Source organism: Neptunomonas sp., from assembly GCF_041601355.1.
In the GTDB taxonomy this organism is placed as follows: domain Bacteria; phylum Pseudomonadota; class Gammaproteobacteria; order Pseudomonadales; family Balneatricaceae; genus Neptunomonas.
Map to the genome: position 1 here is coordinate 1 of NZ_JBFIIH010000012.1, position 48,492 is coordinate 48,492.

A 48,492-nucleotide genomic window follows, 5' to 3' on the forward strand; every position below is an offset into this window, starting at 1 on the left:
AGATCACCGTCATTTTCATAAAGAGCACCATTTGACAGTGCTTTAAAGCGTAGTTTTTCAGCCGCGTCTGATGCATTGGAGATCAGCTCGCGCAGGAAGATCTCTTTGTTAGAGTACAAAGAATGGATCATCAGATTCAGGAGTTGCTTTACTTCCGTCTGAAAACCAAGCGTTTCTTTCTGCGTTTCTGTGCTCATAGATACAGTACCTTATTCTCTTAGAAAAATGATTTTTTCACTTCCAGAGAGATGGGGGCACTGTTTCACTTTTCAAGGGTATTTTTTAAAATGATCGAACAATTGGCAAGCCGGTGCCCCTGTCGCTTCATAGTACACATGGCAAACGTGTCCCGATCTGATCCTGCAGGCATATAGGTATCGAACGCCGGACTCACGAGTTAATCCTGCACAGGTAGAACAACAGAAACGCTTTGTTCGTCTGCTTTGATCACCTGCAACTTACGCATATGTACTAAAGCGCCTATCGCGCGACGACACCTCTCCAGTACCTGTTCGCTCATGGCTGTTTCTCGGGGTCCGACGACATCATTAATATATGCAAGGTAGAAGACTTAAATTCACGACGATAGAGTATATATACGATAAAAGTTGCTAAGCCCATAAACAGTACAGGGTTGATAAACCAGCCTAAAACGGCCTGACTAAAATAAAATGTTCGCAAGCCGGTATTAAAATTATTGGCCGCCTTAGATGTCATTTTAGCGATTCTGTCCGCATTTACTTGCCTCACTTGCTGAGGGATCTGTGCATCAGGTAACGGAGCACCATTGACCATCACAGAAGCAAAACCGTATTGACGCAAACTCCAGGTAAACTTAAAGAAGGCATAGATGAACAGCACAATTAACAGCAAGATTTTAAGCTCCCACTCTTGACGGGTTGCCATTATCGCAAAAGGGATATCCGCTACCAGATCTATGGCTTTATCCGTTGAGCCAAGCACTGTCATTAAACCGGCTAAAATCAGCATGGTAGTTGAGGCAAAAAAGGAGACACTGCGTTCCAGGTTAGCGATGGCTGAAGTATCAGCAATACGATTTTCGCGCTCCATAACGCGCAACATCCATTCCTGACGATACATATGCATTACGCTGACAAGACACGGCGTTGTTAAGCTCTTTCGCTTCACATAAAAAATATATCCACGAAAACAGATCAGAAACCAAGCCAGAGCGGCCAGGTTTAACCAGTTTTGGATTAAAATTGTCGAAATATCATCCATTAACGTCGTCCAGCGGTTATTTAAACATTCATTGTAAATGAAGTAACAGGATTCTCAATTGATCTCGACGCCGACTGAAAATATCGGCCTCGCTTTTATGCTGCCCTGGCTGATGCGCAAAGGTGTTCGTGGCATAAAAGCTGATCACCTCAATTTATATCTGGTGCGAGGCTTGTGCGACTGGATCTTTTTTGCTGGCGTCATTCTGCTGGTAAGCGGAGGAATTGGGTTTGTGATACCCGGTGCAAATACTGAAAAACGTGCAGCCCTTACCAATAAAGAGAATGAAAAGCCCGCCCTATTTACAGACGGGCGCTTCGACTGACTCCTGAATCAAGGCTGACTCTTTAATCAAGAGTGAGTTTTCAGAAACTCTGCATCTAATTTCAGTTCTTCATTACTGTTAACTGAAATACCACGTGCCTTCACATTGGCTGCGATTTGTTTCGCTTCATCCAGTGAGTGCATCTGTTCGGTGCCGCACTGATATTCATTCAGCTCTGGAATATCACTCTGCGCCTGTACTTTTTCAACATCATTCATCGCCGCTAACCAGGCATCACCCACGGCTTGCTCGGTTGGCTGGCCGATCAGACTCATGTAAAAACCAGTACGACATCCCATCGGAGAGATATCAATAATTTCTACATTCTTGCCGTTCAGGTGATCACGCATGAAACCGGCAAACAGATGCTCCAGCGTATGGATTCCACGCTCACTCAGAATTTCTTTATTAGGCAGACAAAAGCGCAAATCAAACACGGTGATCGTATCGCCACTGGGCGTCTGCATCGTTTTTGCGACACGCACAGCCGGAGCATGCATACGTGTATGGTCAACGGTAAAGCTATCTAGCAATGGCATGGACTTTCCTCTTAAACGCAATTAGTCACTCTCAATGAGCCAATTATCCCAATGGAGTGAACCTTTAATCAACCAATAATCAACCAATAATCAACCAATAATCTACCGCTAATCGATCAAATCAATCTTAAGCAGCTGAAACGAGCTATTTATCGCTATCCGACACCTCAGGATGAACAGCTCAGACTGATACCGCCGGCCCACTCAGGAGGCTCGCCCGCATATCGGGCATATTCTGCTTTATCTTCAAAGGGCTGACGAACCACACTCAACAATGTATTGACCAGCCGGTAGTCACCGTTATTTGCTTCAAGAATTGCTTCTTCAAGCATATAACTGCGTAACAGATAACAGGGATTAACACTTCGCATCTGCTGTTGTCGGATCGGAAAACTGGAGGCTTCCAGTTCTGTTCGACGCGTGTAAGCCACTAGCCAGTCAGCCGCCGCAACCGGATCCGTAAAATGCCCCAGACACTGATGCAAGCTAGCATCGTTATCGGCCTGCAGATCACACAGGTCGCGTAAAAAACGGTTCAAATCGATACGCTGCCTGGTTGCCAGCTGGATTAACTGATCCACCAGCAGAGTATCGCCCTCTTGATCTGTTAGCCACCCCAGGCGCGTAGTCATCTGCTGATAATACGCCTGCTGATAGAGATCTTTATACTCATCCAGTGCGGCTACCAGCGCCTCACGATCAATCAGAGGTAATAACGCCTCCGCCAAACAGGACAAGTTCCACAACATAATATCAGGCTGACGCTTAAAGGCGTAGCGGCCCTCGTAATCCGTATGATTACTGATAAAGTCCGGTTGATACCTATCCATGAACACATAGGGCCCATAATCAAAGGTCTCACCTAAAATAGACATATTATCGCTATTCATTACTCCATGAACAAAACCGTACGCTTGCCATTTAGCAACCATCTCGATAGAAAGATCACGAATCTGTTTGAACATAGCAAGGTAGGCCTGCTCTGCTGAAGCGTGTTCTGCCGATTCTTTATGCGCTGTTTTGCAGGCGGGGAAGTATCGGTCCAGACAGTAATCGGCCAGGGTTTTAAGCGCTTCATGTTGCCGGGTGTAATACAGATGTTCAAAGTGACCAAAGCGAATATGACATTGAGTGACCCGCAGTACCTTGGCACACAGCTCCATCCCTTCCCGCATGGTGTACTCTTCACTACCGACCAAACATAACGCTTGTGTGGTGGGGATATCTAAACCTTGCATCGCGGCACTGATCAGATATTCACGGATGCTGGAACGTAACACTGCCCGGCCATCGCCAAAACGCGAATAAGCCGTTTTACCCGCACCTTTGAGGTGCAGATCCCAGCGTTCACCTTTGCTATTGACGACCTCGCCCAGCAACAACCCACGCCCATCGCCAAGATCTGGATTGTATTGGCCAAACTGATGCCCCCCATACTTCATCGCCAGCGGTTCGCTGCCGGGTAAAATATCACCACCCCCAAAAAAGCGTGCTAAATCAGAAGGCAGCACTGACCAGGGATCCAGATCCAGAACGGTAGCAACATCCGGGTTAAAACTGATCAAGTGTGCATTTTTTAATCCACGAGGGTTAACCCGATGATAGAAATTAGCCGGAAAATCCAGATAGCCATTTTCCAACGTCAACTGATTGAATGCTTTTAACATACCCATCTTTTTATCCCAGACTATTACTCAGGCAAACCATAGCATTTTACTCAACTATTCGCATCAGAGATGCACATATCAGGGAACTCGCATCAGACAACCTACCTGAAGAAATTTGCATCCGGAAATTCGCATCAGTAACTGCCTGTGATGACGCACAGAATAAAGGTAATACGTGTGAGTCTTTATTTTCAAAGGTTTTTACCGCAAACTGATAGAAAATCTATCAAAGTGCCTTATCGATGTTTATTGAATTTTCAGATCTACTCTGGTTCACCTTGATCTGCCTTAGCCTGTGGTATTGGTGGGCGGCACAAAAAGTAAAAGAAGTTGCTCTCAATGCCGCTCGCAAAAGCTGCAAAGAGATGTCACTGCAATTGCTGGATGAGAGTGTCGGGCTCAGAGCACTATGGTTAAAACGTGACGACAACGGCCAACTCAGACTGTGGCGACGCTATGTGTTTGAGTTCTCATCGACCGGAGAAGACCGTTACCTGGGAAAAGTGATCATGCTGGGGCTGCGAATCACTCAGATAGAATTAGAACCGCATCGACTCAACGAGTAGATGCGGAGCACGCTGAAGATACCATAACAGCTATTTGCTTACATCATCCGGTTCGACCTGATCAGGGTCAGCCTCATCAAGCTCAGGATTCTCAACGTCATAAACATTCTCAGCGCCATCGTCGTAATCAAATGCGCCGAGAAAAGTCATATACTGATCCTTGCCGACACCGGAAATCTTCAGGCTGTACTCGACGTCAAACAGCAAAATGATCCAACTGACCTCTTGCAGTTTTTTCTTTTTAGCTTTACTCAACAAGGTTTGCATATACGAGGTTGAGAAAGAACACTCACCGGCTGCCACTTCAATACTGATCAGGCCTTCTTCTGTGCCATTGGTTTCTAAGTTTTCAGGTTTGAAATACTTAAGGTTAAAATTCCGTGACCAGGTATTAACCGCACGGCTATTGTTTTTACTGAATGTCTCTTCAAAATATTCATCAGGCACATCAGCGTAGGGATATTGCGACGCCCACACCGACACCTTGTACTTCTTTGCAAAGTCGTAACCTTTGTCGCTATTGCTCTGCCCCTTTCTCGTCTGCTTCTCTGTCACATTACCTTCCTACTACTGATTAACTAACAAAACCACGCACTCAAGCAAGCAATCGCGCAGTGACTAACGCAGCCACTAACTTAGCCACTAACGCAGTGTCGTTTCTTGCCTCTCTGCTGGCAAATTATCCGTCAAGCTTACCACTCGCGCTGTTATATACATGGTTAACACCACCGCTGCCGTAAAAGCATACAGCCCAACGCGCATCTCCACACTGGCTATCGCCCCCAGCTTTACCGCTACCACCAGCACCGCGACGACAAACACATCCAACATCGACCACTTACCAAACAGGTGCATCCAGTGTAAGTATCTGTCCAGATGCGCTGAAGCCTGCCGCTTAGCGCTGAGTAATTGATACAACACCGCCATTTTGAGCAGAGGCAACACCACACTAAACCCAGTAATCACCACAAACAGAAAAAACTGCCCCTCTTTTAAAAGTCCAAGCGCACCACTCAGCACCGAGAAAGTATTTTCCAACAACACAAATTTCGTCATAGTAATGATCGGCGTGATGAGTCCCACAATAAAAATGCCAAAAGTGATCGCTAACAGAATCTGTAACCGGCGAGTCTGCGTCCGAAAATGATATGCAATATTGATGTTTACGATCCTTATTTAAAAGAGCTGTTTTTAAAAGCCTGTATTTTCAGCTTCTGATAAAACCTTCTGTATTTTACCGTTTCGCATACATGCTAACCAGCACCGGCAGACAGCAAGCATTGAGAATTGTTCGCATAACCCTGCTGTTTAAGATAAAACAGAAGCCTAATGACACATGACAGCGGAGGGAAGTTCAACCATGAGTCATCAACAGCCGATAGTTGACCTACTGGTGATAGGCGGAGGCATCAATGGTGCAGGCATTGCAGCGGATGCCGCTGGCAGAGGCTTGAGTGTAATGCTTTGCGAGATGAACGACCTGGCTTCTGCGACCTCATCAAGCAGCAGTAAGCTGATTCATGGTGGCCTACGCTATCTTGAACATTATGAATTCCGGCTGGTGAGAGAGGCGCTGGCCGAACGGGAGGTGTTATTAAAAAAAGCGCCGCATATTATCTGGCCGTTGCGTTTTTTACTGCCTCACCAACCGCATCTACGCCCAGCCTGGATGATTCGTGCGGGCTTGTTTCTTTATGATCACCTGGCAACCCGTACCACCCTGGGTGCGTCTGAGAGTGTCGATTTTGGGGTGGACAGCCCTCTGTTACCTGCGATGACGCAAGGCTTTGAATATTCGGATGGATGGGTCGACGATGCCCGCTTAGTCGTATTGAATGCAATGGCTGCTCAGCATGCAGGAGCCACCATCAGAACCCATACTCGTTGTGTAAATACCTCACGGTCTGACAACCTGTGGAAAGCGACGCTGCAGGATACTTCAAAGAGTAAAACCGAAACCATACAGGCACGCATGCTGGTAAATGCAACAGGCCCTTGGGTTAGCCGATTTTTCCCTGATGTGATGCAATTGCCAGCCCCTAAACGGCTGCGTTTAGTCAAAGGTAGCCATATCATTGTGCCGCGACTTCATGCGGGGCCTGAAGCTTATATTCTGCAAAACGAAGATGAACGAATCGTTTTTGTTATCCCTTATGAAGAGAAATATTCTTTAATCGGCACGACAGATGTTGAGTATGAGGGAGATCCGGCTACCGTTACGATTAGCCAGGATGAAGTTGACTACTTAATCGCAGTAACCAATGAGCACTTCAAAAATCCGATTAAAACAACTGATATCATCTGGAGTTATTCGGGGGTTCGCCCGCTGCTGGATGACGACGCATCAGACTCTGCTCAGGCAGTAAGCCGGGATTACACTTTTGAAATCGATGCGCCGGTTAACGGAGCACCCTTACTGTCTGTTTTTGGCGGAAAAATAACAACTTACCGTAAATTAGCGGAAGCCGCTGTCAATCAACTGTGTGCACTGCGCTTAAGTAGAGGCGACGGCGTAAGCTCAGGACCCGCCTGGACCGCTGATGCAGCGCTACCCGGTGGTGACTTCAAAGACCATTCTGCACTGTCAAATGAACTCAGATTGCGCTATCCGTGGCTACCTGCCAAGCTGCGAACTCGTTATGTACGCACCTACGGCACCCTCACCCACACGCTATTAAATATGGCATCGACAATAGAAGATCTGGGTACTCATTTTAGCCCTGATTTATATGCTGTCGAAGTTGATTACTTAATAAAGCATGAGTGGGCAGCCACTGTTGACGATATTATCTGGCGTAGAACAAAACTAGGGTTAAGACTGAATAAGGCCGCTATCAAACAACTCTCTGAATATTTATCGGAGAGAGTGAGTTGTTAAACTGTTCTCTATTGTTCAATAGTTAACAGCCCGAAAGGCCATTAACGAACATTAGCGGGCGCTAACTGCGACAAATGAGACAACGCCGTAAACAACTCAGGGGTCGCCAGCACTAACGCTTGCTCCCGCTGGTTCAGATAACTGACCGCTTCACTGACACTGCTCGCTTCACGTATTTTCATAGCCGCTGTCGCTTCAACAGCATCCACTTGTCCGCGGGGACGTGAGGGCATACGGTCAATCAGTGCCAAATGCACAGCATACCAACGCGGATTACTCGCCATCTCGACCAAATCAGGTGAATGACTGATCGCCTCTTCATAATCCACCCGGATGTCGTCCATCGCTTGGCGGATCGCCGGCCTCTGCGCTTCATCAGGTGTGCGTAGTAAACCCCATTTTTTCACCCGTGCGCCAACGCTCCAGGAACTGGTCAACATTGACAAGGGTACCGCTAACAACATCCCGGCAATAGCCGGTGATAACCACGCCAACAGCACCAACGAGTTAAAATAAGCCGCGACGGTTAAAAAGATACCGACAGTCATGTGCCAACGATGTCTATAAATCAATGATTTGAGCGGCAAACTACCATCATCGCGTCGCTGTGGATTCCAGCCAGAGTCGTGACCGAGCAGAATCGACATAACAGCGCCACTGTGGATCAGCATCATAATCGGAGCAATCAGCGCCGACAGTATCACCTCGAGAATAAAGCTGATAATCAACCGAAAAAAACCACCGGACTGCCTTCTTAGTGCTCCATTCATAAGGTAGGAGATAAACCCCAGCACTTTGGGGGTAAACAAGATAATCATGGTAAAAAAGAATAAGGTTAATGCGCGCGCAGCATCCATCCGTGGCCAGGAAGGGAAGAGTGAAAACTCATCTGTAAAATATTCAGGCCGGATAAATTGTGCTTGCAAGGCCAGCACCAAACCCACCATTATCAGCATCAACCATAACGGTGAAGACAGGTACGACATAATACCCGTCAGCAGATGAGTGCGGCTCACCCAGTGCAACCCTTTGGCAGTCACAACGCGGCTATGCTGTAAATTTCCCTGACACCAGCGACGGTCACGAATAGCCAGATCAATCATCGACGGTGGGCACTCTTCATACGAACCACCCAGATCAGCCGCAATAATCACACTCCAGCCTGCCCGACGAATCAATGCGGCTTCTACAAAGTCATGACTAAGGATATGACCACCAAAAGGAGGCGCACCTTTAAGATCAGGTAACCCGGCAGCCGACATAAACGCAGTCGTACGGATAATAGCGTTATGTCCCCAGAAATTACCCTCTTTATCTGTCCACCAGGCAAGTCCGGTGCCGACGACCGGGCCATACACCCGGGTAGCAAACTGCTGCAGACGCGCCATTAATGTGGTGCCATTTATGAGTTGCGGAATCGTTTGAATCAAGCCCGCATCAGGATCTGCCTCCATACGACGCGCTAACTCCAGCATCGTATCAGCGTCCATCAGGCTATCGGCATCAAGTACCAACAGGTGATCATAATGTGCGCCCCAACGCCGACAAAAGTCAGCAACGTTACCTGCTTTTCTTGCCGTATTCTGTCTGCGACGGCGATAGTAAACATTAACGGTTTTGCCGATGCGTTCACGCAGCGCATGAAAGCCCGCTTCTTCGGTTAATGCTATATCAGGGTCAGTGGTATCACTAATAACAAACCAGTCAAAAGCCTTGCCTTCTCCGGTTTCGCCAACAGCGCACGCCATTGCCTCAATTGATGCGAATATTCGCTCTGGGGATTCATTGTAGGTAGGCATCAGCACAGCGGTGCGACCATTGAGCGGTATTTTTGAACGCGCAGGCGGGGAGCGGCGCTGACCGAGCACATAAAAAAAACCAATGATCGATCCACTAAAGGCAACCGTAATCCAGCTGAAGGTCAGGCTGAAAAGTAAGAGCACCAGATACTCAACAAAGGTCATCTCACCGACAGCAAGTACCGCCCGCATCTCATTAATGCCCCACACGGACAGCAATAACGCGGAGCCTAATACCAGCCAGCGCCGCCATGCATGGGAGTGACAACCATTCGGATTGACCGGTGAGCGTCGATTCTCATCACTAAAACTTTGCAAAGATTGAGCAGGCATCTCTCCGGGACGCTCTACTGGCATCCCGGATTCAATCGGCGGCATTGCCGCTTCATGCCGGTGAACCGTTCGGTAGCTTACTTGGTCCACTGATACATCCAGCTTTCCGCCTTCCGTCCATCCGTGAACTCAAGATCCATGCGTAATTCAATCAGCTTTTCATCCATGGGGTCTAGTTCAAAAGTGACACGATAGCCACCGTTGAGCGTATTTTCATTGACCACAATATTTTTTATATTGCCGGCAGAGTGTTTAACTTTTGCTGTAGGCTTGTGTATTTCTATGTCTTGCAATGGATTCGGAAAGCGATAATCGATCACAAATAATCGTTTTGGTGTCGGCCCGGTAATGCCCGCCCGTCCGCTACGTGTAGCATCAACAACCGCCTCACCCTGGCCCGCCACAGGCGCAGTTCCCCACACTAAGCGATATGCGTAGTGATATTCGGAACCGGCAGGAATAGTTTCCTTAGGAGACCAGTAAGCCACAATGTTATCGTGAATTTCTGACTCGGTTGGAATTTCAACCAATACCACAGCACCTCTACCCCAGTTGCCGACAGGTTCAACCCATAAGCTTGGGCGGCGCTCATAGCGAGCTTCCAGATCCTGGAAGTTATTGAAGTCACGATTACGCTGCAACAGACCAAAGCCTAACGGTCCATTATCCATAAAAGCACTGATCTGCAGTTTTGCCGGATTACCCAGCGGACGCCACAAGCGCTCACCACGCCCATTCAGCATCAACAAACCATCCGAGTCATGAACCCGTGGACGAAAATCATCTACCTTGGCTCTTTCATAAGAGGAGAACATGAACATACTGGTGCCCGTGCCCAGTCCCACCTTGTTTAAGTCTTCACGCGGAAAAAGCGTTGCCTCGATGTCCATCACTGTATTTTTGCCCGGGCGCAGCGTAAAACGATAAGCACCTGTTGTACTTGCACTGTCCAGTAAGGCATGAACCACAATCGAGCTACTGTCTTTAGCAGGCTTTTCTATCCAGAAAGCACGAAAAGTCGGGAATTGCTCCCCTTCAGGGTCTGCTGTTTTTAACGCCAAGCCGCGGGAAGAAAGGCCGTACGCCTGATTTTTTCCCAATGATCGAAAATAACTTGCGCCCTGAAAGACGGCCATTTCATCAAAATAGTCAGGACGGTTTAACGCGTTATGCAAACGAAAACCAGCAAAACCAACATCTTCACCCGGTAAGGGTTGCTGCATCACTTCGCCCGTTGTAAACAGGTCAGGACTATACTTCAGATGATGAGATTCGCCTTCCTCAACGATAGCGATCTCAACGGTCTCTTTAAAATAGAAACCACGATGAAACAGCTGCATTTGAAACGGCAGTGCCTCATCAGCCCAGATAGAGGAAGCCGGATTAAAACGAATATCCCGGTACTGATCATAACTCAGCCCTTGCAGACTGGCCGGCAAAGTCACATCCGGCTCTTTGTAGGGTTTTTTAGACAGTTTACGCGCCAAATCAGCGACCGTATTACGATTGAATTTACCACTGACAGCGTATTGCACCTCTGGGGTGGCCACAGCTTTTGCTGCAGCAGCCTTAGCTGTTAAAGGCATCATTGATACAACCGCCAGCCCCGGCAATAAAAGGCTAATTGAGGTCAGTTTTTTCCACTGCAAGGAGCTTATAGCTTTAGATAATAAGGACATATTTAAATTCTTTAGTTATGGCTTAGAGCAAGCAAAAATGATCAATCTAAAATGATCAATCTATTCAGAAGTCATAGCAACTCTGGTGAGCAGCCTGACTTTAACTGTCATCAAATGGCGTCAATTTACACTTTTGTTACGTGGATGTAATCATAAATCCACAGATATTAGTCGTATTTCATCCGACGCGCACCGGACCCAGCAAGGATTAAGCGCCGATTAGCCAGCGACTTTTTGTTGGCAGTAGTGACCTGAACAAACGAGCCGTATAAAAACTACCGAAAAAGTTGATACTAAATACCAGCAATGTCATCGCCACACTAAACAAAGCGCCGCCTGACACACCTCTCCACCCCAGTAGTGGAAAAATATTCGCCATCGCCATCGTAAATAGCGGATGCAGAAAAAAGATGGCAAAACTCAAATCACCGACCTCTTTTAACCAGGCGGATGTTTTTTCACGGCGGGCCAGCATCTGACAAATCGCCAGCAAAATAAAACATAAACCGATCTTTTGGATAAACTGCAGGTCAACACCACGAAATCCAAAAAATGATTTGTGATAATTACCGACCCAAACCCATACATAAGTTTGCAGATACATAGCCCCTGCCACCAGCACAACAGCAATAGTCAGAATCTGCTGATACTTTTCTTCAAACCAGGGTCTGTGCTGCGAATACAATATCCCCATCAGATAAAAAGGAGTGTAATAAAGTAACGACTGTAACACACTGGCGTTGCCGTGAGGACGATGCAAAATCACCGCCAACAAAGAGAACAAGAAAAACATAAGTAATTGCCGCCAAACCGGCAGTCGTGAAAAACCAAGATAGAACGGTGATAAGATAAACACCACCATAATAAAAGGGATATACCAGTGAGGAAAAAGCACATAAAAGTTTTTTACTGTATGAAAAATGTTCAGCCCGATTTTATTCAACGGTAAGTCGTCAATCACTCCCCAGCCAAACACGCGAAATGCCAGACCAACAACAGACACAACCAGAAAAGGTACATAGACATTTTTCAGCTTTTTCACTAAAAACGATTGCAGTTCGAAGTTTTTAGAAAACACCGCATGCAAAAAGAAACCGGATATAAACACAAAAACAGCGGTGCCACCGCGTACCAGGTTTTCCAATAGAACAGGAAACCCTTTTTCCGAGTTATAAACAGAGTGTCCAAGCACGATCAGGATTATGGCGAGCGCACGCAGATAATCAAATTCCAGCAAACGTATTTTCAACTAGGTGTCCCGAAGAGTATGTATATAAAAAGCAAACAAAGATTCGTGCTTTCAGTATGTGCCAAGATAAGCACCTGTCAGAGGATGACAAACTGTGTACACGATTGAAGTGTTTGTGCGCATATTATGAAACGATTTATATTTCTACGCCACTAATTGAGTAAAAAACATTTGATGCTACTCGCAAGGAACTGTTCGATCCCTGGCCCAACCACGCAACGCGGCTATCTTTTCAGACATCACAATAGAGAGCGGTCTGGTTTTACATAACTCATCCATTAACAGTGATTGTGACAATGCCAACCCTTGAGCGTGTGCGCAATAGTAAGCTGAGATGACTGCCTGCTCAATTTCCGCACCAGAGAAGCCTTCACTTGCTTCCACCAGTCGATAGAAATCATAGGTTTCTGGCAACTGCTTTTGCCTTTTCAGGTGAATATCAAAAATACTGAAGCGTACTTCCTTATTCGGCAAATCTACAAAAAATATCTCATCAAAACGCCCTTTACGCACTAACTCAGGCGGTAACGCTGTAATATCATTCGCTGTCGCAACAAGAAAAACAGGCGCTTTCTTCTCTGCCATCCAGGTTAACAGGGTAGCCAAAATACGCTTAGCCGGACCACTATCCGCATTACCACTGTCGATGCCCTTTTCTATTTCATCCAGCCATAAAACACAAGGTGACATCACCTCGGCTGTTATCAACGCATCCCGGAGATTCTTCTCCGTTTCTCCGTAATATTTGTTATAAAGCGCACCAAAATCTAATCGCAATAATGGAACCTGCCATGCACCAGCCACTGCTTTAGCTGCCAGACTTTTACCACAGCCTTGCACTCCCAGAAGCAGCATACCTTTGGGCGCAGGCAGATGCGTGACCCGGGCCTCCCCGGTAAAAAACTCCTTACGTTCGTTCAACCATTGCTTGAGCCGCCCAAAACCGGCAATATCCGAAAACGTTGCAGTGTCATACTCAAAACTCAGATTACCCTGATTGCTCAGTAACTCATACTTGGCCTGAGCAACGTCAGGCATATCACTCAACGAAATAGCACCGTCATCAAAAATAGCGTTACGCGCTAACCGCCGTGCATCCATCCGGGACAACCCCACCAGGTTGTTGACTAACATACTCAGTGCCTTATTGTCAGTTTGAACTCGCTGGCCACTCTGCTGCGTCCAGGCGCGCGCCTCTTCCCTGATAATCCGCTCCAGCTCTGCACGCAGCGGTAAAGATATTTCAAGCTTAGCGCTAAGTTTTTTAAGCTCTACCGGAATATCAAATGCATGGCTGAGCAGAATTACGGTGTGGCCTAAATGATTAAAACTCAATGCGATATCTTTAAGTAAGCGTATATGCATCGGGTCATCAATAAACGGATGGAAGTCAGCAAGGATATAAACACCGGGAACCTGAACTGACTTTATATGCCCAAGAGCATCGGTGGGCTTGGAAAAAAGCTTCTGAGCTGGCATCGACTGATCGAGCCGTTCGAACCCTTCCGTTAAACTCCATTTGAAAACCGGACGCTGCAATACCGCACGCATACCTGCAATCATATCAAGCGTCTGATTTTCTTCATGCGTTTCAATAACGATAATCGGTATATGCGACTTAATCAGTAGTTCAATCTGGTGCTGACTCATTTAATGCTCTCTGCAACACGGTTAATTATCGGATTTTGCCTCTGTGTTATCTTTCCCACTCTCGACATGTACTGCATCCGGAATCTGCTCCTGAGTCACTTCCTGATGCTCATCCTGACTAACCAGCGGCGCGCCCCAACAAACAATATTATGATAATTGAATCCTTTTTCCAGCATTGGCTTAATCACTTTGAAGTAGGGAGAAACATCAAAATCACGTGGCGTGAACAGGCTTGAGTGTCGAATAAATAACATACGTTCTCTTTGACCAATTTCTTCACCGTATACGACTGAAGGCAATATCGGATAATGAATCGACTGAAAGGCTTCCGCAATTAACGATGAACAAATAGCGCGCGTGGGATCACCGCTGCCAAGCTGCAATAATTTACGTCGCCATCTTGTCGGCACAGGAGGGGTTGGAAACAGATAACGCGCCAGGTCAAAAATATTTTTCCGATCGTACTGATCACCTAAACGTGAAATGAGATAACCAATGACACGCTGTATTTCATTTTCAGACAAACCGACAGGTCTGCAAATACGCGTATGCTGATCATAATAGGTACTCAAAGGTACCGCTCTGACCCCTTCCACAATATCCGCCTCTATTAACGTTCGGGCCTCTTGGGCCTTGTCCATAGAGTCGATGCTCTCGCCGATATAGACAGCTGCATGAGACCAGGTTGACTGAGTCAGATACTTGATCGCGGTACTCACCCGACTGGTACCCTCTATCAGCAACACATCGCCTTTCTGGATACAGGAAGCGAGCCTTTCAGGCGAACTGGTCGCAACGAAAGAGTCATCATCTCTGGGAGCCGATAAGTAATCCGCAAGAAAAGACCCGATATTCTCTAACATTGCTCGCATTGATAGCTCCGCTCACTTCTTCGTCGTATTTAACTTAGTCTTAAAAAATTTGTCGTCTGTAACTCTGTCGTATTTAGCTTAGTCATCTATAACTTGTCGTATATAACTTGTCGTCTATAACTGTCCTCTTAATAAAGAGTATAGACACTAGATTATGTTCAATGAACTATACGCTGAACTTTGCGCTGAACTTTACGATAGGATAGATTTCTAATGGATGGAACGGTAAGAGGAATAGATTTATTAATACGATAGATAAAGTATCTGCCATTATGCGGCATTTAACCTGGTTGGTTGCACTCCTTCTTTTAACCATGTTATTTAATAACTGGCTGGACAAACAACACAACCCCAACTCACTTCTGGTTTCTGCTGCAGGCTTGGACGCAAGCAGCCCTGTTGTGCTGCAACGAAACAGACAAGGGCATTATGTGGCATCAGGACTGATAAACGATCAACCGGTGGTTTTTTTACTGGATACCGGCGCAACTGTGATCAGTATCCCGGAGAATGTTGCCAATGAACTGGGATTAGTCAGAGGTAAGGCGGTCAGAGTTAATACCGCAAACGGGGCTATCTCTGTTTATTCAACACAAATTAACAGTGTCCAGCTTGGAAACATCAAACTAAGAAATGTTGAAGGGCATATAAACCCTTTCATGACGGGTGGTACCGCCCTGTTGGGCATGAGTTTTCTCAAACATCTTGAATTAAAACAAAGTGGCAATACCTTACAGCTGAAAGCCCCGGGTTAATCGCGCGTATAACAGATAAATATAAGCTCAATGATCAATGCTTAACGTGTCGGGTCACTCAGCAATAACTCTTTCATGACCCACAAGCCAACCAGAGGACCCGCCAACATGAGCCAGGCAACGTAATCACCGATATAAGAATATAAGACCGTGGTGAGTGTGATCGAGAAAACTGTCATTAGGAAGCCGATACTGTTCATCAAAGCTAAAGCACTGCCCAAGTACTCTTTTGGACAAGAAGCCGCAGCCAGCGCCGAATACTGCGCCGAATCCGCAATAACCGTCATCCCCCATAGCAATAGCACTATCAACACTAAGATTATCGGGCCTTGTGCAACGAAAGGCCAAATCAAACAGATTACACCTGATGACAGCAACATCAGATAGGCGGTAATCGCACTCCCCCACTCTCGACTCGCAAGCCCGGCGATCAAACAGGCAGGCATGCCCACAGCAACAATAATAAACGACACCCAAGGCACCAACGAAGCTGACCAGGCAGCCTCTTCAAGTATGGATAACACAATCACGGGCACGAGGGTCCAAAAAGCATAAAGCTCCCAACAATGTCCAAAATATGCGATAGCGGCCGCACGAAACGCAGGTATTTTAAACGCCTGTAGCGCTTTACCACTCATCTTGGTTTGTGTACGCGCGGGTAAGTGCTCCCCATCTCCCAACCAATAAATCATCACCGCTGAGATTAACGCAAATACTGATGCACCCAACACAACCCACTGCCAATGTTCACCATCACTGACACCTCTCATAGCGTGCGGCAAACTGCTACCCAGCGTTAACATGCCGACTAACCAGCCTAACGCATGACCGGTTTTATTCGGCACCCAACTAACGACGAGCTTCATACCCAATGGATAAATTCCGGCAAGACTCACGCCAGTCAAAAAGCGCCAACACAGCGCAGAAGAAAAACTGCTTTCAGACCAGAGAAACAACGCATTACATAATGCGCCTAAAACAGCACTCGTGGCAAAAACATGACTGGCACGGTATCTGTCAGCAAACCCGCTAAAAGCAATAACAAGCGTCCCTACGATAAACCCTAACTGGACCGCGCTGGTTAAATACCCGAGTTGATCTAACGACAACCCCCAGTCAGACATTAACGCACCCGCAACGCCGTTTGGCGTAAACCAAAGCGATGTACCGAGCAACTGAGCGATAACGATTATGCCTAACGGAGCAATCATGTGACAAACCTGCAGTAACGAAAACCTGTAGTAGCGAAAAAAGCAACTAAATGCAAAAAGGCAGCCGAAGCTGCCTTTTAAACCCAGAGACTAACTTACCAGCCAGTTACTTCAGACAGTGCTTTGCCGATATCAGCCAAAGAACGTACTGTTTTAACGCCTGCGTCTTCCAGTGCAGCAAACTTCTCATCAGCAGTACCTTTACCGCCAGAGATGATTGCGCCCGCATGACCCATACGCTTACCTACAGGTGCAGTAACACCCGCAATGTAAGAAACAACAGGCTTAGTCACATTAGCTTTGATGTAAGCAGCCGCTTCTTCTTCAGCAGAACCACCGATCTCACCGATCATTACGATCGCTTCAGTCTGAGGATCGTTCTGGAACATTTCCAGAATATCGATGAAGTTAGCGCCTGGAATCGGGTCACCACCAATACCTACACAAGTAGACTGGCCGAAACCTGCATCCGTAGTCTGCTTAACAGCTTCATACGTCAATGTACCAGAGCGGGAAACAATGCCCACTTTACCTGGCAAATGGATATGACCTGGCATGATGCCGATCTTGCATTCACCCGGAGTGATAACACCCGGGCAGTTAGGACCGATAAGACGCACACCCAGCTCATCACACTTGACTTTACACTGCAGCATATCCATAACCGGAATATGTTCAGTGATACAAACGATCAGTTTGATGCCTGAATTAGCCGCTTCCAGAATAGAGTCTTTACAGAAGGCAGCAGGTACATAGATGACAGACGCTTCTGCACCTGTAACTTCTACTGCTTCTTTTACTGTATTAAATACAGGAAGACCTAAATGCTCAGTACCGCCTTTACCCGGTGTAACACCACCGACCATTTTTGTACCGTAAGCGATCGCTTGCTCAGAGTGGAAAGTACCCTGACCACCGGTGAAACCCTGACAGATAACTTTGGTATCTTTATTAATCAGAATGGACATTATTACTTACCCCCCGCAGCTTTAACTGCTTGCTGAGCAGCATCTGTCAGACTGGTAGCAGCAATGATATCCAAACCAGACTCAGCCAGGCGCTGTGCACCTAACTCAGCATTGTTACCTTCTAAACGTACAACAACAGGTACGGTTACACCCACTTCTTTAACGGCACCGATGATACCTTCAGCAATCAGGTCGCAACGTACGATACCACCGAAGATATTAACCAAAACGGCTTTAACTTTGTCGTCAGCCAGGATGATTTTAAATGCTTCAGTAACACGTTCTTTAGTTGCACCGCCGCCAACGTCAAGGAAGTTAGCCGGGAAGCCACCGTGAGTAGCAACGATGTCCATTGTTCCCATTGCCAGGCCAGCACCGTTAACCATGCAACCGATAGTACCATCCAGTGCAACATAGTTAAGATCCCAGGTAGCAGCGTGAGCTTCACGAGCATCTTCCTGCGAAGGATCGTGCATTTCCTGAATATCTTTGTGACGATAAACAGCGTTACCATCGATCACAATTTTAGCATCCAGGCAATGCAGGTTACCGGCATCAGTAATAACCAGAGGGTTGATCTCAAGCAAAGCAAGATCTTTCTCTTCAAACATTTTAGCAAGACCCAGGAAGATCTTAGTGAATTGTTTGATCTGATCACCGTTCAGGCCCAACTGAAAAGCCAACTCACGTGCCTGGTAAGGCTGAGCACCTGTCAACGGATCTATAGTTGCTTTCAGAATTTTTTCCGGAGTCTCGTGTGCAACTTTCTCAATTTCAACACCGCCTTCGGTTGAAGCCATGAAAACGATACGACGAGAAGAGCGGTCTACAACAGCACCCAGATAAAGCTCTTGAGCAATATCAGTACATGTTTCAACAAGAATTTTTGTTACAGGCTGGCCATTGGCATCCGTCTGATATGTCACCAGATTTTTACCTAACCAGTGAGCTGCAAATTCTTTTGCCGCTTCTGCTGATTCAACCAGTTTAACGCCGCCCGCTTTACCGCGACCACCGGCGTGAACCTGAGCTTTAACAACCCATTTATCACCGCCGATTTTATTCACTGCTTCTACTGCAGCTTCCGGTGTGTCTACCGCGTAACCTTTGGATACTGGCAGACCATATTGAGCAAACAGTTGTTTGCCTTGGTACTCGTGAAGATTCATGCTCTAGTCCGTTTGTTGTCTCTGATAAATCTGAATAAGTAGATACCTACTCAGCCCACAGGGCTTACGACAAGCTCTCGCTAATTTAGCCGGGCGTGCACCCGGCCAAAATCATAAAACGTCTGATATGATGAACTAAATTAGCGTTTTTTGCGATTAGCCATATGTATAGCATGGTTGTCTACTGCTAATGCTGCTTCATGCACAGCTTCACTCACAGTTGGGTGAGCAAAGCACATTAACTGCAGATCTTCTGCACTTGAGCAGAATTCCATCGCGATACCACCCTGAGCGATAAGCTCAGATGCGATCGCGCCCACTATATGAACACCCAAAATTCGATCGGTTTCTTCATCAGCAATGATTTTTACAAAACCATCCGTTGCATTAGAAGCCATTGCACGACCTGAAGCCGCAAATGGGAATTTACCGACCTTGATTTTAACGCCTTCTGCTTTGAGCTCCTGCTCAGTTTTACCCACCCATGCTAATTCAGGGAATGTGTAAATAATGTTAGGGATTACATCATAATTCATAGCCGCTTTATGACCGGCAATGATATCTGCAACCATAACACCTTCTTCTGAAGCTTTATGTGCCAACATGGGTCCACGTACGGAGTCACCAACAGCGTATACACCGGGTACACCCGTGCGGCAAGATTCATCAACAAAAATAAAGCCACGCTCATCCAGCTTAACGCCGCTATCACCTGCCAGCAAACCCTGAGTCTGAGGACGACGACCGACCGCTACAATCAACTTATCAACGATAAGCTCTTGTTCACCAGCGGCATCAGTATATTTAACTTTGACTTCTTTGCCGTCAATGATCTCTGTTCCGGTGCAACGTGCGCTCAGCTTGATATCGAGCCCTTGCTTACCCAGAAGTTTTTGTGCTTCTTTTGCGACGTCTTTATCGGCGAGAGTAAGGAATCCATCCATTGCTTCCAGCACAGTTACCTGAGAACCCAGACGCGCCCAGATAGAGCCCATTTCCAAGCCAATTACACCGGCACCGATGACACCTAAACGCTTAGGCGTTTCATCGATATTCAATGCGCCGGCATTATCAAGGATTAAACCTTCAGTCAGTGGCGCTGGTGGAATCTCAACAGGAACCGAACCGGATGCCAAAATAACATTTTCGGCATCATAAATTGTCGCAGTACCGTCAGCAGCCGTAACCTCAACCTGCTTATTAGCCAACAGTTTACCCATGCCTGACAAGGTGGTTACGCCGTTAGCTTTAAACAGGCCAGTGATGCCGCCCGTTAGGTTTTTAACAATAGTATCTTTACGCGATACCATTTTTTTAACATCCATTTGTACATCAGGTGCCTGAATTCCGTGGACGTCAAAATCATGTGCAGCTTCATGGAACTTATGCGTAGACTCCAATAGTGCTTTGGAAGGTATACAACCTACATTCAAGCAAGTACCGCCTAAGACAGTTGCACCTTTATCATCAACCCATTTCTCAACACATGCAGTATTCAGCCCGAGCTGAGCAGCGCGTATTGCAGCAACATATCCACCAGGACCGGCACCGATTACGATTACATCAAATTTTTGTGACATGTGTCCTTCCTATTCTAAAGTTGGTTACAGGGTTGAAATTACACATCAAGCAGAATGCGGGCTGGATCTTCCAGCAAACTCTTAACAGTAACGAGGAATTGTACCGCCTCTTTACCATCAATCATACGATGGTCGTAGGACAATGCCAGATACATCATTGGCAGAATAACAACTTCACCGTTCACAGCCATTGGACGATCCTGGATTTTATGCATGCCAAGAATCGCTGTCTGAGGCGGGTTAAGAATTGGTGTAGACATCAGGGAGCCGAAAGTACCACCGTTTGTAATGGTGAATGTACCGCCCTGCATATCAGCCAGACCCAACTTACCATCACGGCCACGTTTACCGAAATCAGCAATAGTTGCTTCAACATCAGCCAGCCCCATAGCGTCAGTATCACGCAATACAGGCACCATCAGACCACGGTCTGTCGATACAGCAACGCCGATATCCTGGTAACCATGATAAACCATATCATTACCATCGATTGAAGCATTCACTGCAGGGAAACGTTTCAGCGCTTCAGTTACGGCCTTGACGAAGAAAGACATAAAGCCAAGACGCGTGCCGTTATGGGTTTTCTCAAACAGGTCTTTATACTGTTTACGCAAGTCCATAACGGGTTTCATATTAACTTCGTTATACGTTGTTAACATGGCAGCTGTCTGCTGCGCTTCAACCAGACGTTTAGCAATAGTCGCACGAAGACGCGTCATAGGCACACGCTTCTCAACGCGATCACCTTCAACAACATTTACGGCTACCGCAGCCGGGGCTGCTTTAGCCGGTGCAGGAGCTGAAGTACTAGCCGCTGCAGGAGCACCCGTCTTCATGAAGCTAAGGACGTCTTCCTTAGTGATGCCGCCATTCTTACCTGTACCCGGAATCTGATTAACATCAAGATTATTTTCATCAATCAGTTTACGTGCAGCAGGGCCTACCTTATCAGCGTCACCCGCTTCAGCAGATGCCGTTTCAGCGGCCGGAGCTGCGGCAGAAGCAGCCGCGCCAGCTTCAAAAATCGCTATGATTTCATCGCTAAGCACGGTATCGCCTTCGCCTTTAATAATTTCTTTCAGTACACCATCTTGCGGTGCTACAACTTCAAGTACAACTTTATCTGTTTCAATATCTACAATCAGATCGTCAGCAGAACATGCTTCGCCTGGTTGCTTATGCCAGGTTGCAACGGTACCGTCGGCAACCGATTCAGGAAATGTAGGGGCTTTAATTTCAATGGACATTTCTATTCCTTATATGCTCAAAAAGCTGCCCTTTTATTTTGGGCAGCTTTGTCATTAACCGTTGATTGCTTCGTTTACCAGAGATTCTTGCTGTTCAACATGCACAGAGATATAACCAACTGCCGGCGCTGCAGATGCAACACGACCGACACCCTCCAGCGCAAGAGAAGAATCATGCTTATGTAACACATGACGCATATGATGCTGTGTGCAATACCATGCGCCCTGGTTCATAGGCTCTTCCTGGCACCAAACGACAGAATCAAGATTGGTATATTCTTTAATTGTTTCAGCCAGATCTTTTTCAGGGAACGGATACAGCTGTTCTATACGCACGATCGCAACATCGGCTTTTTCAAGCTCTGCACGACGATTGTAAAGATCGTAATAAACCTTGCCGCCGCAAAGAACCAAACGTTTTACTTTTTTCGGTTCCAGCGTATCTACTTCGCCAATGACCGGCATGAAGGTACCTTCAGCCAGCTCTTCCAAAGTAGATGTAGCCTGCTTATGACGTAGTAGGCTCTTAGGTGACATAACCACCAATGGCTTACGTAGCGGACGCACCACCTGACGACGCAACAGATGGAAAATCTGTGCAGGCGTAGTCGGCGTACATACCTGAATATTATGCTCGGCCGATAACTGTAAGAAACGCTCAAGGCGTGCCGAGGAATGCTCAGGGCCCTGACCTTCAAATCCATGCGGCAACAACAGCGTCAAACCACACAGACGCTGCCACTTATGCTCACCGCTGGTGATGAATTGGTCGATAACAACCTGTGCTCCATTGGCAAAGTCACCAAACTGAGCTTCCCAGATAACCAGCGCATTAGGCGTGGTTGTTGCGTAACCATACTCAAACGCCAACACCGCTTCTTCAGACAAATAAGAGTCATGTAAAGTAAGACGTGGCTGGTCAGCTGATAAATTCTCTAAGGGCAGATAAGTTTCCTGCGTTTTCTGATCATGTAATACAGCATGACGATGCGAGAAAGTACCACGCCCAACATCCTGACCTGTTAGTCGAACAGGGTGCCCCTCAGCCAGAATAGTGGCATAAGCCAGTGATTCAGCCATCCCCCAATTCAGCCCCATTGCGCCCGCAGCCATACGCTTGCGGTCATCATAAATTTTCTGAACCTGACGCTGAACAACAAACCCTTTAGGGGTTTCACAAATCTGCGCGCCAATCTCCTGAAGCAATTTAAGATCAACCCGGGTATCACATTCAAAAGTCCACTCATGGCCTAAGTATGGACGCCAGTCGACAAACAATTCAGAGTTTGGCTGATGTACTAACGACTTAACAACGTGCTCACCGTTTTCAAGTAACCGACGATATTCAACTTCTTTTTGCTTACTTTCTTCAGCAGTAATAACGCCTTCATCAATCAACTTCTGAGCATACAACTCACGCGTTGTTTTCTGTTTTTTGATCTGCGCATACATAAGAGGCTGCGTGCCAGATGGCTCATCAGCTTCGTTATGACCACGACGGCGATAGCAGAACAGGTCAATAACAACGTCTTTTTTGAATTCATTACGGTAATCCAAAGCAACCTGGGTAACAAAACGCACGGCTTCCGGATCATCGCCATTGACATGAAAGATAGGCGCCTGAATCATTTTAGCAACATCGGTTGCATATTCAGTTGAGCGGGAATCTTCCTTTTTGTTGGTGGTAAAACCAACCTGGTTGTTGATCACAATATGGATCGTACCACCAGTTTTGTAGGCGCGAGTCTGAGACATCTGGAATGTCTCCATCACTACACCCTGTCCTGCAAATGCCTGATCTCCGTGCAAATTCACAGGAACAACTGTCGTTCCAACCGAATCATTACGGCGGTCCTGACGAGCACGAACAGAGCCCTCAACAACGGGAGCAGAGATTTCAAGGTGAGATGGGTTAAATGCCATCGCAATATGCACTTCACCACCGGCAGTCATGATATTGGATGAAAAGCCCTGGTGGTATTTCACATCACCTGATGTTTCAAGCGTCTTCTTACCTTCAAACTCACTAAACAGCTCTGCTGGGTTTTTACCGAAAATATTGACTAAGGTATTTAAACGTCCTCGGTGTGCCATACCAATAACAACTTCTTTGGCACCCTGCTTACCCGCACGTTGAATCAACGTATTGAGTGAAACAATCAGTGACTCACCACCCTCTACACCAAAGCGTTTAGCGCCGGCATAACGTGAACCCAGATACTTTTCAAGGCCTTCTGCAGCCGTCAAACGCTCCAGAATCATCCTTTTACTAGCAACTTCAACCTGCGGATGAGAACGCACAGGCTCAATGCGAGACTGAATCCAACGCTTTTCCTGCGTATCAACGATATGCATGTACTCAGCACCTACTGTCGTACAGTAAGTCTTTTTAAGATCAGCAAGAATATCTTTCAGCGGCGCTTCTTCAGGCCCAAAGAACAATGAACCTAACTGGAATTTAGTATCAAAATCAGCTTCAGAAAGTTCGTGATAACGCAGTTCTAAATCAGGTACGTCTTCACGCTCCATTAAACCTAACGGATCAATTTTAGCTACCTGATGACCACGAACGCGGTAAGCATTGATCATTCGCAACACGCGAATCTGCTTCTGCTCATGCTCCGAAGAAACACTAGCGACAGATGCTGGCTGACTACGCTTCTGGTTTTTAGCTAAATAGAGGAAGTGCTCACGCACTGGTGAATGAGGGACATCCAGAGAAATGCTTTCTCCCACTTTTGGCAAGCGGTCGAACTCTTCCCGCCATTCTTGAGGAATGGCATTGGGGTCCATAAGGTAAGTTTCATATAGTTGTTCGATGTAGGAGAGGTTACCACCATATAGGTGGGCATTCTTCCACAGCAACTCCATTACGCCTTCTTGCATTAGTTGTTCACCCTAGCTCGAGAGACTGTCTGCGCTGCCAGATCACACCATTCATCTGACAATTAAACACGCAAATGCCCCTTCTTGTGTTTCCGTTGTCTTAACCCTGCATTTCCACGAATATCCTTGGAAATGCGGACAATATTGTACGCCTTTTACTACAGGCTTTATATATCAAACAAAGTCCGATTCTACAGAAAATTAACACTTTGAAGCATAAGCCTTTCGGCTAAATGGACAAAAAAACGGCACCTGAGGTGCCGTTTATTCTTCTTAGGTCGCTTGCTGGATCAGCATGTTACGAATTTTCCCGATTGCCTTAGTAGGATTCAATCCTTTCGGACAAACATTGACGCAGTTCATGATGCCATGACAGCGAAAAACACTAAACGGATCATCCAACTCCGCCAGACGCTCCCGTGTTGCTGTATCACGACTATCCGCAAGGAATCGATACGCCTGTAACAAACCAGACGGCCCGACGAACTTATCAGGATTCCACCAGAACGAAGGACAAGCCGTTGTACAACATGCACACAAGATGCACTCATACAGACCATCCAACTCGGCGCGCTCTTCAGGCGACTGAAGACGCTCCATCGTCGGCGCTGGCGTGTCATTAATCAAGAACGGTTTTATTTTCTCGTACTGCTTATAGAACTGAGACATATCCACAACTAAGTCGCGAATAACAGGCAGCCCCGGCAGAGGACGAATAACCAGCTTATCATCTACTACCACCTGAGAAAGCGCAGTAATACAAGCCAGACCATTCTTACCGTTCATATTCATACCGTCAGAACCACACACACCTTCACGGCATGAACGACGGTAACCCAAAGATGTATCCTTCTCTTTTAAAAGATGAAGAACATCCAGCACCATGATGTCTTTACCACCCGGGATATCAATATGAATATCCTGCATGTAAGGAGCATCATCAGTCTCAGGATTGTAACGATATACGCTTACTAACACTGTAATTTCTCCTTAATAAGTACGGACTTTAGGCGGAAACGCTGGAACAGTCTTGGGCGTGAAGTTAACGGCACGCTTACCAATAGTCTTGTCCTGCGGATAGTAAACTGAATGACACAACCAGTTTTCATCATCGCGTTCTGTAAAATCATTACGGGCATGCGCACCACGAGATTCAGTACGAACCTCTGCAGCAATCGCTGTAGCCTCAGCAACTTCCATCAGATTCTGAAGTTCAAGTGCTTCGATACGCGCCGTATTAAAAGCATGACTCTTATCATCAAGATACAGGTTATCAGCTTTTTTACGGATATCAGCCAGCAACGCAAGACCTTTCTGCATGCTTTCACCATCACGGAAAACACCGAAGTATAGCTGCATTGTCGCCTGCAGTTCTTTACGAACCGTAGCCACATCTGCACCCTCAGACGATCCGTTGAGACGATTCAAACGCGCCATTGCACGTTCCAGATCAGCTTCAGACGCATCCTTAACCGCATAGCCTTCACGCATCTGTTTCTCGATCTGAATACCCGCCGCACGGCCGAAGACGACCAAATCAAGCAGCGAATTACCACCCAGACGGTTTGCGCCATGAACTGACACACACGCCACCTCACCACAAGCAAACAGACCTTCGATCACTGTATGACCACCATCCTTATCGGGAGCCAAGGCCTGACCACCGATATTAGTAGCCACACCGCCCATCTGATAATGACAAGTCGGCACAACCGGAATAGGCTCTTTAACAGGATCAGCGTGAGCAAACGTTTTAGACAGTTCACAGATACCCGGCAAACGAGAATGCAGAACTTCCTCACCCAGATGATCAAGTTTCAGATATACATGATCGCCATCAGGACCACAGCCCCGGCCATCCAGAATTTCAAGGATCATTGAACGCGCAACCACATCACGACCGGCAAGGTCTTTTGCGTTAGGCGCGTAACGTTCCATAAAACGCTCGCCATCTTTATTAATCAAATAGCCGCCTTCACCACGACAACCTTCAGTCACAAGCGTACCAGCGCCTGCGATACCCGTCGGGTGAAACTGCCACATTTCCATGTCCTGCGCAGGTACACCCGCACGTAAGGACATTCCCATACCGTCACCGGTATTGATCAATGCGTTAGTAGTAGAAGCATAAATACGCCCCGCACCACCCGTTGCAAGAACAGTCGCTTTCGCTTTGATATAAACTGTCTCACCTGTTTCTATACAAATGGCGATACAGCCAACAACAGCACCGTCTTCATTCTTAACCAGATCAACAGCATACCACTCGTTAAGAAAAGTCGTACCTGCTTTCAGGTTAGCCTGATAAAGAGTATGCAATAAAGCATGCCCTGTACGGTCAGCCGCAGCACAAGTACGTGCAGCCTGAGTCGGATTATCAGGACCCTTTGACTGGCCACCGAACGGACGCTGGTAGATACGACCCGCTTCGGTACGAGAGAAAGGTAAGCCCATATGATCTAATTCAAACACAGCCTGAGGACCAACAGAACACATATACTCAATTGCGTCCTGGTCTCCGATATAATCAGATCCCTTAACTGTGTCATACATATGCCAGCGCCAATCGTCATTCGGATCAGCACTTGCGATTGCACAAGTAATACCACCCTGAGCAGAAACTGTGTGTGAACGTGTTGGAAACACTTTACTCACACAAGCAGTATTCAACCCAGACTGTGCAAGCTGCAGCGCGGCACGCATGCCCGCACCACCACCGCCTACTACAATCGCGTCAAAAGTTAACGTGCGCAGTTCATTCATCTCTTAGACACCCCACAGAATCTGAATACCCCAAACGACGTAAATAAACGTCAACAAACCACATCCAGCCTGAACAACAAAACGAAGTCCGGTCGGTTTAATGTAATCTGTAGTTACCGACCATAAACCGATCCAGGCATGTGCAGCCATGGAGAGTAAAGCCAGCAGGGTGAAGATGCGCATCCAAGTGCACTCAAATAATGATTTCCACTGCAAATAATCCATATCTGAATTAAACAGCAAATAACCCATCATGAAGATCGTATAGGCCAGCAATACTACAGCTGTGACTCGCTGAACCATCCAGTCGTATAAGCCACTCCGGCCAAAGCTAGTGATACTTGTTACCATACCCAGACTCCTGCCAGTAGAATTGCGACTGCACCAGCGATCAATGTAGCTTTCGCTGCCATTGTTCCACTTTCCAACTCCTCAAGATGTCCTGCATCCATAATCAGATGCTTAACACCAGCAAGTAGGTGATACAGTAATGCGGATACTAAACCCCATGTAATCAGCCTCGCGAAGAAGCCCTCTTCAAACATGGTAATTGTTTCGTTAAAGCCAGCTTCTGACTCGAGAGACATCCCTAATGCATAAGTCATAAAGAGTGTGCCAAAAAACAACACAACACCAGTAGCACGATGCAATATGGATGTAATCGCAGGAAGCGGCTGCTTGATAGTTCTTAGGTCTAAATTTACAGGTCTTTTTTTGTTCACGGCTCTTATTCACACTTTGCTGCCCATCTAAGGGGCAAGGTTGCTAGGTAGTGTTCAGAGAGTAGATCCTCAGACTAAAGTACGCGCCAACACTTACCCTACACGTACTCAGGAACGAGATTATAGACAGTTAAAAATCAGAATACAACGCGCCAGACCGAGCCTTAAGCCTAACGTCTAGTGAGACGTAAATGATTGTCGTAATTACCTTATACAACTAAAAGGGTATTCTGTCCTTGTTCTATTATTGGTAAAAATTACCCTCGATTGCTGCAATGCAGAAAAAGCATTTAGTGTCCAGATTGACAATCTTGAATCAATCTTTATATTGGGCATATCCCAAGCGGACTAAGACTCTGGATATATCCATGGATACAACCTGTATATCTAAGAAGTCTAATATAACGAATAAAATGATAGGAGCCTATAATGGCTGATAAAAAAGCACGTTTGACAATCGATGGTGTTGATGAAGTAATTGAACTATCTGTTTATTCCGGCACTCTGGGACCTGACGTTATTGACGTCCGCCCCCTGACGGGCCGTGGTCTTTTCACATATGACCCTGGTTTCGTCTCTACCGCAGCATGTGAGTCCAGCATCACTTATATTGACGGTGAAAAAGGCATCTTGCTACATGGCGGTTATCCGATAGAACAACTTGCCAAACACTCCGATTACCTGGAAACGTGTTATTTGCTTTTAAACGGCGAGTTACCTACTCCGGAACAGAAAGAGCTATTTGTAAATACGATTAAAAATCACACCATGGTTCATCAACAGATGACTCATTTTTTCAATGGTTTTCGTCGTGATGCTCATCCTATGGCCATCATGGTGGCCGTTGTTGGCGCGCTGTCTGCCTTTTATCATGACTCACTTGATATTGATGACCCGCACCACCGCGAGGTCTGCGCCTATCGCCTGATTGCCAAAATGCCAACGATTGCGGCTATGTGTTACAAATACAGCATCGGACAGCCGTTCCAGTACCCGCGCAATGAACTAGACTATGCAGACAACTTCCTGCACATGATGTTTGGCACACCTTGCGCCACATACGTCCCTAATCCGATTCTCGCCAAAGCAATGGATCGCATCTTCCTATTGCATGCAGATCACGAGCAAAACGCATCGACTTCTACAGTACGTCTTGCCGGTTCTTCCGGTGCAAACCCATTTGCCTGTATTGCATCGGGCGTGGCTGCACTATGGGGACCTGCTCACGGTGGCGCTAACGAAGCGGTACTGCAGATGCTTGAAGAGATTGGTGATGAAGCAAACATCCCTGAGTTCATCAAGCGCGCTAAAGATCCTGATGATAGCTTCCGCCTGATGGGCTTCGGACATCGCGTTTATCGCAACTTCGACCCGCGCGCTAAAGTTATGAAACAGACGTGTGACGAAGTACTGGCAGAACTAGGCGTTGAAAACGATCCGTTACTGAAAATTGCTAAACGCCTTGAACAGATTGCCCTGGAAGATGAATACTTCGTACAGCGCAAACTGTATCCGAACGTCGATTTCTACTCGGGTATCATTCTCAAAGCTATTGGCATTCCAACCAACATGTTTACTGTAATCTTTGCCTTGTCTCGTACAATCGGCTGGATTTCTCATTGGAGCGAATTCCACAGCAGCCCGAATAAAATTGGCCGTCCTCGCCAGTTGTATATGGGCCCAGTCAAGCGCGACTATCCAGAATAATAGTCAGACTTAAAAAAACCCGCTTTCAAGCGGGTTTTTTTGTTACTTTTTAAACCTGATTAACAATAATCAAAATAATAAAATTTAATCGACAGCTCGCCAATTGATCTCTATTGCTGTTGCCGAACCCACCACCACATACTCCAGACTCGGAGGAATAATGGCAATTGAGGGTGATATTTGCACCCGGCCTCCCATAATTTCAGCTTGCAGCTGTGGCATGAGCGGTTCTTTAGTCGGATCAGCATACCCATCAGGCCACAACGGCCAACTGGTTTCAGGGTCATATTTATCATTGGCGCCCAACGTATGAAGCAACTCATGCGCCGCAATCAAATTATTCTGACCTTGATATTCTGCATCCGCATAACCGTTCACCAAGCCAATTAAACCTTTTTGTAACCCCAGAGAATGTCGTAAAAACTGCTGGTTATTTGGCGAGAAAAATCGCATGTATATTTTGATATCCGGATCAGGCCCACCCCAGTCATCCTGTCGCCATGACCAATAGCGCATCTGCAAACTCCAGACAATGTTATCAAACATACTCGGGTTAACCGGTGGTTCCGGAGGATGATTATTCAGCTGAGGAGCCAGCATTACTTCGACAGGTCTTTCAATTGCGACCTGATAACGACGCGCCTCTCTGATAAAAAATGACTCAATATCATCAAAATCCGTCTCTTTCAACGTATCGATATAGCTCTGGGTATCCTCTCGCCCATCGGCATTAAGCGGATAAACAACCACCCACAGCGACTGATCCCAATCAGTGGTACGGATTTTTGATAACAAGGTATTCAGACTCACCACCAGCAGCAGAATAATCAACAACAGCAAGCGGATTGTTTTGTACATTTCTTATACCTTTTCATGTGCCTGGTACGCTGCTGCTTTTTTCTGCTACACAAACAAACCTGCTACCAGCATGTACCGAATGGCTTTACCAAGAGCAATAAACACAATACCTGTAACGGCATTCAATTTAAGCCACCCGGCGACAAAACAAAGCGGATCACCGACGACGGGTAACCAGGACAACAAGAGCACACTACTGCCCGTCTTTTCAACCCAGCGCCTGGCTCGCTGGTGCTTTTCTTTCGCCAACAAGCGCAACGGATAACGCATCGCCACCAGCCAGCCCATACCGAACGTAATAACACCGCCCAGCGTATTGCCCGCGGTTGCCACTCCAATCAATAGCCACACTGAAATTTCAGCATCAGTTACCAACCAGGCAAGATACGCCTCCGAGCCACCCGGTAATAATGTAGATGAGATCAGACTACTGAAAAACAAGCTATAGAGCTCGGCCTCCATTAGCGCTCCAACCCCTGACGAACACAACTTAGCACGCCAATTTCATAGACACCTGCAAGCGCCTCATAGACGGGCTTCAAAGCTTGCCCAAAGCGCTGCTGACAATCAAGAATCACCTGTTGAATATGCTGTAACTCTGCAGCAGGTAAGTCCACGACCTCTTCGACGGTTAATTCACCGGCACCAATGCCTGCAGCCAAATGGATATAGATAACTTTTACCGAGAGCTTTTGCATCTTAGCCACCTGCTCAATCGTCATACCCGCTTTAAATAAGGCGACCGACTCCTGTCCCTGAAGGTTTTTACTCTGATCAACCGAGGGCTGCTGACAAATAACCGCTAAAAATGCTTCACCATAAAGCTCCAGCTTGCGCTCACCCACTCCGCTGATTTTATGCAGCTGATGACTGGTTGACGGGCGGTACATCACCATTTCCATCAGTGTTGCATCATGAAAGATTACATAAGGCGGGACATCCTGCTCATCCGCCAAACGTTTGCGCAACTGCTTTAATTGCTCCCAAAGCTGACGGTCAACCGCGTCCAACTGATTCTGAGGGGTTTTGTTCTTCTGATAACCACTACTACGCTCACGCTTATCTTCCCGGAGCAATAAGGTCTCTTCACCTTTGAGTAAGGACCGGCAGCGGTCACTCAGATGCAGCACTCCATAGCCATCAGGATCAACACTCAGATACCCCCTCGCTACCAGCTGTCGAAAAACAGAACGCCATTGATTACGGTTCAGACCAATGCCAATTCCCCAGGTCGAAACCTTTTCATGTTTCTCCGATTTAACCTTATCGGTCAGATTACCCAACAAAACATCGATGACATGATTCACGCCATAACGTTGCCCGGTACGGTACACTGAGGACAACGCCTTTCGTGCAGCGTCGGTACCATCCCACTGAGGAACTGGTTCAAGACAGGTATCGCAGTTGCCACACGGCGGATGATCATGCTCACCAAAATACCCCAGCAACACCTGGCGACGGCAGCTGGTAATTTCACAAAAACCCAACATCGCTTCAAGCTTCTGACGCTCTATTTGCTTAAATTGCTCTGCCGCCTGCGAGCCTTCCAGCATTTGCCGTAAAAAAATCACATCCTGCAAACCATAAACCATCCAGGCATCAGCGGGCAGGCCATCACGCCCTCCTCTGCCCGTTTCCTGATAATAGGCTTCGATGCTTTTTGGCAGATCAAGATGCGCGACAAATCGCACATTGGGCTTATCAATCCCCATGCCAAATGCAATGGTCGCTACCACAATAATCGACTCTTCAGTCAGGAAGCGGTGTTGATTGTGGCGTCTTAAATCAGTCGATAACCCCGCATGATAGGGTAAAGCGTTAAAGCCACGTTCCGCCAGCCACCCGGCCGTTTCCTCTACACTTTTGCGTGACAGACAATAAACAATACCGGCATCATTAGGATGCTCTTGCTTTAAAAAAGAGAGCAATTGTTCACGGGCGCGATTTTTCTGGCTGATCCGATAGCGGATATTGGGTCGATCGAAGCCCTGAATAAATCGACGCGTATCACGTAGCCCTAACCGATCAACAATTTCTTGCTGAGTGCGGACATCAGCTGTGGCGGTGAGTGCGATACGCGGCACATCCGGAAAATAATCAGTCAGCGACGCTAACTTTAAATATTCAGGTCTGAAATCATGCCCCCACTGGGATACACAGTGAGCTTCATCGATCGCAAAAAGTGAAATGTCAGATTGCTGCAGCAACGCCAGCGTTTTGGGTTGGACTAAACGTTCTGGTGCAATATAGAGCAGATCCAGCTGTCCATTCAACAGCGCCTGCTCTACCTCTGTCTGAATAACATAATCTAAGGATGAATTAAGACAGGCTACCCTGACACCTAACTGTGATAGCGCGGTGACCTGGTCATACATTAAAGCGATTAAGGGAGAAACAACCAGCGCAGTGCCCTGGCGCAGCAAAGCGGGTAGCTGATAACAAAGCGATTTACCGCCGCCTGTCGGCATAATAACCAGCACATCACGGTTATCCAGCACACTCTGAATCACCTCTTCCTGAGGCTCTCGGAACTGGTCATAACCAAAGACTTCTTTTAATACATGCAGAGTTTGATTCGTCATCAGGCAATTATCCGGAAAGGCCATACCACTGTCACCCCAAATTATCACTGACTACGCTTTCTTCTCGGAGTAGAATAGCGCAAACTGCCTTTTTTTCAGGAAAACCAAACATGCAAAGTAGATTCACTAGTGCTCCGTTATCCGATGATGAACTTGATCGTCTGGAAACATTTATTTTTTCAGACGTCGTGTCAGAAGATTCTCTTGATCTTATCGGAATACATGGCTTCCTGTGTGCGCTGAATATCAGCCCTGTTCCCGCCGATGAAGAAGAGTGGATGGACGTATTATTCGACGGCAAGCCCAATTGGATCTCCACTGAGCAGGAAGCCGAAATCACCTCAATGCTGAATCGCTGGAAAGGCTCAATCTACAGTGACCTGAGCAATGACCGTGAACTTGGCATGCCTTGTGAACTAACCCTTGAAACTAAAAATGAAGAATCTGAACTGGAAATTTGGGCTCAGGCATTTATGGAAGGCGTCTTCCTCAACGAAGATGAGTGGTTCTCAGAAGGTACAGACAAAGAGGAAGCCGTTGCAGAGCTGATGCTGCCGATTATGGTTATTTCTAACCTGTTTGACGAAAAAGAGTTCAAAGAGATTCGTAGAAACAAGATAGCAACTGAGCAGATGGCCAATGAAATACCGGATATTCTGGTTGACCTGTTCCTGTTGTATCACGCACCCGAAAAATAATTCTGAAAACAGCAGACAGTCGGACTTAAGACTGATCGACTGCCAGCGAAAAAAGCACCCGCGACTCAAAGCCGGGGGTGCTGATTAAACCGATATCCGCTCAAATATAGTGTCTGGGTACCCTTTTCGTTACACCAGTAAACAGCGTATAAGGAATAGTGCCACAGTGACGTGCCACTTCATTGATACTCACCTGACGCCCCCATAATTCAACTTTTGAACCAATACCGACTTCAGAAAGCCCCGTCAGATCGACTGCACACATATCCATCGAGACACGTCCGATAATCCGTGTTCGCTGGCCATTGACGATCACTGGTGTACCCGTTCCTGCAGAACGCGAATAACCATCCCCATAACCGATAGCAACCGTACCCACGCGCGTAGGCTTATCACATACATAAGACGCAGCATAACCCACTGCCTCACCTGCCTGCAGATCGTGAATAGCGATAACCTCGCTTTCCAGCGTCATAGCGGCCACCAACTGATCGGCATTAGCCTGCGCTTCTTCAAAAGGTGACGCGCCATACAGCATCAATCCCGGGCGAATCCAGTCCCGATGCAAAGCAGGCCAAGCCAGCGTTGCAGGAGAGTTACTAATGCTATGGGGTGCAGAGATACCGTCCACTGCCTGGTCGAAATATACTGCCTGCTGCATGGTATGCGGCTTATCCAGTTCATCAGCGCAGGCAAGGTGACTCATCAACACAACATCAGCAACATTAGCAGATGCCTGCAGACGCTCATATGCCTGACGATAATCTTTAGCATCAAAACCCAACCGGTGCATACCGGAATCCAGCTTAAGCCACACATTAACCGGCGTTGCTATTGGCGCCTCTTCCAGCATATCGATCTGTTCTAAGCGGTGAATAGCGGTCCAGAAATTATGCTCGGCTATCAGCAACAGCTCATCTGCTGTGAAAAACCCTTCCAATAATAGAATAGGTTTTTTCACACCACCTGCGCGTAATTCCAGCGCTTCTTCAATACAGGCGACACCAAACGCCGGAACTTCGGGCTCCATGGCTAACGCAACACGTACAGCACCATGCCCATAAGCATCCGCCTTAATCACCGCCACTGCATTTGCATGGGGTGCTAATTTTTTTGCCAAACGATAATTTTGACTGATCGCCGATACATCAATGATCGCCCGTGTTGCCCGCCCCATAGAAAACCCCTTGTGCTTTTATAACGTCAAATTTATTCTGCAATGACCATGATCGATTCAACTTCAATATCCGCATCTTTTGGTAATGCTTTCACTGCAAAAGCGGCGCGCGCCGGATATGGCTCATTAAAATAACGCGCCATGACTTCATTAACCTGAGGAAAATATTTCATATCAGACAGGAGAATGGTTAGTTTCACTACATCAGTAAACGAACCACCAGCCGCTTCCGTGATCGCTTTCATGTTTTCAAAAACACGTACAGCTTGTGCTTCAAACGACTCTGTCACCATTTCCATGGTTTCAGGATCCAGCGGAATCTGGCCAGAGATGTAGACAGTATTACCTGCTTTAACAGCCTGCGAGTATGTACCGATAGCGGCGGGCGCTTTGTCTGTAGAAATGATGCTGCGATTCATAATAAATTCTCTTCAAAAAAATGATAAAAGGTCGTTTCACTAAATTTGTTCATGACAAGTGACATAACAATAATCGGTCAGGCTGATTTTTTAAACATATCTTTCAATACCAAGACCTGACGGATCAATATCCGGCTTACGTCCGGAAATAATATCGCTGACATAGCGGGCTGATCCTACCGCCATTGTCCATCCTAATGTACCGTGTCCGGTATTCAGAAACAGGTTCGGATACTTAGTAGCACCCAACACAGGCGTGCCGTCTGGTGTCATAGGTCGTAGTCCTGTCCAGAATTCCGCTTTTTCCAGGTCGCCGCCGCCCGCGAACAGGTCACCGACCACGAAATCAACATTGTTTCTGCGCTTTGCCTTAAGGCTCATATCATAACCGGTTAGCTCAGCAGTGCCTCCCACGCGGATACGATCGTTAAAACGAGTGACCGCAATCTTGTAGGTTTCATCCATTACCGTTGAAACCGGCGCACGACTTTCATCAATAATAGGCAAGGTCAGAGAGTACCCTTTAACAGGATAAACCGGTAATTTAATGCCGACTTTTCCCAGCATAATAGGGCTATAACTACCCAGTGCCATCACATAACTATCGGCTTTAAGTACTTCTGAAGCCAACTGTACCCCTTGAATTTTACCCGCTTCCAGGACCAGGCCTTTAATGTCGGTGTTATACCTAAAAGTAACACCTAATTTTTCACACTCTGTTACTAATCCCTGCGTAAATTTAAAACAATCACCGGTGCCGTCACCCGGCAAGCGTAAGCCACCAATAATTTTCTCTTTCACATGCGCCAATGCAGGTTCTGCATCTATGCAACCCTGACGGTCGAGTACTTCATGACGGACACCACATTCTTTAAGTATGGCAACATCGGCTTTTGAAGAAACGACCTGCTTCTCTGTCCGGAAAACCTGCAAGGTTCCACCAAAACGCTGATCATAGTCGATTGATACTTCATCGTTGAGTTCATTCATACTGTCACGGCTATATTCAGCAACACGTAACATACGTGATTTGTTGACGCGATAAGCAGATTCCGTGCAGTTGCCCAGCATTTTAGTCATCCATTTGAACAAGACTGGATCCAACGCTGGCTGAATACGCAGCGGCGCAAGATCCTGCATCATCCATTTGACCGCTTTCAACGGAACACCGGGAGCCGACCACGGAGAGGAATACCCGGGAGAGATCTGCCCGGCATTTGCGTAGCTGGTTTCTAATGCAGCTGCAGGCTGACGATCAACAACCGTTACTTCATGGCCTGCTTTTGCTAAAAAGTAGGCATTTGTAACACCGATAACACCACTACCTAACACCACTATTTTCATTTTTATTCTCAAAGTTGATACAAGACATAAGACTAGAATAAATGAAATCAACAATAAATTTTTATTGTTTTATTGTTATAAAATAGTTATTTTTACTGATAAAAAATAAATTGACAGAATTTTATAAAATGAAGAAATTAGATAGGATCGATAAAAACATTCTAAGCAGGCTGCAAAAAGACGGCCGTATCTCCTACACCGACCTTGCAGACAAAGTGGGTTTATCCACCACTCCCTGTATTGAGCGGGTAAAGCGCTTAGAAAAGGATGGCTTTATCCAAGGATATCACGCCAGACTCAATCCGGAAGCACTAGGATATAACATGCTGGTATTCGTTGAGATATCTCTTTCCTACCAATCTCCGGATGCGTTTGAACATTTTAATTTAGCCGTCAATCAATTGCCCTATATTATGGAATGTCATCTGGTGTCAGGCGATTCAGACTACCTGTTAAAAGCTCGCATCAAAGATATGTCAGAATATCGCGCGTTACTCGGCGATATGCTACTGACGTTACCGGGTGTTAAAAACTCAAAGAGCTATATCGTTATGGAAGAGGTAAAAGAACAGTTCAGCATTCCAGTTCCCGCATAACGTGCGGCTTAACATCATGGCTCTAACCCTTAAATAGCGTTACGCCTGTAAAAACGTTACGCCTGACATTGCTTTTGAAATTATCATCACGATACAGAATACGGATTTAACCATGAAGCTTGAGCTGTCGCACACGGTTACAGAAATCTCTGCAAATGCCTCAACCATACTAACCACGCTCAGCGGACTCCCCAGGCAACGCATTAAAGATGCCATGACCAAAGGCGCCGTCTCGCTTAAACGCGGTAAACACACAAAACGAATTCGCCGCATAAATACCGTGGTTAAACCGGGTGACATTTTACAACTGAACTATGATGACAGCGTGCTGGCATTGAAGCCCCCTGTTATCGAGTGCCTTGAAGACCGCCGTAGCTATAGTGTTTGGTTTAAACCGGCAGGCATCATGTCTCAGGGAAACCAGTTTGGCGATCACATGTCGATTTTGCGTATTATAGAAAAGCAGAACGATAACAAACGTGAAGTATTTCCTGTACATCGCCTCGACCGGGAAACCAGCGGACTGATTATCGTGGCTCACAGCAAAAAAATGGCAGCAACCTTATCCTCTTTATTCCAGACACAACAAATCGAAAAAAGCTATCAGGCCATTGTTTTAGGAAAAACAGAGGAAACCGGCACTATTGACCGCCTCCTGGATAAAAAGAACGCCATCACTCATTTTAAACGACTCAACTTTAACGAAGAAACGAACAATAGCCTGATCGACATTCGCCTTGAAACCGGCAGAACTCACCAAATCCGGCGTCATTGTGACAGTATAGGCCACCCAATTATGGGAGACCCCAGATACGGGACGGGTAATAAAAACCAGCAGGGACTACAACTTGTCGCTTACAAGCTAACCTTTCGCTGTCCGGTCAAGCATCAGCAGGTCACCATCGAGCTACCGGAACCCTTTGCCCAAAACACATAAAGTTACACTTTAAAACCACGTACCAACTCTTTTAACTGATGAGCCATACTCGATAGACTTTGCGCAGAGTGCGCAATCTGACCTGCCGCTGTCGCCACCTCATCGGAGCTATCATCAATCACAGTCAAGTTCTGGCTCACATCCTGAATAACAGCAGCCTGCTCTTCAGACGCTGTCGCTATCTGGCTGGACATATCCATAATGCCATTAACAGCATTGACTATCGATTCCAGAGAGTTCTCGACATTATGTGTACTCTCTACCGTTTCACGCATCATGCTATGATTATTTTCAACCAGCGCAAAGGCCTCCTCTACTTCACCTTGCAAGTCTTGAATAATCGCAGCAATCTCTGCGGTCGATTTCTGCGTACGATGTGCCAATGTCCTTACTTCATCAGCCACCACCGCAAACCCTCTCCCCTGCTCTCCTGCACGCGCGGCTTCAATGGCCGCATTTAATGCAAGTAAACCGGTTTGATCAGAAACATGATGAATGACTTCTACAACATTGGAGATATTGGTGCTACTGGCATGCAGTTTATTGATCAGCTTACTTAACAGGCTGACATCATCAGCCAACTGATTTACTGACAGTACTGAGGCCCGCACCACATCATTCCCTTCATGAGCTATCAGATTTGCTGTATTCGCCTGATCTGCCGTTCGTGCGGTATTCCCGGCAACTTCCTGAACAGCGCTAGACAACTCCTCAACAGCAGCAGCCACTTGTGTGGTCCGTTCTCGCTGAACGTGTAGTTTCTCAACACTATGCTCAACAACACCCGTTGTTTCATCGGCGATAGTCACCAGCGTATTACAACTATCTGACAACTGATGAATGGCGCTGGAAAAGTTCTCCAGCGTAGCATTCAAGCCTTCGGCTAATTGTCCCAATTCATCCTGGCTACAGACCTCCACCCGCACGCGTAAATCATGTTCCTTTTGCACTTTATGCATCACTGTGGATAAAGAGTTCACCTGCCGGTTCAGGCCTCTGATAATATTAAGCGCGATTACAGTCACGATCAGAAGTGATGCCACCAGCAACCCTGAGTAGAGCAACAGGGAAAACTGCGCCTGGCCCTGCAACTCATTAGCTTCTGAAATAAGATCGACCGCCAATCTATCTTCCAGCTCTTTAAGTGAATCTATCCGTTTTGTCGCCTCAGCAAACCAATACTTAGATTCGATATTAAAGCCACCGCTATCCGCTTTTTCTGACGCAACACCTCTGAGCTTCTCAACCTCTTGCACAACAGCAGAGTTTGAAAACTCAGTAAATAATGCCAAATGCTTTTCCAGAGCCAGATTCAGAAAAATGCGGCTATAAGTGTTTTGTTCAGTCACTAAGGTGATAAATTTTTCATACATGCCCGGAGAAAACTGATCAGCCGCAAAAGTATTACTCAAAACGGCACGCTCAATACCGGCTCTCTCTTTCGCCTGTAACAAATGGTAATACGCTAATGATGCCCGTGTCAGATGGACATTTTCGCTCAGATTAGCGGTAAGCGCACCCGCCGAAAGCAATTTTACATTTAAGCCCGTGTAATATTTTAACGCTTCTGATAACGGGATCTGCAAGGAATCAACACGCCCCCTCACATCGTTAATAGCTTTTAACTGGCGTGTTACTTCTTGCATCACGCTATTAATCACCGTGTTTTCTATCTCATTGCGGCTAATAAAATCAGCCCATTTCTCTTCTAGCTTGTTAGTCACTACCCTTTGCTGACGCAGCACATCAGAAAACTGCTGACCGCCTGAACCAAGAAAACCAGCAGTGGCACCTCTTTCTTTCTGCAACTCATGAACCAGCGCACTATTAACTGTCACTAATTCGGTATAAACGGATATCTCACCCGTTTGCTTATTTAGCGTATAACTATTGATGACTTCATTCACCAACAAAAACGTACTGAGAAACACAGGAAATACTATTAATAACAACAGCTTGTATTTAAAACTCAGGTTTTTCATTCAATTATTTCCTTGATTACCCGATCCCTGGTTCCGCCAATCGTTATCACGAAGATCTATAACCAGGGTGGAAAAATACATAGTTATTTTATAGTTATATCGTACTTCCCTAATGAAAAATGCCGACAGCGACCTACATAGAAAGCAGAAGATAAATAGAAAAAGTGTAGTACATTTACAAAAAATGAATAAAAAATTACGCATATTATTCGTGATCTGAAATGCCCGATTGTGCGTATAAACCCGTAATACAGCCGTGGTAGCTATGCTAGACTAAAAAAACCTCGAACGGACAAATTTGACGTACTAAAATTAACCAAGCACGGTCAATTTAAATAGATTTGATTACGGACAATACTATGAATATCAGTGACGCCATTATTCGTATTACCAATTTAAGGCTGCGTACTTATATCGGATTCAATCAGGACGAAATGGAAAAACAACAAGATGTGGTCATTAATATTAAAATCCACTATCCCGCCGAAAAAGCTTATCAAACCGACAATGTAAAGGATGCTCTTAACTATAAAGTGATCACTAAAAAGGTCATCAACCATGTTGAAGAGGGGCGTTTTTTGTTACTGGAAAAGTTGGTAGCCGACGTTCTCGACATTTGTACTCAACATGCATGGGTAAAATACGCCTCAGTGACAGTCGATAAACCACATGCCCTGCGCTTTGCAGATTCGGTTTCTCTTACGCTGGAAAAATACTGTGATTAAGGTGACACTATGAAAGCACCGATTTTGATTACAGGTGTTGGTAAACGTATCGGGTACGCATTAGCACGGCAGTTGTTAGCTTCAGATCAGCCCGTAATAGGTACGTACCGTACCGAATATGAATCAATCACCGAGTTACGTCAGTTGGGTGCAGAACTCTATCCTTGTGATTTTTACGATGATGCACAAATTCGCGCACTGATTGATACCATTAAAGAGCGGCACACTGGCTTACGCGCAATTATTCATAATGCCTCTGACTGGCTGCCCGACAACAACGCGCTTTCGCCTGCGTCCACGTTAGACAGAATGATGCAGATTCATGTGAGCACACCCTACCAGATCAACCTTGCACTGGCTGACTTACTCAAAGCCAGTTCAGACGAGTGTAGCGATATCATCCACCTGACCGATTACGTCGTCGAAAAAGGCAGTAAAAAGCATATCGCTTATGCTGCCAGCAAAGCGGCACTCAGTAATATGACCCTGTCTTTTTCAGCCCTGCTCGCCCCTAAAATCAAGGTCAACGCAATCGCACCAGCGATGATACTTTTCAACCCCGACGATGATGCCGAATACCGCAGTAAAACCCTGAAAAAATCTCTGATGGGGATAGAGCCCGGAGTTCAGGAGATAGTAGACACCGTTAATTACCTGCTCAAGAGCCGCTACGTCACCGGCAGAACACTGCATGTTGATGGCGGTCGCCACCTTAAATAGCCTCACCCTTGGGTGCAGCAAGGCATCTCAGAGATTGAGCTTAAAGCGGCATTGAACTTAAGCCGGCATTGAGCTTAAAGGCGGCAATCCGCGCTAAGGTAAAGAAGCGGGAAGTTCTGCCAATACTCGCTCGCCTTCTCTGAAGACAGGCCAGCCATCCCCCACTAATACGGCCTTTATCCCATGTATAGAGGCCAGCATTTTCACGGAAGCAAGCGCTTTAGTTTTATCCTGTAGCTTAGGATCGGGCAGCATACACAGCTTGCCACCCGCATGAGCGCGTACAAGATCGCCGGTTATCAGCGTATCGCCTTCCAGCACAAACGCTAACTCCCCATCAGTTTTTGAACCATCAAGGCTATAAACATCCAACCCTGGTAATAGGTTTTTACCCGCGCTTAACCAGTGCGAGCACTCAATTGGAAAGCTATCTTTCTCGGCTTCGGGCCCCCAGATCTGTGCACCCGTTTCATCCGCCAGAGCTTGGGCATTACGCACATGGTCTGAATTAGAAATCAGGATATGACTCACTTTTCCCAGCGACAAAAGATGTTGCTTATCATGCTCAGTAAGCGGAAGCGGATCAAACACAATACTGCCCTGCTCTGTCACCCAAACATAACTATGAAAATCGATATTTCTATCTTTATCAAAGGCACTCCAGCAATAAAAGTTACTTTTATGAAGTGTTTTCATTATCTATCTCCGGAAACGCGGGCTAATACCAGCGATGGTTAATGACGTTACTTTACTCTTGTCTGACATTTTCTGGCAATTTTCTTTCAACGCCTGACATTTGGTTGAAAAAGGGTAAGCATCATCTCAAAAAGAAAAACTTCATCAAAGCTTTCGCCTTATTGACAGTTCCCTATACAATTACTTCTCTGTAATATTTGTTCTTTTTTAACACTTTAATGAGACAGCGTAATGGGCAGAGCCTACCAAAACCGTAAAGAATCCATGGCGAAAACGTCGGATAACAAAGCCAAGGTCTACAGTAAATATGGTCGAGAGATTTATGTATGCGCCAAAGCGGGCGGGCTTGATCCGGACGGAAACCTCGCATTACGCGGCTTAATTGAACGCGCTAAAAAAGATCAGGTGCCCAGCCACGTTATTGACAAAGCGATCGACAAAGCGAAAGGCGGCGGCGGTGAAGACTTCTCGCCTGCCCGTTACGAAGGTTTTGGTCCCGGCAACTGTATGGTTATTGTCGACTGTCTGACAGACAATCCAAACCGTACTTTTGGGGATGTACGTAATTGCTTCACCAAAACAAAATGCAAAATCGGCACCTCTGGCAGCGTCGCTCACATGTTTGACCACAGCGCTATTCTGGTTTTTAAAGGCGATGACGAAGAAGCCGCTTTGGAAGCCCTGATGATGGCCGATGTAGATGTGACCGACATTGAATCAGAAGAGGGAACAATCTCGGTATTTGCCCCCCATACCGATTACTTCAAAGCCAAGACCGCATTAACCGATGCCTTTGGTGAGATCGATTTTGAGGTCGCAGAAATTCAGTTCATCCCACAGAACACCGCGCCTGTAAGTGAAGAGGATCTTCCGATGTTTGAGAAGTTCATCAACATGCTGAATGATCTGGATGATGTGCAAAACATCTACCATAGCGCTGAAATATAATTATTCTGCCCATGCTCAGTTTTCCTGAGCATGGGCAGGCATGTTAAGCCTGTTTTATAACGCACTCCTTAGTTATCTTATTATGGTGTCTTATCTAGCAGCCATCTATCAGTCACAAACCTTAGATACTGTCCCTTAGCTGCTGTCCATTGGGTATAATCTATCAGGTACTGACCATGAGACACCCACGCCAGTAACACGCCCCTCCGGTCTATCACCCTTATAATTTTTTAATCAAAATTTAAGCAACTATAACGTCTCTCGATGATGCGTATCAAAAGCCACTTACTGTATCCATGCTTATACTGGAAATAGATTTTAAGGGAGTGGCCTATGTCTCATAACATGTCTCATGACATGCCTCACAAGGTTTCGGATCCTGATGCGCCATCCTCATCAGCCCATAACAGTGTGTTTCATGTGAAGGGGGTGACTAAGGTGTATCAAATGGGAGAGGTTCAGGTGCATGCACTTCGTGGCATTGACCTGGATCTTTACGAAGGCGAATTTGCAGTATTGCTGGGAGCATCGGGTAGCGGAAAATCAACGTTGCTGAATATCCTTGGTGGGTTAGACACACCCACCACGGGTGATGTTTTTTACGGCCAAAGCAATCTAACCCGTGCTACTGAAAGCGAGCTGACCGATTACCGGCGCTACCATGTTGGTTTTGTTTTCCAATTTTATAATTTAATACCCAGTCTGACAGCGCGTGAAAATGTCGCTGTTGTGACAGAAATCGCACGCGCACCGATACTACCGGAAGAGGCATTGAAACTGGTGGGTCTGGGGGATCGGTTAGACCATTTCCCTGCACAACTTTCCGGAGGAGAACAACAGCGCGTTGCGATTGCGCGCGCCATCGCAAAACAGCCCGATGTATTGTTATGCGATGAACCAACCGGCGCACTCGACTCTCAAACCGGCATTGTAGTTCTGGAGGCACTGCAACGCGTCAATCAGGAACTGGGGACCACCACCGCTGTAATTACACATAATGCCGGTATTGCTCAGATGGCCAACCGTATCATCAGCTTAGCCGACGGACTCATCAGCCAGATACAGGTTAATCAGCACCGTTTAGCGCCGCATGAGCTGACATGGTAAACGAGGCCTCTGAAAGCTAACAGACGAGGTTATGCAAACATGAAAGCACTCGACAAAAAACTATGGCGCGAACTGTGGGGCATGCGTATGCAAGCACTCGCCATTGCCATGGTAATTGTCGGCGGTGTCGGTATCTTCATCATGTCACTCAGCACACTGGACTCATTGTTTGAAACGCGTGAATCCTATTATCGCAACAACCACTTTGCTCACCTGTTTGCATCGCTCAAGCGCGCCCCGCTCTCACTAATAAAGAGGATCGAGGAAATACCCGGTGTTGAAAAAGTGGAGCACCGTGTCATCGCTTACGTCAATATTGATGTAGCCGGCTTTGATGATCCGGTCAGTGCTCACCTAATGTCTTTACCTGAGAGCAGCCCTGGATTATTAAATCAGATCTATTTACGCTCAGGTCGCTTACTGGGATCGGGTAGCGACAACGAAATACTCCTCAGCGAAGAGTTTGCCAGTGCCCATAAGCTGCAATCTGGCGCAACACTGAGCGCCACCATTAATGGTCGGCGCAAATCACTGACCGTCGTCGGGCACGCACTCTCACCGGAGTATATGTATCAGATTGCTCCCGGCGCCATGTTTCCTGACACTATGCGCTACGGTATTGTCTGGATGGCCCGCAAACCGCTCGCCAGTGCATACGATATGGAAGGTGCTTTTAATAACGTCGCACTGACCCTGAGCAAAGACAGTAACGAACAAGATGTTATCGACCAGCTTGATGAGCTGTTAAAGCCCTACGGCGGCACCGGTGCCTTTGGCCGCAAAGACCAGCTGTCGCATCGTTTTTTATCCGAAGAGCTCAAGCAACAAAAAACTATTGCCACCGTATTTCCTATCATCTTTTTTGGTGTTGCCGCTTTTCTTTTGAATGTGGTCATCAGTCGTTTAATCAGTCTTGAACGTGAGCAGATCGCCGTTCTCAAGGCTTTTGGCTACAGCAATTTTGCCATAGGCTGGCATTACAGCAAGCTGGTGCTGATGATTGTCAGCATCGGAGTGATCACAGGCATCGGCACAGGCATCTGGATGGGAAAAGGCATGAGCAACATCTATATGCAGCTCTACAGCCTGCCATATTTAATTTATGTGCTCAAACCACAGGTGGTTATCGCCGCCGCGCTCATCAGCATCAGCGTCGCCATTCTCGGCACATTATATGCGCTGCGCACAGCAGCCGCCTTACCGCCAGCTCAAGGTATGCGACCTGAACCGCCCGCTATCTATCGCCCTCTCATGATTGAACGCTGGGGGCTGCAACACTGGTTTTCACAACCAACCCGCATGATTATCCGCCATATTGAACGCCGACCACTTAAATCATTTTTAACCACATTAGGCATCAGTATGGCGTGTGGCACTATGATGGTTGGCGGTTTTCAGGAAGGTGCAATCAATCACATGGTAGAGGTGCAGTTTGACATGAGCCAACGTAGCGACCTGACGGCTATTTATACTGAGCCTACCTCTGCAAAATCACTGCATTCATTACGCAGCTTAGCCGGCGTAGAACAGGTAGAAGGCTTTAGAGCCGTACCGGCTAAGTTAACATTTGAACACCGCTTCTATCGGACCGGTATTCAGGGGGTTCAGTCAGACGGCGACCTCTTACGCCTGCTCGATAGCCGTTTAGAGCCCATAGATCTACCTGCGCAGGGGGTTATTCTTACCGATTATCTGGCAGAACTGCTGCAGATCAAACCTGGCGACATGCTCAGCATGCAGGTATTAGAAGGTAACCGCACAACAGTACAGGCTCTCGTGGTCGGCACCGCCAAAGAATATATGGGGGTTAATGTTTATATGCAACAAGACGCCCTCAACCGCCTGCTGAAAGAGGGTAATGCATTATCGGGAGCATGGTTAAAGGTCGATCCCCATTACCAAAAAGAAGTCTATATCGCACTCAAGAACATGCCCCGCATTGCAGGCGTTATCGAACAACGATCAGCCATTAAATCTTTTTATGACACCATGGCCGAGACTATTTTATTTTTTACCTTTATATCGACGTTACTCGGTTCAAGCATAGCGTTTGGCGTGATCTACAACAGCATGCGTATTGCCTTATCTGAGCGTAACCGTGAGCTCGCCAGCTTGCGGGTACTGGGTTTTCGGCGGAGTGAAGTTGCCTATATTCTTCTCGGTGAACTGGGACTATTAACCCTGCTCGCCATCCCACTCGGGTTACTCATCGGTTATGGCTTGTGTGCTTTTCTGGCTTTTCAGTTCGACAGCGATCTGTACCGCATTCCATTGGTACTGCATCGCGATGTATTTGCCTTCGCCGCACTGGTGGTGATTGTCTCCGCGTTGATTTCTGCCGTCATGATATGGCGCAATTTAGCGCATCTGGATATGGTAGCTGTATTGAAGAGTAAGGAGTAAGTTGATGCGTCCTCTGTTACGAGAGCACCCTGTGGTTGCACTGATCGCTATTCTGCTAACCGGCTTAATGATTTGGGGCTTCTGGCCAAAACCGATACTGGTGGACGTCGTCCCGGCCAGATACGCCCCCCTGATCATCACCATTGAAGAGGAAGGGCGTACCCGGGTTATTGACCGCTATGTTATAGCCGCGCCGGTTAATGGCGTAACCTGTCGGCAGCAGCTTAAAGTCGGAGATAGCGTTACACAAGGACAAGTCCTCTTAGGCATTACGCCGCTGGCATCTGAGGTTCTTGATCCGCGTAGCCGCGCGCAGGCAGAAGCACGCTTAGCCTCTGCTGAGTCGGCCTTACATGCCGCGCAGGAACAGGCCCGGGCGTCTGCAGCCACTGCGCAGCTGGCCATTCTTGAACGCAACCGCTTACAGCCGCTGGCCGATAAAGGTCTGATCTCCCGCGAGATAATAGACAAAGCCAACACGGCGGTAGAAACCACGTCTGCGGCAAAACGCTCAGCCGACTTCAGAGTAGAAGTTGCAGAATACGATCGCGAAGCAGCCCGCACAATGCTGCAATACTCGGCATCCGGCCAAGATGAATCGCTCAACACAGCAGAAAACACAAACGAAGAAAGAGTGCTGGTGCGCTCCCCTATCAATGGCAAAATTCTTAAAATTGCACGCCAGTGTGAAGGGCCTGTTGTGACCGGTGAGCCTCTATTGGAAATAGGTGATCCTACTGCCTTGGAAATTGAAGTTGATGTACTGTCTGCCGACGCCGTACGCATCGCGCCCGGTATGGAGGTTATATTTGATCGCTGGGGAGGCGAACAGCCACTCACTGGTGTTGTGCGTAACATTGAACCGATTGGTGCAACTAAAATCTCAGCACTGGGTGTGGAAGAACAGCGTGTCCTGATCATTTCTGATTTCACTTCACCTAAGGCGCTATGGCAACGCCTCGGCGACGGTTATCGTGTAGAAGCCAGCTTTATCATCTGGCAACAGCAAGAGGTTTTGCAAATTCCATCAAGTAGCCTGTTTCGTTATCACAACGGTTGGGCCGCGTTTGTTGTGGAAGAGGGTTATGCCAGACGGCGGGAAATAATCATAGGACAACGGAACGGATTAATGGCTCAGGTACTCAAAGGTATAGAGGCCGGTGAAAAAGTCATCAACCATCCGAGTGATGAGGTGGACGACGGTAAACGAGTAACCCCTAGGTAAAACGTATAGACACTCGGATTAAACCACCGCCTGTTACCTGTAAAGAGAGCTGTAAAGAGGCTTGTAAAGTATCCATCTCACCGAATCAGGTCTATCCTGAATAGAGTGTAATTGGCATGGGAGGCCATCTGTAACCTGATGCCCCCACAGCCGGTGGGAATAGCGATGTCACATAACAAACTGATAGTATTGATACTATCGTTATCATGTTTAGTCTGGCCTTACAGCGTTAAGGCAAAATCATTTGCGGACATCAGCGCTGCACTG

At 46.8% G+C, this 48,492-nt stretch carries 43 protein-coding genes and 1 pseudogene; 14 read left to right on the forward strand and 30 right to left on the reverse strand.

Features of this window, described 5'->3' with window-relative positions; genetic code table 11:
* The 3 genes and pseudogenes from ABY436_RS03420 to ABY436_RS03430 all read right to left on the reverse strand — a co-directional run.
* Positions 1-197 (reverse strand): annotated as a pseudogene (locus ABY436_RS03420) (molecular chaperone HtpG); the annotation flags it as partial.
* Between the two features lie 200 nt (positions 198-397).
* The gene (locus tag ABY436_RS03425; protein ID WP_372737628.1) at positions 398-520 is read right to left on the reverse strand and encodes a hypothetical protein; all 123 of its coding nucleotides are present in this window, start codon (positions 518-520) and stop codon (positions 398-400) included.
* A complete protein-coding gene (locus tag ABY436_RS03430; protein WP_372737629.1) occupies positions 517-1,242 on the reverse strand; it encodes a DUF599 domain-containing protein in 726 nt (241 codons plus the stop codon). The genes ABY436_RS03425 and ABY436_RS03430 overlap by 4 nt, the downstream gene beginning before the upstream one ends.
* Before the next feature lie 58 nt (positions 1,243-1,300).
* Between ABY436_RS03430 and ABY436_RS03435 the strand changes: the two genes are divergently transcribed.
* Positions 1,301-1,567, forward strand: coding sequence for a hypothetical protein (locus ABY436_RS03435; RefSeq protein WP_372737630.1), 267 nt, complete (start codon positions 1,301-1,303; stop codon positions 1,565-1,567).
* A gap of 26 nt (positions 1,568-1,593) precedes the next feature.
* Here ABY436_RS03435 and luxS read toward each other — a convergent pair whose 3' ends face one another.
* Both luxS and ABY436_RS03445 read right to left on the reverse strand, forming a co-directional pair.
* On the reverse strand, positions 1,594-2,106 hold the full coding sequence (luxS, locus tag ABY436_RS03440) for an S-ribosylhomocysteine lyase (protein ID WP_372737631.1): 513 nt from the start codon (positions 2,104-2,106) through the stop codon (positions 1,594-1,596).
* Between the two features lie 167 nt (positions 2,107-2,273).
* Positions 2,274-3,779: a YdiU family protein gene (locus tag ABY436_RS03445; protein ID WP_372737632.1), complete on the reverse strand. Its 1,506-nt coding sequence runs from the start codon at positions 3,777-3,779 to the stop codon at positions 2,274-2,276.
* Between the two features lie 236 nt (positions 3,780-4,015).
* Between ABY436_RS03445 and ABY436_RS03450 the strand changes: the two genes are divergently transcribed.
* Entirely contained in the window at positions 4,016-4,339 is a 324-nt protein-coding gene (locus tag ABY436_RS03450) for a DUF3301 domain-containing protein (protein WP_372737633.1), read from the forward strand.
* Between the two features lie 30 nt (positions 4,340-4,369).
* On the opposite strand, the gene ABY436_RS03455 is transcribed toward ABY436_RS03450, so the two are convergent.
* Both ABY436_RS03455 and ABY436_RS03460 read right to left on the reverse strand, forming a co-directional pair.
* Positions 4,370-4,894, reverse strand: a complete 525-nt coding sequence (locus ABY436_RS03455) for an immunity 22 family protein (RefSeq protein ID WP_372737634.1) — start codon at positions 4,892-4,894, stop codon at positions 4,370-4,372.
* Between the two features lie 87 nt (positions 4,895-4,981).
* Positions 4,982-5,515 (reverse strand): paraquat-inducible protein A, encoded by a 534-nt coding sequence (locus ABY436_RS03460; RefSeq protein ID WP_372737668.1) that lies wholly within the window; start codon positions 5,513-5,515, stop codon positions 4,982-4,984.
* A 184-nt stretch (positions 5,516-5,699) separates the two neighbouring features.
* On the opposite strand from ABY436_RS03460, the gene glpD reads away from it, so the two are divergent.
* On the forward strand, positions 5,700-7,217 hold the full coding sequence (gene glpD, locus ABY436_RS03465; RefSeq protein WP_372737635.1) for a glycerol-3-phosphate dehydrogenase: 1,518 nt from the start codon (positions 5,700-5,702) through the stop codon (positions 7,215-7,217).
* Positions 7,218-7,258: 41 nt separating this feature from the next.
* Here glpD and mdoH read toward each other — a convergent pair whose 3' ends face one another.
* The 5 genes from mdoH to ABY436_RS03490 all read right to left on the reverse strand — a co-directional run bounded on the left by mdoH (position 7,259) and on the right by ABY436_RS03490 (position 14,800).
* On the reverse strand, positions 7,259-9,439 hold the full coding sequence (mdoH, locus tag ABY436_RS03470; protein ID WP_372737636.1) for a glucans biosynthesis glucosyltransferase MdoH: 2,181 nt from the start codon (positions 9,437-9,439) through the stop codon (positions 7,259-7,261).
* On the reverse strand, positions 9,427-11,028 hold the full coding sequence (locus ABY436_RS03475; protein ID WP_372737637.1) for a glucan biosynthesis protein G: 1,602 nt from the start codon (positions 11,026-11,028) through the stop codon (positions 9,427-9,429). Before ABY436_RS03475 ends, mdoH begins: the two co-directional genes overlap by 13 nt.
* A 208-nt stretch (positions 11,029-11,236) precedes the next feature.
* Complete coding sequence (locus ABY436_RS03480; protein ID WP_372737638.1) at positions 11,237-12,277, reverse strand: acyltransferase family protein; 1,041 nt, start codon at positions 12,275-12,277, stop codon at positions 11,237-11,239.
* 177 nt (positions 12,278-12,454) lie between these two features.
* The gene (locus tag ABY436_RS03485) at positions 12,455-13,927 is read right to left on the reverse strand and encodes an AAA family ATPase (protein WP_372737639.1); all 1,473 of its coding nucleotides are present in this window, start codon (positions 13,925-13,927) and stop codon (positions 12,455-12,457) included.
* Positions 13,928-13,948: 21 nt separating this feature from the next.
* On the reverse strand, positions 13,949-14,800 hold the full coding sequence (locus ABY436_RS03490; RefSeq protein ID WP_372737640.1) for a YiiX/YebB-like N1pC/P60 family cysteine hydrolase: 852 nt from the start codon (positions 14,798-14,800) through the stop codon (positions 13,949-13,951).
* 272 nt (positions 14,801-15,072) lie between these two features.
* On the opposite strand from ABY436_RS03490, the gene ABY436_RS03495 reads away from it, so the two are divergent.
* Entirely contained in the window at positions 15,073-15,555 is a 483-nt protein-coding gene (locus tag ABY436_RS03495) for a TIGR02281 family clan AA aspartic protease (RefSeq protein ID WP_372737641.1), read from the forward strand.
* Between the two features lie 41 nt (positions 15,556-15,596).
* On the opposite strand, the gene ABY436_RS03500 is transcribed toward ABY436_RS03495, so the two are convergent.
* The 10 genes from ABY436_RS03500 to sdhC form a co-directional block, all read right to left on the reverse strand.
* Complete coding sequence (locus ABY436_RS03500) at positions 15,597-16,766, reverse strand: nitrate/nitrite transporter (protein WP_372737642.1); 1,170 nt, start codon at positions 16,764-16,766, stop codon at positions 15,597-15,599.
* 95 nt (positions 16,767-16,861) lie between these two features.
* Positions 16,862-17,734, reverse strand: a complete 873-nt coding sequence (sucD, locus tag ABY436_RS03505; RefSeq protein WP_372737643.1) for a succinate--CoA ligase subunit alpha — start codon at positions 17,732-17,734, stop codon at positions 16,862-16,864.
* A 2-nt stretch (positions 17,735-17,736) separates the two neighbouring features.
* Positions 17,737-18,903, reverse strand: coding sequence for an ADP-forming succinate--CoA ligase subunit beta (gene sucC / locus ABY436_RS03510; RefSeq protein WP_372737644.1), 1,167 nt, complete (start codon positions 18,901-18,903; stop codon positions 17,737-17,739).
* A gap of 140 nt (positions 18,904-19,043) precedes the next feature.
* Positions 19,044-20,483: a dihydrolipoyl dehydrogenase gene (gene lpdA, locus ABY436_RS03515; protein ID WP_372737645.1), complete on the reverse strand. Its 1,440-nt coding sequence runs from the start codon at positions 20,481-20,483 to the stop codon at positions 19,044-19,046.
* A gap of 38 nt (positions 20,484-20,521) precedes the next feature.
* Positions 20,522-21,730: a 2-oxoglutarate dehydrogenase complex dihydrolipoyllysine-residue succinyltransferase gene (gene odhB, locus ABY436_RS03520; RefSeq protein ID WP_372737646.1), complete on the reverse strand. Its 1,209-nt coding sequence runs from the start codon at positions 21,728-21,730 to the stop codon at positions 20,522-20,524.
* A gap of 54 nt (positions 21,731-21,784) precedes the next feature.
* Complete coding sequence (locus tag ABY436_RS03525; protein WP_372737647.1) at positions 21,785-24,616, reverse strand: 2-oxoglutarate dehydrogenase E1 component; 2,832 nt, start codon at positions 24,614-24,616, stop codon at positions 21,785-21,787.
* A 273-nt stretch (positions 24,617-24,889) separates the two neighbouring features.
* Positions 24,890-25,594, reverse strand: coding sequence for a succinate dehydrogenase iron-sulfur subunit (locus ABY436_RS03530; protein ID WP_090726566.1), 705 nt, complete (start codon positions 25,592-25,594; stop codon positions 24,890-24,892).
* A gap of 12 nt (positions 25,595-25,606) precedes the next feature.
* Positions 25,607-27,379 (reverse strand): succinate dehydrogenase flavoprotein subunit, encoded by a 1,773-nt coding sequence (sdhA, locus tag ABY436_RS03535; protein WP_372737648.1) that lies wholly within the window; start codon positions 27,377-27,379, stop codon positions 25,607-25,609.
* A gap of 3 nt (positions 27,380-27,382) precedes the next feature.
* Positions 27,383-27,730 (reverse strand): succinate dehydrogenase, hydrophobic membrane anchor protein, encoded by a 348-nt coding sequence (sdhD, locus tag ABY436_RS03540; protein WP_372737649.1) that lies wholly within the window; start codon positions 27,728-27,730, stop codon positions 27,383-27,385.
* Positions 27,724-28,101, reverse strand: a complete 378-nt coding sequence (sdhC, locus tag ABY436_RS03545; RefSeq protein ID WP_372737650.1) for a succinate dehydrogenase, cytochrome b556 subunit — start codon at positions 28,099-28,101, stop codon at positions 27,724-27,726. The genes sdhD and sdhC overlap by 7 nt, the downstream gene beginning before the upstream one ends.
* Before the next feature lie 429 nt (positions 28,102-28,530).
* Here sdhC and gltA point away from each other — a divergent pair, with 429 nt between their 5' ends.
* Positions 28,531-29,808, forward strand: coding sequence for a citrate synthase (gltA, locus tag ABY436_RS03550; RefSeq protein ID WP_372737651.1), 1,278 nt, complete (start codon positions 28,531-28,533; stop codon positions 29,806-29,808).
* 84 nt (positions 29,809-29,892) lie between these two features.
* On the opposite strand, the gene ABY436_RS03555 is transcribed toward gltA, so the two are convergent.
* From ABY436_RS03555 to recQ, 3 genes are read right to left on the reverse strand one after another with little or no spacing between them, the layout of a single operon-like run.
* Entirely contained in the window at positions 29,893-30,666 is a 774-nt protein-coding gene (locus tag ABY436_RS03555) for a hypothetical protein (protein WP_372737652.1), read from the reverse strand.
* 45 nt (positions 30,667-30,711) lie between these two features.
* Complete coding sequence (locus ABY436_RS03560; RefSeq protein WP_372737653.1) at positions 30,712-31,128, reverse strand: YqaA family protein; 417 nt, start codon at positions 31,126-31,128, stop codon at positions 30,712-30,714.
* On the reverse strand, positions 31,128-33,248 hold the full coding sequence (gene recQ, locus ABY436_RS03565) for a DNA helicase RecQ (RefSeq protein ID WP_372737654.1): 2,121 nt from the start codon (positions 33,246-33,248) through the stop codon (positions 31,128-31,130). Before recQ ends, ABY436_RS03560 begins: the two co-directional genes overlap by 1 nt.
* Positions 33,249-33,358: 110 nt before the next feature.
* Here recQ and ABY436_RS03570 point away from each other — a divergent pair, with 110 nt between their 5' ends.
* Entirely contained in the window at positions 33,359-33,946 is a 588-nt protein-coding gene (locus ABY436_RS03570) for a YecA family protein (protein ID WP_372737655.1), read from the forward strand.
* A 100-nt stretch (positions 33,947-34,046) separates the two neighbouring features.
* Here ABY436_RS03570 and alr read toward each other — a convergent pair whose 3' ends face one another.
* The 3 genes from alr to ABY436_RS03585 all read right to left on the reverse strand — a co-directional run bounded on the left by alr (position 34,047) and on the right by ABY436_RS03585 (position 36,886).
* Complete coding sequence (alr, locus tag ABY436_RS03575) at positions 34,047-35,123, reverse strand: alanine racemase (protein WP_372737656.1); 1,077 nt, start codon at positions 35,121-35,123, stop codon at positions 34,047-34,049.
* A gap of 32 nt (positions 35,124-35,155) precedes the next feature.
* On the reverse strand, positions 35,156-35,542 hold the full coding sequence (locus tag ABY436_RS03580; RefSeq protein WP_372737657.1) for a RidA family protein: 387 nt from the start codon (positions 35,540-35,542) through the stop codon (positions 35,156-35,158).
* Between the two features lie 90 nt (positions 35,543-35,632).
* Complete coding sequence (locus ABY436_RS03585) at positions 35,633-36,886, reverse strand: D-amino acid dehydrogenase (RefSeq protein WP_372737658.1); 1,254 nt, start codon at positions 36,884-36,886, stop codon at positions 35,633-35,635.
* Positions 36,887-37,014: 128 nt separating this feature from the next.
* On the opposite strand from ABY436_RS03585, the gene ABY436_RS03590 reads away from it, so the two are divergent.
* Both ABY436_RS03590 and ABY436_RS03595 read left to right on the forward strand, forming a co-directional pair.
* A complete protein-coding gene (locus tag ABY436_RS03590; RefSeq protein ID WP_372737659.1) occupies positions 37,015-37,482 on the forward strand; it encodes an Lrp/AsnC ligand binding domain-containing protein in 468 nt (155 codons plus the stop codon).
* Positions 37,483-37,594: 112 nt separating this feature from the next.
* Entirely contained in the window at positions 37,595-38,419 is an 825-nt protein-coding gene (locus ABY436_RS03595) for an RluA family pseudouridine synthase (RefSeq protein ID WP_372737660.1), read from the forward strand.
* Positions 38,420-38,421: 2 nt separating this feature from the next.
* Here the strand turns inward: ABY436_RS03595 and ABY436_RS03600 are convergent, their stop codons facing one another.
* A complete protein-coding gene (locus ABY436_RS03600; RefSeq protein WP_372737661.1) occupies positions 38,422-40,401 on the reverse strand; it encodes a methyl-accepting chemotaxis protein in 1,980 nt (659 codons plus the stop codon).
* A gap of 359 nt (positions 40,402-40,760) precedes the next feature.
* Between ABY436_RS03600 and folX the strand changes: the two genes are divergently transcribed.
* Together folX and folM are read left to right on the forward strand one after the other, a co-directional pair.
* Positions 40,761-41,126 carry a dihydroneopterin triphosphate 2'-epimerase gene (gene folX, locus ABY436_RS03605; protein WP_177201117.1) on the forward strand — a complete coding sequence of 122 codons (366 nt, stop codon included), beginning with the start codon at positions 40,761-40,763 and terminating at the stop codon, positions 41,124-41,126.
* A 9-nt stretch (positions 41,127-41,135) separates the two neighbouring features.
* Positions 41,136-41,846: a dihydromonapterin reductase gene (folM, locus tag ABY436_RS03610; protein WP_372737662.1), complete on the forward strand. Its 711-nt coding sequence runs from the start codon at positions 41,136-41,138 to the stop codon at positions 41,844-41,846.
* A gap of 93 nt (positions 41,847-41,939) precedes the next feature.
* On the opposite strand, the gene ABY436_RS03615 is transcribed toward folM, so the two are convergent.
* Complete coding sequence (locus ABY436_RS03615; RefSeq protein ID WP_372737663.1) at positions 41,940-42,542, reverse strand: MBL fold metallo-hydrolase; 603 nt, start codon at positions 42,540-42,542, stop codon at positions 41,940-41,942.
* A gap of 231 nt (positions 42,543-42,773) precedes the next feature.
* Between ABY436_RS03615 and ABY436_RS03620 the strand changes: the two genes are divergently transcribed.
* From ABY436_RS03620 to ABY436_RS03635, 4 genes are all read left to right on the forward strand, one after another.
* Positions 42,774-43,490, forward strand: coding sequence for a YebC/PmpR family DNA-binding transcriptional regulator (locus ABY436_RS03620; protein WP_372737664.1), 717 nt, complete (start codon positions 42,774-42,776; stop codon positions 43,488-43,490).
* 333 nt (positions 43,491-43,823) lie between these two features.
* On the forward strand, positions 43,824-44,597 hold the full coding sequence (locus tag ABY436_RS03625) for an ABC transporter ATP-binding protein (protein ID WP_372737665.1): 774 nt from the start codon (positions 43,824-43,826) through the stop codon (positions 44,595-44,597).
* Between the two features lie 39 nt (positions 44,598-44,636).
* Complete coding sequence (locus ABY436_RS03630; protein WP_372737666.1) at positions 44,637-47,000, forward strand: ABC transporter permease; 2,364 nt, start codon at positions 44,637-44,639, stop codon at positions 46,998-47,000.
* A gap of 4 nt (positions 47,001-47,004) precedes the next feature.
* On the forward strand, positions 47,005-48,225 hold the full coding sequence (locus tag ABY436_RS03635; protein WP_372737667.1) for an efflux RND transporter periplasmic adaptor subunit: 1,221 nt from the start codon (positions 47,005-47,007) through the stop codon (positions 48,223-48,225).
* Positions 48,226-48,492 lie beyond the last annotated feature (267 nt).

Bases quoted from the DNA above. Each gene is read 5' to 3' on its own strand.
- ABY436_RS03425 (WP_372737628.1), bottom strand. From the start codon at position 520: ATGAGCGAACAGGTACTGGAGAGGTGTCGTCGCGCGATAGGCGCTTTA.
- ABY436_RS03430 (WP_372737629.1), bottom strand. From the start codon at position 1,242: ATGGATGATATTTCGACAATTTTAATCCAAAACTGGTTAAACCTGGCC.
- luxS (WP_372737631.1), bottom strand. From the start codon at position 2,106: ATGCCATTGCTAGATAGCTTTACCGTTGACCATACACGTATGCATGCT.
- ABY436_RS03445 (WP_372737632.1), bottom strand. From the start codon at position 3,779: ATGGGTATGTTAAAAGCATTCAATCAGTTGACGTTGGAAAATGGCTAT.
- ABY436_RS03450 (WP_372737633.1), top strand. From the start codon at position 4,016: ATGTTTATTGAATTTTCAGATCTACTCTGGTTCACCTTGATCTGCCTT.
- glpD (WP_372737635.1), top strand. From the start codon at position 5,700: ATGAGTCATCAACAGCCGATAGTTGACCTACTGGTGATAGGCGGAGGC.
- ABY436_RS03475 (WP_372737637.1), bottom strand. From the start codon at position 11,028: ATGTCCTTATTATCTAAAGCTATAAGCTCCTTGCAGTGGAAAAAACTG.
- ABY436_RS03485 (WP_372737639.1), bottom strand. From the start codon at position 13,927: ATGAGTCAGCACCAGATTGAACTACTGATTAAGTCGCATATACCGATT.
- ABY436_RS03490 (WP_372737640.1), bottom strand. From the start codon at position 14,800: ATGCGAGCAATGTTAGAGAATATCGGGTCTTTTCTTGCGGATTACTTA.
- ABY436_RS03495 (WP_372737641.1), top strand. From the start codon at position 15,073: ATGCGGCATTTAACCTGGTTGGTTGCACTCCTTCTTTTAACCATGTTA.
- ABY436_RS03500 (WP_372737642.1), bottom strand. From the start codon at position 16,766: ATGATTGCTCCGTTAGGCATAATCGTTATCGCTCAGTTGCTCGGTACA.
- sucD (WP_372737643.1), bottom strand. From the start codon at position 17,734: ATGTCCATTCTGATTAATAAAGATACCAAAGTTATCTGTCAGGGTTTC.
- sucC (WP_372737644.1), bottom strand. From the start codon at position 18,903: ATGAATCTTCACGAGTACCAAGGCAAACAACTGTTTGCTCAATATGGT.
- lpdA (WP_372737645.1), bottom strand. From the start codon at position 20,483: ATGTCACAAAAATTTGATGTAATCGTAATCGGTGCCGGTCCTGGTGGA.
- odhB (WP_372737646.1), bottom strand. From the start codon at position 21,730: ATGTCCATTGAAATTAAAGCCCCTACATTTCCTGAATCGGTTGCCGAC.
- ABY436_RS03525 (WP_372737647.1), bottom strand. From the start codon at position 24,616: ATGCAAGAAGGCGTAATGGAGTTGCTGTGGAAGAATGCCCACCTATAT.
- sdhA (WP_372737648.1), bottom strand. From the start codon at position 27,379: ATGAATGAACTGCGCACGTTAACTTTTGACGCGATTGTAGTAGGCGGT.
- sdhD (WP_372737649.1), bottom strand. From the start codon at position 27,730: ATGGTAACAAGTATCACTAGCTTTGGCCGGAGTGGCTTATACGACTGG.
- gltA (WP_372737651.1), top strand. From the start codon at position 28,531: ATGGCTGATAAAAAAGCACGTTTGACAATCGATGGTGTTGATGAAGTA.
- ABY436_RS03555 (WP_372737652.1), bottom strand. From the start codon at position 30,666: ATGTACAAAACAATCCGCTTGCTGTTGTTGATTATTCTGCTGCTGGTG.
- ABY436_RS03560 (WP_372737653.1), bottom strand. From the start codon at position 31,128: ATGGAGGCCGAGCTCTATAGCTTGTTTTTCAGTAGTCTGATCTCATCT.
- recQ (WP_372737654.1), bottom strand. From the start codon at position 33,248: ATGACGAATCAAACTCTGCATGTATTAAAAGAAGTCTTTGGTTATGAC.
- ABY436_RS03570 (WP_372737655.1), top strand. From the start codon at position 33,359: ATGCAAAGTAGATTCACTAGTGCTCCGTTATCCGATGATGAACTTGAT.
- alr (WP_372737656.1), bottom strand. From the start codon at position 35,123: ATGGGGCGGGCAACACGGGCGATCATTGATGTATCGGCGATCAGTCAA.
- ABY436_RS03580 (WP_372737657.1), bottom strand. From the start codon at position 35,542: ATGAATCGCAGCATCATTTCTACAGACAAAGCGCCCGCCGCTATCGGT.
- ABY436_RS03585 (WP_372737658.1), bottom strand. From the start codon at position 36,886: ATGAAAATAGTGGTGTTAGGTAGTGGTGTTATCGGTGTTACAAATGCC.
- ABY436_RS03590 (WP_372737659.1), top strand. From the start codon at position 37,015: ATGAAGAAATTAGATAGGATCGATAAAAACATTCTAAGCAGGCTGCAA.
- ABY436_RS03595 (WP_372737660.1), top strand. From the start codon at position 37,595: ATGAAGCTTGAGCTGTCGCACACGGTTACAGAAATCTCTGCAAATGCC.
- ABY436_RS03600 (WP_372737661.1), bottom strand. From the start codon at position 40,401: ATGAAAAACCTGAGTTTTAAATACAAGCTGTTGTTATTAATAGTATTT.
- folX (WP_177201117.1), top strand. From the start codon at position 40,761: ATGAATATCAGTGACGCCATTATTCGTATTACCAATTTAAGGCTGCGT.
- folM (WP_372737662.1), top strand. From the start codon at position 41,136: ATGAAAGCACCGATTTTGATTACAGGTGTTGGTAAACGTATCGGGTAC.
- ABY436_RS03615 (WP_372737663.1), bottom strand. From the start codon at position 42,542: ATGAAAACACTTCATAAAAGTAACTTTTATTGCTGGAGTGCCTTTGAT.
- ABY436_RS03620 (WP_372737664.1), top strand. From the start codon at position 42,774: ATGGGCAGAGCCTACCAAAACCGTAAAGAATCCATGGCGAAAACGTCG.
- ABY436_RS03625 (WP_372737665.1), top strand. From the start codon at position 43,824: ATGTCTCATAACATGTCTCATGACATGCCTCACAAGGTTTCGGATCCT.
- ABY436_RS03630 (WP_372737666.1), top strand. From the start codon at position 44,637: ATGAAAGCACTCGACAAAAAACTATGGCGCGAACTGTGGGGCATGCGT.
- ABY436_RS03635 (WP_372737667.1), top strand. From the start codon at position 47,005: ATGCGTCCTCTGTTACGAGAGCACCCTGTGGTTGCACTGATCGCTATT.